At 64.5% G+C, this 55337-nt stretch carries 56 protein-coding genes and 1 tRNA gene (1 of these 57 running past the window's edge); 34 read left to right on the top strand and 23 right to left on the bottom strand.

What is annotated here, in order from left to right:
- On the bottom strand, window positions 1-230 hold a 230-nt coding region (locus AC3WJU_RS02110; RefSeq protein WP_492259082.1), incomplete at its 3' end, for an RHS repeat-associated core domain-containing protein.
- Here AC3WJU_RS02110 and AC3WJU_RS02115 point away from each other — a divergent pair.
- From AC3WJU_RS02115 to AC3WJU_RS02130, 4 genes are all read left to right on the top strand, one after another.
- Window positions 147-980 carry a hypothetical protein gene (locus AC3WJU_RS02115; RefSeq protein ID WP_492259014.1) on the top strand — a complete coding sequence of 278 codons (834 nt, stop codon included), beginning with the start codon at window positions 147-149 and terminating at the stop codon, window positions 978-980. The two genes, AC3WJU_RS02110 and AC3WJU_RS02115, sit on opposite strands and share 84 nt — an antisense overlap.
- Window positions 977-1450, top strand: a complete 474-nt coding sequence (locus AC3WJU_RS02120) for a DUF4304 domain-containing protein (RefSeq protein WP_492259015.1) — start codon at window positions 977-979, stop codon at window positions 1448-1450. The genes AC3WJU_RS02115 and AC3WJU_RS02120 overlap by 4 nt, the downstream gene beginning before the upstream one ends.
- Before the next feature lie 128 nt (window positions 1451-1578).
- A complete protein-coding gene (locus tag AC3WJU_RS02125) occupies window positions 1579-2049 on the top strand; it encodes an Imm26 family immunity protein (RefSeq protein ID WP_492259083.1) in 471 nt (156 codons plus the stop codon).
- A 202-nt stretch (window positions 2050-2251) separates the two neighbouring features.
- Window positions 2252-2623 carry a recombinase family protein gene (locus tag AC3WJU_RS02130; protein WP_307052934.1) on the top strand — a complete coding sequence of 124 codons (372 nt, stop codon included), beginning with the start codon at window positions 2252-2254 and terminating at the stop codon, window positions 2621-2623.
- 62 nt (window positions 2624-2685) lie between these two features.
- On the opposite strand, the gene AC3WJU_RS02135 is transcribed toward AC3WJU_RS02130, so the two are convergent.
- The 4 genes from AC3WJU_RS02135 to AC3WJU_RS02150 form a co-directional block, all read right to left on the bottom strand.
- Window positions 2686-3927, bottom strand: a complete 1242-nt coding sequence (locus tag AC3WJU_RS02135) for a UPF0158 family protein (protein ID WP_307052933.1) — start codon at window positions 3925-3927, stop codon at window positions 2686-2688.
- Window positions 3928-4182: 255 nt separating this feature from the next.
- On the bottom strand, window positions 4183-5478 hold the full coding sequence (locus tag AC3WJU_RS02140; RefSeq protein ID WP_307052932.1) for a macrolide family glycosyltransferase: 1296 nt from the start codon (window positions 5476-5478) through the stop codon (window positions 4183-4185).
- A 28-nt stretch (window positions 5479-5506) separates the two neighbouring features.
- Window positions 5507-6220, bottom strand: a complete 714-nt coding sequence (locus AC3WJU_RS02145) for a DNA alkylation repair protein (RefSeq protein WP_148667512.1) — start codon at window positions 6218-6220, stop codon at window positions 5507-5509.
- Between the two features lie 33 nt (window positions 6221-6253).
- A complete protein-coding gene (locus tag AC3WJU_RS02150) occupies window positions 6254-6400 on the bottom strand; it encodes a hypothetical protein (RefSeq protein WP_306960266.1) in 147 nt (48 codons plus the stop codon).
- A 132-nt stretch (window positions 6401-6532) separates the two neighbouring features.
- On the opposite strand from AC3WJU_RS02150, the gene AC3WJU_RS02155 reads away from it, so the two are divergent.
- Genes AC3WJU_RS02155 through AC3WJU_RS02170 form a run of 4 tightly spaced genes read left to right on the top strand, consistent with a single transcriptional unit; the run spans window position 6533 to window position 9593 of the window.
- Window positions 6533-7336 carry a hypothetical protein gene (locus AC3WJU_RS02155; RefSeq protein WP_492259016.1) on the top strand — a complete coding sequence of 268 codons (804 nt, stop codon included), beginning with the start codon at window positions 6533-6535 and terminating at the stop codon, window positions 7334-7336.
- A complete protein-coding gene (locus AC3WJU_RS02160; protein ID WP_284991100.1) occupies window positions 7320-8069 on the top strand; it encodes a LamB/YcsF family protein in 750 nt (249 codons plus the stop codon). Before AC3WJU_RS02155 ends, AC3WJU_RS02160 begins: the two co-directional genes overlap by 17 nt.
- Entirely contained in the window at window positions 8053-8700 is a 648-nt protein-coding gene (gene pxpB, locus AC3WJU_RS02165; RefSeq protein ID WP_284991099.1) for a 5-oxoprolinase subunit PxpB, read from the top strand. The genes AC3WJU_RS02160 and pxpB overlap by 17 nt, the downstream gene beginning before the upstream one ends.
- Window positions 8700-9593, top strand: a complete 894-nt coding sequence (locus tag AC3WJU_RS02170; RefSeq protein WP_441433365.1) for a 5-oxoprolinase subunit C family protein — start codon at window positions 8700-8702, stop codon at window positions 9591-9593. The genes pxpB and AC3WJU_RS02170 overlap by 1 nt, the downstream gene beginning before the upstream one ends.
- 22 nt (window positions 9594-9615) lie before the next feature.
- Here the strand turns inward: AC3WJU_RS02170 and AC3WJU_RS02175 are convergent, their stop codons facing one another.
- Window positions 9616-10821 carry a DUF445 domain-containing protein gene (locus AC3WJU_RS02175; protein WP_441433402.1) on the bottom strand — a complete coding sequence of 402 codons (1206 nt, stop codon included), beginning with the start codon at window positions 10819-10821 and terminating at the stop codon, window positions 9616-9618.
- A gap of 206 nt (window positions 10822-11027) precedes the next feature.
- Between AC3WJU_RS02175 and AC3WJU_RS02180 the strand changes: the two genes are divergently transcribed.
- Complete coding sequence (locus tag AC3WJU_RS02180) at window positions 11028-11927, top strand: glycerophosphodiester phosphodiesterase (RefSeq protein WP_284991095.1); 900 nt, start codon at window positions 11028-11030, stop codon at window positions 11925-11927.
- A gap of 77 nt (window positions 11928-12004) precedes the next feature.
- Here AC3WJU_RS02180 and AC3WJU_RS02185 read toward each other — a convergent pair whose 3' ends face one another.
- Window positions 12005-12742 (bottom strand): fumarylacetoacetate hydrolase family protein, encoded by a 738-nt coding sequence (locus AC3WJU_RS02185; protein ID WP_492259017.1) that lies wholly within the window; start codon window positions 12740-12742, stop codon window positions 12005-12007.
- 184 nt (window positions 12743-12926) lie between these two features.
- On the opposite strand from AC3WJU_RS02185, the gene AC3WJU_RS02190 reads away from it, so the two are divergent.
- The 3 genes from AC3WJU_RS02190 to AC3WJU_RS02200 are packed head-to-tail and all read left to right on the top strand — an operon-like array spanning window position 12927 to window position 14472.
- The gene (locus tag AC3WJU_RS02190; protein WP_059388435.1) at window positions 12927-13415 is read left to right on the top strand and encodes a DoxX family protein; all 489 of its coding nucleotides are present in this window, start codon (window positions 12927-12929) and stop codon (window positions 13413-13415) included.
- Complete coding sequence (locus AC3WJU_RS02195) at window positions 13412-14164, top strand: AzlC family ABC transporter permease (protein WP_059388436.1); 753 nt, start codon at window positions 13412-13414, stop codon at window positions 14162-14164. Before AC3WJU_RS02190 ends, AC3WJU_RS02195 begins: the two co-directional genes overlap by 4 nt.
- Entirely contained in the window at window positions 14161-14472 is a 312-nt protein-coding gene (locus AC3WJU_RS02200) for an AzlD domain-containing protein (protein ID WP_492259018.1), read from the top strand. The genes AC3WJU_RS02195 and AC3WJU_RS02200 overlap by 4 nt, the downstream gene beginning before the upstream one ends.
- 54 nt (window positions 14473-14526) lie before the next feature.
- On the opposite strand, the gene AC3WJU_RS02205 is transcribed toward AC3WJU_RS02200, so the two are convergent.
- Entirely contained in the window at window positions 14527-15147 is a 621-nt protein-coding gene (locus AC3WJU_RS02205) for a TetR/AcrR family transcriptional regulator (RefSeq protein ID WP_284991092.1), read from the bottom strand.
- 70 nt (window positions 15148-15217) lie between these two features.
- Here AC3WJU_RS02205 and AC3WJU_RS02210 point away from each other — a divergent pair, with 70 nt between their 5' ends.
- From AC3WJU_RS02210 to AC3WJU_RS02230, 5 genes are all read left to right on the top strand, one after another.
- A complete protein-coding gene (locus AC3WJU_RS02210; RefSeq protein WP_284991091.1) occupies window positions 15218-15541 on the top strand; it encodes a thiamine-binding protein in 324 nt (107 codons plus the stop codon).
- Between the two features lie 191 nt (window positions 15542-15732).
- Window positions 15733-16908: an ATP-binding protein gene (locus AC3WJU_RS02215; protein ID WP_492259019.1), complete on the top strand. Its 1176-nt coding sequence runs from the start codon at window positions 15733-15735 to the stop codon at window positions 16906-16908.
- Between the two features lie 57 nt (window positions 16909-16965).
- A complete protein-coding gene (locus AC3WJU_RS02220; RefSeq protein ID WP_307052925.1) occupies window positions 16966-17649 on the top strand; it encodes an O-methyltransferase in 684 nt (227 codons plus the stop codon).
- Window positions 17650-17664: 15 nt separating this feature from the next.
- Window positions 17665-18168: a GNAT family N-acetyltransferase gene (locus AC3WJU_RS02225; RefSeq protein WP_306960729.1), complete on the top strand. Its 504-nt coding sequence runs from the start codon at window positions 17665-17667 to the stop codon at window positions 18166-18168.
- 90 nt (window positions 18169-18258) lie between these two features.
- Window positions 18259-19149 (top strand): spermidine synthase, encoded by an 891-nt coding sequence (locus tag AC3WJU_RS02230; protein WP_492259020.1) that lies wholly within the window; start codon window positions 18259-18261, stop codon window positions 19147-19149.
- A 118-nt stretch (window positions 19150-19267) separates the two neighbouring features.
- On the opposite strand, the gene AC3WJU_RS02235 is transcribed toward AC3WJU_RS02230, so the two are convergent.
- Window positions 19268-20164: a LysR family transcriptional regulator gene (locus tag AC3WJU_RS02235; protein WP_284991086.1), complete on the bottom strand. Its 897-nt coding sequence runs from the start codon at window positions 20162-20164 to the stop codon at window positions 19268-19270.
- A 129-nt stretch (window positions 20165-20293) separates the two neighbouring features.
- Between AC3WJU_RS02235 and AC3WJU_RS02240 the strand changes: the two genes are divergently transcribed.
- The 8 genes from AC3WJU_RS02240 (at window position 20294) to AC3WJU_RS02275 (ending at window position 29566) form a co-directional block, all read left to right on the top strand.
- Complete coding sequence (locus AC3WJU_RS02240; protein WP_059388444.1) at window positions 20294-21670, top strand: MFS transporter; 1377 nt, start codon at window positions 20294-20296, stop codon at window positions 21668-21670.
- Window positions 21667-22410, top strand: coding sequence for a 3-hydroxybutyrate dehydrogenase (locus AC3WJU_RS02245; protein WP_306960732.1), 744 nt, complete (start codon window positions 21667-21669; stop codon window positions 22408-22410). Before AC3WJU_RS02240 ends, AC3WJU_RS02245 begins: the two co-directional genes overlap by 4 nt.
- A gap of 45 nt (window positions 22411-22455) precedes the next feature.
- Complete coding sequence (locus AC3WJU_RS02250) at window positions 22456-23598, top strand: GGDEF domain-containing protein (RefSeq protein ID WP_307052924.1); 1143 nt, start codon at window positions 22456-22458, stop codon at window positions 23596-23598.
- 166 nt (window positions 23599-23764) lie between these two features.
- Window positions 23765-25201, top strand: coding sequence for a glycoside hydrolase family protein (locus AC3WJU_RS02255; protein ID WP_307052923.1), 1437 nt, complete (start codon window positions 23765-23767; stop codon window positions 25199-25201).
- Window positions 25202-25247: 46 nt separating this feature from the next.
- Window positions 25248-26582 carry an ABC transporter substrate-binding protein gene (locus AC3WJU_RS02260; protein WP_307052922.1) on the top strand — a complete coding sequence of 445 codons (1335 nt, stop codon included), beginning with the start codon at window positions 25248-25250 and terminating at the stop codon, window positions 26580-26582.
- A 53-nt stretch (window positions 26583-26635) separates the two neighbouring features.
- Entirely contained in the window at window positions 26636-27517 is an 882-nt protein-coding gene (locus AC3WJU_RS02265; RefSeq protein WP_059388447.1) for a carbohydrate ABC transporter permease, read from the top strand.
- Window positions 27514-28437, top strand: coding sequence for a carbohydrate ABC transporter permease (locus AC3WJU_RS02270; RefSeq protein WP_307052921.1), 924 nt, complete (start codon window positions 27514-27516; stop codon window positions 28435-28437). The genes AC3WJU_RS02265 and AC3WJU_RS02270 overlap by 4 nt, the downstream gene beginning before the upstream one ends.
- A gap of 37 nt (window positions 28438-28474) precedes the next feature.
- Window positions 28475-29566 (top strand): LacI family DNA-binding transcriptional regulator, encoded by a 1092-nt coding sequence (locus AC3WJU_RS02275; RefSeq protein ID WP_306960741.1) that lies wholly within the window; start codon window positions 28475-28477, stop codon window positions 29564-29566.
- On the opposite strand, the gene AC3WJU_RS02280 is transcribed toward AC3WJU_RS02275, so the two are convergent.
- Window positions 29544-29765 (bottom strand): helix-turn-helix domain-containing protein, encoded by a 222-nt coding sequence (locus AC3WJU_RS02280; RefSeq protein ID WP_059388450.1) that lies wholly within the window; start codon window positions 29763-29765, stop codon window positions 29544-29546. The two genes, AC3WJU_RS02275 and AC3WJU_RS02280, sit on opposite strands and share 23 nt — an antisense overlap.
- 2 nt (window positions 29766-29767) lie before the next feature.
- Window positions 29768-30052 (bottom strand): hypothetical protein, encoded by a 285-nt coding sequence (locus AC3WJU_RS02285; RefSeq protein ID WP_492259021.1) that lies wholly within the window; start codon window positions 30050-30052, stop codon window positions 29768-29770.
- 256 nt (window positions 30053-30308) lie between these two features.
- Between AC3WJU_RS02285 and AC3WJU_RS02290 the strand changes: the two genes are divergently transcribed.
- On the top strand, window positions 30309-30959 hold the full coding sequence (locus AC3WJU_RS02290; protein ID WP_492259022.1) for a hypothetical protein: 651 nt from the start codon (window positions 30309-30311) through the stop codon (window positions 30957-30959).
- A 28-nt stretch (window positions 30960-30987) separates the two neighbouring features.
- On the opposite strand, the gene AC3WJU_RS02295 is transcribed toward AC3WJU_RS02290, so the two are convergent.
- Complete coding sequence (locus AC3WJU_RS02295) at window positions 30988-31623, bottom strand: LysE family translocator (protein WP_492259023.1); 636 nt, start codon at window positions 31621-31623, stop codon at window positions 30988-30990.
- 81 nt (window positions 31624-31704) lie between these two features.
- The gene (locus AC3WJU_RS02300; protein WP_284991076.1) at window positions 31705-33186 is read right to left on the bottom strand and encodes an amino acid permease; all 1482 of its coding nucleotides are present in this window, start codon (window positions 33184-33186) and stop codon (window positions 31705-31707) included.
- 288 nt (window positions 33187-33474) lie between these two features.
- Between AC3WJU_RS02300 and AC3WJU_RS02305 the strand changes: the two genes are divergently transcribed.
- The 4 genes from AC3WJU_RS02305 to AC3WJU_RS02320 all read left to right on the top strand — a co-directional run bounded on the left by AC3WJU_RS02305 (window position 33475) and on the right by AC3WJU_RS02320 (window position 38376).
- Entirely contained in the window at window positions 33475-34278 is an 804-nt protein-coding gene (locus AC3WJU_RS02305) for an IclR family transcriptional regulator (RefSeq protein WP_059388453.1), read from the top strand.
- A 225-nt stretch (window positions 34279-34503) separates the two neighbouring features.
- Entirely contained in the window at window positions 34504-36246 is a 1743-nt protein-coding gene (hutU, locus tag AC3WJU_RS02310) for a urocanate hydratase (protein ID WP_492259024.1), read from the top strand.
- A 94-nt stretch (window positions 36247-36340) separates the two neighbouring features.
- Entirely contained in the window at window positions 36341-37933 is a 1593-nt protein-coding gene (hutH, locus tag AC3WJU_RS02315; RefSeq protein ID WP_492259025.1) for a histidine ammonia-lyase, read from the top strand.
- 194 nt (window positions 37934-38127) lie between these two features.
- Window positions 38128-38376, top strand: coding sequence for a hypothetical protein (locus AC3WJU_RS02320; RefSeq protein ID WP_059388455.1), 249 nt, complete (start codon window positions 38128-38130; stop codon window positions 38374-38376).
- Window positions 38377-38495: 119 nt separating this feature from the next.
- Here the strand turns inward: AC3WJU_RS02320 and AC3WJU_RS02325 are convergent, their stop codons facing one another.
- From AC3WJU_RS02325 to AC3WJU_RS02360, 8 genes are all read right to left on the bottom strand, one after another.
- On the bottom strand, window positions 38496-38717 hold the full coding sequence (locus AC3WJU_RS02325) for a hypothetical protein (protein WP_059388456.1): 222 nt from the start codon (window positions 38715-38717) through the stop codon (window positions 38496-38498).
- 98 nt (window positions 38718-38815) lie between these two features.
- A complete protein-coding gene (locus tag AC3WJU_RS02330) occupies window positions 38816-43738 on the bottom strand; it encodes an NAD-glutamate dehydrogenase (protein WP_492259026.1) in 4923 nt (1640 codons plus the stop codon).
- A 177-nt stretch (window positions 43739-43915) separates the two neighbouring features.
- Window positions 43916-44776 carry a phosphogluconate dehydrogenase C-terminal domain-containing protein gene (locus AC3WJU_RS02335; protein ID WP_441437757.1) on the bottom strand — a complete coding sequence of 287 codons (861 nt, stop codon included), beginning with the start codon at window positions 44774-44776 and terminating at the stop codon, window positions 43916-43918.
- Window position 44777: 1 nt separating this feature from the next.
- Window positions 44778-45578 carry a sugar phosphate isomerase/epimerase family protein gene (locus AC3WJU_RS02340; protein ID WP_492259027.1) on the bottom strand — a complete coding sequence of 267 codons (801 nt, stop codon included), beginning with the start codon at window positions 45576-45578 and terminating at the stop codon, window positions 44778-44780.
- A complete protein-coding gene (locus AC3WJU_RS02345) occupies window positions 45575-46396 on the bottom strand; it encodes a triose-phosphate isomerase family protein (RefSeq protein WP_492259028.1) in 822 nt (273 codons plus the stop codon). The genes AC3WJU_RS02340 and AC3WJU_RS02345 overlap by 4 nt, the downstream gene beginning before the upstream one ends.
- The gene (locus AC3WJU_RS02350) at window positions 46380-46850 is read right to left on the bottom strand and encodes a ribose-5-phosphate isomerase (protein WP_306960750.1); all 471 of its coding nucleotides are present in this window, start codon (window positions 46848-46850) and stop codon (window positions 46380-46382) included. The genes AC3WJU_RS02345 and AC3WJU_RS02350 overlap by 17 nt, the downstream gene beginning before the upstream one ends.
- Window positions 46847-48601 (bottom strand): dihydroxyacetone kinase family protein, encoded by a 1755-nt coding sequence (locus AC3WJU_RS02355; protein WP_492259029.1) that lies wholly within the window; start codon window positions 48599-48601, stop codon window positions 46847-46849. Before AC3WJU_RS02355 ends, AC3WJU_RS02350 begins: the two co-directional genes overlap by 4 nt.
- Before the next feature lie 74 nt (window positions 48602-48675).
- On the bottom strand, window positions 48676-50043 hold the full coding sequence (locus AC3WJU_RS02360) for an MFS transporter (RefSeq protein ID WP_492259030.1): 1368 nt from the start codon (window positions 50041-50043) through the stop codon (window positions 48676-48678).
- Between the two features lie 250 nt (window positions 50044-50293).
- Between AC3WJU_RS02360 and AC3WJU_RS02365 the strand changes: the two genes are divergently transcribed.
- A complete protein-coding gene (locus tag AC3WJU_RS02365) occupies window positions 50294-51037 on the top strand; it encodes a FadR/GntR family transcriptional regulator (RefSeq protein WP_332602535.1) in 744 nt (247 codons plus the stop codon).
- 39 nt (window positions 51038-51076) lie between these two features.
- Here the strand turns inward: AC3WJU_RS02365 and AC3WJU_RS02370 are convergent.
- Window positions 51077-51147, bottom strand: a tRNA-Cys gene (locus AC3WJU_RS02370).
- A gap of 212 nt (window positions 51148-51359) precedes the next feature.
- Between AC3WJU_RS02370 and AC3WJU_RS02375 the strand changes: the two genes are divergently transcribed.
- Window positions 51360-53093 (top strand): D-apionate lactonase family protein, encoded by a 1734-nt coding sequence (locus AC3WJU_RS02375; RefSeq protein ID WP_492259031.1) that lies wholly within the window; start codon window positions 51360-51362, stop codon window positions 53091-53093.
- An 18-nt stretch (window positions 53094-53111) separates the two neighbouring features.
- Window positions 53112-53867: an SDR family NAD(P)-dependent oxidoreductase gene (locus AC3WJU_RS02380; protein WP_492259032.1), complete on the top strand. Its 756-nt coding sequence runs from the start codon at window positions 53112-53114 to the stop codon at window positions 53865-53867.
- An 85-nt stretch (window positions 53868-53952) separates the two neighbouring features.
- Here the strand turns inward: AC3WJU_RS02380 and AC3WJU_RS02385 are convergent, their stop codons facing one another.
- Window positions 53953-54588, bottom strand: a complete 636-nt coding sequence (locus AC3WJU_RS02385) for a TetR/AcrR family transcriptional regulator (protein WP_306960756.1) — start codon at window positions 54586-54588, stop codon at window positions 53953-53955.
- 185 nt (window positions 54589-54773) lie between these two features.
- Between AC3WJU_RS02385 and AC3WJU_RS02390 the strand changes: the two genes are divergently transcribed.
- Window positions 54774-55337: the 5' portion of an ABC transporter substrate-binding protein gene (locus AC3WJU_RS02390; RefSeq protein ID WP_492259033.1), read on the top strand. Its footprint extends 960 nt past the window's final position; 564 of the gene's 1524 nt are visible here — the first part of the coding sequence; the start codon lies at window positions 54774-54776; its stop codon lies off the right edge, out of view.

A 55337-nucleotide genomic window follows, 5' to 3' on the forward strand; every position in this document is an offset into this window, starting at 1 on the left:
ATCATCAGTCCTGATGGGTCGCTGCCGTTGACGGGGTCCGCGTTCGCGTACCCGTACGGGGAGTAGTTGTTCGGGTTTGCGATGTCGAGGACCGGGTCCGGGCTGGTGAAGGTGCCGGTGACGGGGTCGAGGTCGCGGGCGCCGAGGTGGACCCTGTCCTGGGCGCCTTCACGAGCCCGGACGCGGTCCTCAAACGCGACGACGCGAACAACTTCTCTCCGTACGTCTATGGGGAAGCGGACGCCATCAACAACGCAGACCCCTCCGGACTCATGGTGATGGGGCCGGCCCTCACAGACGGTGACGGGGGGTGGTACTCACACGGGTCCGTCGACGCCCGTTGGGAGGACTCTCACCCATTCAGCGACTATTTCCTTCCTTGGAAGCCGGTCGCGGACCAACGATCCTACGTCCCCGTAGTACCCGCGTACCAACCGATCGGGACGCCATACAACCCGATTACCGGAGATCCGGTCCGCGGCCATCGCGGATTGAACGAGCGAACACCCTACCCAGACGGGTGGGAAGAGACCCAGATCAACACGATGTTTATCTCAGTGGACATTCTCACTCTGGGTAGCGCTACACCGGAGCTGGGAGCCGCCGCCGCCGCAAGGGCCGCTGCAAAGGCTGCGGCAGGGGACGCTGCCGCCGCTACCGAAAGGCGTGCTGCGGAAAAGGCCGTGGAGGACATCGCGGAGAAAGCCGCGGTCAACGGTGAGACGACTGCAACTAAGCTTGGACGGCAAATGCACGCGTCTTGGGACTATGGTCCGGGATTCCAGAAGGAGTTCACACTTCGAGCTGGGGGACGCGTCGACGCAATCAACTTCGACACGCGTGAGGTCCTCGAACTCAAGCCCAACAACCCACGTCAGATTACTCTGGGCAATAAGCAACTCGCCGGCTACATTGCGAAGCTCAACGAGCAGTTCCCTGGCAAGCCATGGACAGGAAGGGTAGTGACCTACGACAAATGAGCACACGCAACATCATCCAGACGACATTCGACGAATTCGGCAAGTCTCTCGGTGGATCAAAGAAATCCGGTTCCTGGTATATCACCGGACCTGAAGCCATCGCCGTCCTGAACCTACAGAAGTCGCAATACGGTCCGCGTTACTACCTCAACGTCGGCCTTTGGTTCTTGGGTGTCGGCCCCGCAACAAACCCCAAACCGAGCCACTGCCACGTTCAGAGCCGCCTTGAGTCATTGGTCCCAGCCGCTGACCGGCAGCATTTGGAGGATTTGCTCGACCTCGATTTCGCAGTTGATGAACAAGAGCGAAGGGCCGAGCTGCTGGCGGTGCTTACGAGCCAACTGGAACCTTTGCTTGAGGCAGGGATGTCCGATAGCGGTCTCTTAACCGAGACAGGTCAACACCTCCTAATGAAGTCATTGATCGACGGCGACGGACAACGATATCTCGAGGCACAGGCTGCCAGCTGACCTGATCTGTTCTTTTCACAAGCCGCCCCAGGCTATGCGACGCCGGCGTCGACCCACACCTCGTCTGGTAGGACGCCGATGCGATTCCGGAGGGGAGAAGGATTTTAGTGGGTTCTGTTCAGACCAACATGCGCATACTGAAGCCCGCGAGGAAGAAGCCTCGGCCGGGTGATGTTTTTGTGCTGCAGATGCCTGACGATAGGTATTCCTTCGGTCGGGTGGTCAGTACTTCGGCGATGGTCGGGGGCCGGATTCAGTCACAGCTGATTTACGTCTTCAAAGTCCGGTCTGCTTCGAAGGATCTTCCGGAGCGTTCGGAACTTCGGAGCGACTGCTTGTTGGTCCCCCCGATGATGACCAATCTCTTGCCGTGGTCGCGAGGTTACCTGGAAACGATCGCGCATCTGCCTTTTGAACCCGGTGACATCCTTCCCCAGCATTGCTTCTACGATTCCTTTTTCCGGAAGTACGTTGACGAGCTGGGCAATGATCTTCCGGGCCCCGTGGAGCCGGTCGGAGAATCCGGCCTTCAGAGTTTCAGGACGATCGACGATGCCGTCAGCACAGGGTTGGGTATTCCGCTTGTTCCCGAGGGCTGACCATGAATGTGGTTTGGGTTTCCACGTGAAATCCTTGACCCGTCAGTCTGGGGTATACCCCAAAATGACGTCAGAACAGAGTGTCCTGCGTGTCAGATTAGGGTCTGTTTTCTTTTTATTGACGCCCGTCCTCCGACGTCTTGGATTTCAATCTGACGAATCTTTGTGAGGACCGGAAACATGACAGGGCAGCGCATCGAGTATGCGCGTTTCAACGGAGGCTCAGTCTACCGACAGGCATCAGGAGGACCTGTTGGACGCGGGCGTCCGACGCGACGACCTCGACACGGACCACGGCGTATCCCGGGCCTGGGTATCACGACCCCAGTTCGACCGCGGACTCGATGCACTGATCGAAGGAGATACTCCCATCGTCACCAACTTAGACCGGCTTGGGCGTTTCGCCCAGCGCATGCTCACCTTTGTCGGCGGACGGCCCCGCCGGATCACCGCCAGCCAGATTCGAAACGCTATCCGCCTGGTCGGAGGCGGCGAGCCTGCCGCGCAGGTCGCCGGTGATCTCGGCATGTCCCGGGCTACGTTCCACACGCGATCGGGGGCTCTTCCCAGCTGACTGGGCGGCCTGTCCTTCGGAATGGCGACACACTCGCGCCGGCACTGACCGTGCCCGGATTGTCAGCCCACGCAGATGTCATTGTCAGCGAGGAACTCGCGGGAGCGGCCCATCTGGCGGTCGGTGGAGAAGGCATACCATTCTTCGCTGAGGTACTCGCCGTGGACGATGTCGCGGAACCGGGCGAAGGCACCTTTGCCTTCGATCGCGTGCTCAAGACGCTCCCGGAGGCCTTTATCGTGCTGCCGTTCCGCGAAGGCCGCCATGTCCCGCCAGCCGTCCCGGGAATCGCTGCGGTCGATTCGAAGCCAACGCTCCGGTTCTTCCTCTACATCGACGGCGGCGTCCTCCCCGACGATCATCGGGTCGGTGGCGGCGTCGTCGTACACCTGCCCGGTGTACAGGTCGAGGTAGCCGCCGGTTGACAGTCCGGGATCCCCTTCCATTACGGTACTGAGCATGTCGAGGTCGACAGGCACGGCTCTGCCTGTCGGCGGCACGCCGCGCAGACACGCCAGAAGGTCCTCGGCCAGTGGCTGGTCACCGGCGCCGCCGCGCCACGTCAGCCGGTTGATGACGGACAGTGCCACCGGTTCGGCCTCCCGACGGCGCTGCTCCAGGGCCATTGGTATCCCGGCCCCAACCTGCTGCAGAACATCATCGATATCGTGTCCCATCACCGCTGCGAGGAAACGAGCAGCATTTGCCGCCGCGATTGCGCCCCGCAGTTCGGGCAGGTCAAGCCTGGGCACCTGCACCTGCAAGGGCCAGGCATGCATCAGCATAGGGTGCGGCTGGCTCGGCTTCCGCGGCGCCCGGCCTTCCCCGTCGTCATCTGCCCACCGGCGCCCGTACTGGTCCGGGATACTGCCCCAACCCCAGTACGGCAAGGGGACCTCAGGGCGAATACCCAACACATCCAACGGGTCCACTTTCACCTCCCCGACAACGCACCGGTGGATCCAAGCGTCGCCGAGGTCAAACGTAAACTGAAACTCGGCCCCCGGCTCCAGCGTCCGGACGACCTTGACAGCAGCAATGTCCATCGGCGCGATGATCGGGCCGCCGGTCGATCCGGCCATCTCAGCTCCCGTCTCTTCATCAGTAATAACCCGGCCATCGGCCAGGGTAAACAGTGACAGGTGCGAGCGGTCCCACCGGGCGAAGGCATCATTGATGGCATTGGCGAGATCCATGAAGGTATGCGACGGTCCGACCGCCAAGACGCGCCCGGGCCACGGCCACAGCTCCTCCCCGCGACCGCCGAGCAGTTCCACCGTCACCGATAACCAGGTTCGTGCCATGCCCCAAGGATGGCACGAACCGCTACGTAGCCATAACCGCCTAACCGCCGGATTCCGCCCATTCCGACTCGTGAAAACGTCTCCTCCCGAACCACCGCATAACCGATGCTCCCGCATCGACATCCATACCCTCGTCACAGGCAATTTTCGCTTTTGTGGGCGTGCTTAAGGTGATCGTCGGTTCACGCGGACAAGCCGGCAGCGTGAACCCCTGTACGCGTACTCCGCCGCGACGCGGCCAATTTCTTCGACCCCTCAGGCTTGGACTGGCAGACCAGAAGCGGATGGCGCCAGGAACCCCTCAATCGCGTCCGCCGCAGCCGGTGCCCCGCCGGACCCGCGGACGCGGGCACTCATCGCCTCGAGCTTGCCGCGCACTACAGGGTCGCCGCTGACGTCAAGGACAGTTTCCCGGATCAGTTCGGGGGAAAGCCCCTCCAGGGGGAGCCGTCGCCCGAGTCCCAGATCCTCCACCCGGCGTGCATTCGCGCCCTGTTCGGGCTGCAGCGGGAAGGCAACCAAAGGTACCCCGAAATAGAGCGCCTCCATGGTCGAGTTCATCCCGGTGTGGGAAAGGAACGCATCGGCGCGGGCTAGGACTTCGAGCTGCGGAAAGAACGGCCGTACCTCAATGTTGTCCGGGATATCCCCCAGCTCGGACTCCTCGACGCGCTCTCCGATTGCCATGGCGACTTCCCAGACTGTGCCCGCAAGTCCTTCCAGGCACATCCTGAAGAAATCCGGCCGGTCATTCAACGGGGTGGTCCCCAGCGAGATGAACAACAGCGGCCTGTCCTTGGCCCGGGGCCGCCAGGCTTCCTCGTTGCCACGCAGGCCAAGGCATGGGCCCACGAAGTGGAACCTGCCGTCGAAAGTCTCTCCCGAGGGCTGGAATTCCCTCGGGATGAAGGAGATGTTCAACGACGCAGGAGGTCCGCCAATGAACTGCAAATGGCCCACGCCCTGCTCCGCGGCGAAATCATGGATCCGTTGGCCAACCTGTTTCCAGGCCTCGACCATGCCCGGCGGCGGCGGGCCCGGCATGAGGTCCCGCATCGAGAAATGTTCGTTGGTGGCGTAGCTCGGTAGCAACGCAATATCGGGCAACGCCAGCTTCGCGGCAGCCATCTTCCCAGAGAGCGTCATGGCGTCGTAGGCCACCCCGTCCGGCGGGTCCTCTGCGAGCCGGGCCAGCAGCGCCGGGAATTCCTCCCTTGCGCCCTTGAGAATCCGATCGAGCAGTCCAGACATCATTCCGGACGGCATTCCCGCGAACATCCCCGGCATCGGTGACGGACCTCCACTAGCGGGCGCTGCGCCGCCGTCTGCCGGCGTCGGGCTGCCACTCGCGGAACGATCGCGTGGCGGGAGGAAGGCCGCCAGATCCTCTCCGCTGGGAAAGAACACGGCACCAGCAGATTCGACCGCTTTCGCATACTTCGCCGACGTCGCATAGGTGACCCGGTGGCCCCGGCGAACCAGCTCGGCGACCACCGGCAACGTCGGGTTCACATGGCCCGCCGCGGGCAGACAGATGAAGGCTACGTGCATGCCTTCGCTCCCAAGATCGGTGGACGCTTCATTGGGAAAGATCGGTGCTGTGAACGCTGCGCCGCCGCGATTTCAGCCCGGTCTCCAACTTGGTCCGCACCTCGCGCTTCACCCGGGCGGCAAGCTCAGTCTCATGCATTTCCAGGAAGGTTCGGACTGCGCGCGGATCCCACGGCACCAAGGACCGCAACGCCCAGCTGACTGCCTTGACCACGGTGTCGTCGCGATCGTTGATCAAGATGCCGACGACGCCGAGCGTCCGCTGCGTATCTCCCGTTCCCCAGCGTGACCTCGTGTTGAGCACCGTTGTGGAGACAAGCGCTATGCGCCGCCACCAATGATCCGGGCTCCGCGCCCAGCCGTCGACGTCGGCGTCCGAGATGAGCCCTTCGCGCCACGCGGGTCCCACCAAAACGGTCGCAAAAGCATCAGCCTGCCCCCACGTAGTGATGCCTTCTCCCAAGTGTTCAAGCCGGGCCCGCGTCAGCTCAGCGAAAGCCGCCTGGTGGGCATTGATGAACTCCCAGCCCTCCCAGTCAAAGCCCGCTTGGACGAGCCCTTCGGCGAGATTGAAGACGACCGCCGCGTCCATCGTGGCGATTTCCGCGGAAACCCTGCGGCGGACGGCGCGGAAGCTCGCGGCGTCGTGCTTCTCCAAAGCGCGCAGCTCCTCAAGGACGCGCGCCAACAATTGCCCCGGTTGAGTATCCCCCGGAGAGACGAGCACCCCGTGCGAAGCCACTTTCGGCCCCCCGATTTCGCAGCCTCAACGCTACTATGCGGGGGCGTCGTCAGTATCCGGCCCTTCGGCAGGTTCCTGGCTGTGAAGGCCGGTATCGTGCGACACCCAACCCTCCGTTTCCCCTTCGGCAGGGGCGTCGCTGTGATGGCGGACTTCGTTCGGATCTGGTGCCTTGTTCATTCCGGATGCTTCCTGTCCTTCGTTGGACTGTTCCCGCGAACGCCTTAAAGTCTACGCCGGGGAGGGGGCGTGTGGCCTAGGCTAGGCAAGGAACTACCGAACGAATTCAACGGCTGAATGCAGAGGTGAAGAATGGCAAAGCGACCCAACCAGGCAGTAAAGATTGCGCAGGACACGGCCCACAACGCCATGTTCGACGCCAGCGGCAATGCCAAACCCGGTGTCCACAACGTGCTGCTCCGGGCCGTCGAGGTCCAACGTCCCCTTGTCCTGGCCAACCTGCGCCGCCTGCAACGCAAACACCCGCAGGCCACAGCGGCGCAGCTGGCCGCCAAACTGGAGCGCGACTACCTCGCCGCAGTCACCGGCGGGGGAGCCGCCGTCGGGGCAACCGCCGTCGTGCCCGGCATCGGCACCGCGGCCTCGCTGGGCCTTTCCGCGCTTGCCACCATCGGGTTCCTGGAAGGAACCGCTCTGTACGCCGCTTCCTTGGCCGAACTCCACGGAATCCGCCTCACCGATCCGGACCGTGCGCGAACCATGGTCATGGCCATCATGCTCGGCGAGGAAGGCACGGCCCTGCTGGGTGCCCTGAGCGGACAATCGCTCGGCAGAGGCAAAGGAATCACCCAGGCCTGGGGCATGACCCTCACCAAGAAGCTGCCCGGCGGAGGATTCGGGGTCATTCGCGATGCCATCCAGCGCGCCTTCCTCAAGCGGCTCGTTAAGCGCCAAGGCGCGGCCTTCCTCGGCCGGGCCCTGCCTTTCGGCGTGGGGGCCGTGGTGGGCGGAGTCGGAAACCGCGTCATGGGGCGTGCCGTAGCGGCCTCGGCGAGGGAAGCATTCGGTCCCATGCCGGACTTCATTCCGGGCGAGCTGCTCCCAGCCGCCCGCCAGAACGCGCTGGAAGGCGGGAATAGTGGATCTCAACGCTGATTCGGGGGAGTCGTTCGGCTCCTGGACCATGGGGAACGACGCATCAATGTTCCGGATCGTCAGCAGCGCCAACGTCGCCTGCGGCTTCCACGCCGGGGACCCGGTGACCATGCTGGACAGCTGCCGTGCCGCCTTCGAGCTCGACGTCCGGGTGGGCGCCCACGTGGGCTACCGGGACCTGCACGGCTTCGGGCGCCGATCGATGGACATGTCCTTCGATGAGCTCTTCGGCGACGTCCTCTACCAGCTCGGTGCCCTCGACGGCATGGCCCACGCGGTGGGCGCCTCCGTGGACTACGTCAAACCCCACGGTGCCCTGTACAACAGGATCGTCAACGACGTCGAGCAGGCCGAAGCAGTAGTGGCTGCGATTCACGCCTACGATCCCGGGCTACCCGTCCTTGGCCTGCCGGGCTCGGCGCTGCTGCGCCTCGCCGAGGAATCCGGCCACCCGGTGTTCCGCGAGGCGTTCGTGGACCGCGGCTACATGCCGGACGGAACGTTGGTGCCGCGCTCGCAGGAAGGCGCGGTGGTGCACGACGCCGGCGCGGTAGTCGAGCGGGCTGTGCGCTTTGCCGTGCGGGGCGAGGTGCTGGCCGTGGACGGCACAGTGGTGCGGGTTCAGCCCGATTCGTTGTGCATCCATGGCGATACCCCGGGTGCTGTCGAACTGGCGGCGGCGGTGCGCGCCGGCCTCGAGGAAGCTGGAGTGGAGATTGAATCCTTCGCTTGAGCGGGAGCTTTTGCCCTGCGGCGACAGCGCTTTCTTGGTGGAACTGCCCGAGCTGACCGCCGTCGTCGCGTACTACCGCGGGCTGACCGGGGCCGGCGCTTCGGTTGGCAGTTCAATGCCGGAGGGGATCATCGACGTCGTGCCCGCCGCCCGCACTGTCCTGGTCACCTTCGATCCCGAAACGATCCGTCCTTCCGACGTCCGCGACTGGCTGGAGTCCGCAGAACCGGCATACGACGTCGCCAGTTCGGGCCGCGAAGTGACCATCGAGGTCTCCTACCGTGGCCCGGACCTTGCCGAAACGGCACAATTCCTCGGCATGAGCGAAGCCGAAGTGGTCAAGCTTCACACGAGCTCGGAGTGGACTGCCGCATTTTCCGGCTTTGCGCCCGGCTTCGTGTACCTGGTCACCACGCATGAGCGGCTCCGCGTTCCGCGCCGGAACACCCCACGCACCGCCGTGCCGGCTGGCTCTGTTGGCCTCGCGGGCGAGTTCAGCGGCGTCTACCCGCGATCCTCTCCGGGCGGGTGGCAGCTGATTGGAACCACGACGGCGGCACTGTGGGACGCGTCCAAGGCCGAGCCCGCGCTGATCCGGCCGGGTGACCTGGTTCGATTCGTGGAGGCCTGATGGGGATAGTGGTGGTGAACCCCGGCCCCCTCACCTTGGTGGAAGACCTTGGCAGGCAGGGCTGGGCTTCCTTGGGGTTGAGCCCTTCCGGCGCGCTGGACCGGCAATCGCTTCGCCTTGCCAACCTGCTGGTGGGGAATCCCGCGGAGGCGGCCGGGCTGGAGATATTGCTGGGTGGGCTTCGCCTGCGGTTCGTCACGGCGTCGACGATCGCGGTGGCGGGTGCCGAGGGAATCGTGAGACTCAACGGGGCCGAGATTCCGCTGAACCAAGCCGTCCGGGTGGCCCCAGGCGCCGTGCTGGACTTCGGTTCCCCTCTGTTCGGACTGCGATATTACCTGGCGGTACAGGGCGGCATCGACGCGCCAAAGCTCCTCGGTTCAAGCAGCACGGACATGCTCTCCGGTGAAGGCCCAGCGCCGTTGACATCGGGTGAGCAGCTAGGAATCGGGCATGTTTCGGCGGGCAATGGCCTGGTTTCGGGTACGGGTTCGGGGACCGTTAACAATGCGCATGTCCTCCCTGCCATCCGCCGCGCTCCTGATCCGGGGCGCGCCATCACAGCCCGCGTGGATCGCGGCCCCCGGGCGGACTGGTTCGACCCCGACTCCTGGCGCCGCTTGGTCAGCCAGGAATGGACCCTGTCGCCCGATTCCAACAGGATCGGTGCCCGGCTGGTGGGCCGCCCGCTCACCCAGGCCCGGCTTGAGGAACTGCCCAGCGAAGGCATGGTGCTCGGCGCACTGCAAGTGCCGCCGTCGGGCCTTCCCACGGTATTCCTGGCAGATCATCCCGTGACGGGTGGCTACCCTGTGATTGCCGTGGTGCGTCGCACGGACCTGGACTTATTGGGCCAAGCCCGCCCCGGCCAGCGGATCCGTTTCCTCGGCTGAAGGTCCCCTCCACCGGACTGCGTCAGCCGAACACCAAGTGCGCTACCGTGAAGATCGCGAGCCCGGCCAGCGACCCCACTACGGTGCCGTTGATGCGGATGTATTGCAGGTCCTTACCTACCTGGAGCTCGATTTTTTGCGAGGTTTCCTCGGCATCCCAGCGCGCCACGGTGTCCGTGATGACCCCAGCGATATCGGAACGGTACGTTTTGACGAGGTACCCGGCAGCATCACCGATCCAGGCATTGACCTTGCCTGCCAGCTCGTCGTCGTTGACAAGCCGCGAACCGAAGTCCCGGACGGCGCTCTTGAAGCGCTGTGTCAGTTCGCTGTCGGGATCGTCGACGGCGGTGAGCAGCGCGTCCTTGATAGTGCCCCACGTGCGGGAGGCAAGTTCGCGGACCTCGGGATCGCCGAGGACCTGGGTCTTGATTGCCTCCGCGCGGGCGATCATTGCGGGATCGTGCTGGAGATCCTGGGCAAGATCACCGAGGTATGTATCGATCGATTGGCGCACTTGATGGTCGGGATCCTGCTGCACCGCCCGGACGAACTTGGAGATTTCGTTGTAGACCCTGTCTCCCACGATGTCGTCCACGAAGGAAGGAACCCAGAGGGGCGAACGGTCGGACACGAGCCGGTTCACCGTGGAGTGGTTCGCTTCCACCCAATCAGCCGCCCGGTCAACCAGCAGATCGACGAGTTTGTGGTGGTGGCCGTCGGCAAAGATCCGTTCGGCCATCCGGCCTACGGGCGGTCCCCATGGCGGGGTGAGCAGGTGCTTGCGGACCATGCCCTCGATCACTGCTTGGACGTCGTCGTCGTTCAGCACGGTGAACGCCCCGCGGATCAGTGCCGAACCTTCCTTGGCGATGCGCTCCGGGCCACCCGGGGATGCGAGCCACGTGCCGGCTTTCCGGGCGATGTCGATGCTCGCGAGCTTCTCCTGGACCACCTGCTCGGACAGGAAGTTGGTCTCCACGAATTCCCCGAGCGAAGCGCCGATCTGGTCCTTGCGCCGCGGAATGATGGCGGTGTGCGGGATTTTCAGGCCCATGGGGTATTTGAACAGCGCAGTGACGGCGAACCAGTCGGCCAGCGCTCCCACCATGCCGCCCTCGGCAGCGGCCCGCACGTATTCCAGCCACGGATACTGCCTCTGCAGGGCGAAAGCGGCCGTGAAAACCACCGCCATCACAATCAGGAGCGCCAGCGCCACCGACTTCATCCGACGCAGGGCAGCCGCCTTTTCGGCGTCGCCATTCCGTTGCCCGACGCCGGACCCAACCGTGGAGCTGTTCCCGGCACCTGCGTTCCGGGTGGCCTCCGCCGTCAGGTCGCTATCGCTGTCCGTCACCGGGATTTGTTCAGAGTTCACCTGCATGTGCCCAGCGTAGCCCCGTCGCTGTCATGGACGTGGGCTACCGTGTCCCCATGACGAATGACGAGCCCGGTCGCCCAGACCAAAGCACGGAGCAAAATACGCGGCCCATGGTCTACGCCCACCGCGGAGCCAGTGCAGCATTTGCCGAGCACACGCGTGCCGCCTACCTGAAGGCAATCGCCGACGGCGCCGACGGCGTCGAGTGCGACGTCCACCTGACCCGGGACCAGCACGTTGTCCTGCTCCACGACGCAAACCTGGACCGCACCTCGGACGGCACCGGTCCCGTGGCCGAGAAGACGCTCGAAGAACTGCGGCAGCTGGATTTCTCTTCCTGGAAGGGCGCCCGGATCCCGGACCAGTACGGCGCAAAATCGGACCAGCTCCTGACGCTCCCGGAGTTGCTGGAGATCCTGCGTGGTGCCGGCAGGACCATCGGCCTGGCCATTGAACTCAAGCACCCCAGCCCGTACCAGCTCAAGCTTGAAGACCGCGTGCTGGAGCTTCTCGGCCGGGAAGGGTGGAACGCGGAGACCTCCATGCTGGACAACATCCAGGTTTCCTTCATGAGTTTCAGCCCGGATTCGGTCAAGCACCTGCTCCAGTTCGTTCCCGCGGAGCACATCTGCCAGCTCGTGGACGACGTCACGGTGGAAGAAGTCCGCGATGAACTGGGCCTGGGAGTCATCACTGGGGGAGCCGTGGCCAACGTGATGAAGGCAGCCCAGCAGGAGGGCGAACGGATCCTCGACGACTGCGAGGTTGGACTCGCCGGCCCGGGCATCGACTACGTCCGCAAGCATGCCCGCACCGTCCAGCGCTGGCTGGAATCAGGCCGCCGCTTCCGGGTGTGGACCGTTGACTCGGAGAACGATGTTGCCCTCTGCCAAGGCCTGGGCATCCACGAGATCACCACGAACAAGCCGGCGCAGGTCCTGGCCCAGCTTTAGGCACCAACCAGCTTTAGCATCCCAACTAGCTCGCAGTTGTTGTCGTTTAGGGGCTCCAAAACGACAACAACTGCGAGTCAGATGACCGTGTTGCTGAGGGTTCCGATGCCGCCTAGTGTGATGTCCACCCGGTCGCCGGGCTGGACTGCCACGAAGGTGTTCGGAGCTCCGGTCATGATGATGTCTCCCGGCTCCAGGGTCAGCCATTCGGTGACATAGACGAGGCAATCCGTGATGGAGGACGGCAGGTTGAAGGAACCGGACCGGGCCTTGACCTCGCCGTTGACTACTACCTCGGTGCTGACGTTGTCCGGGTTCTCGATCCCGGTTTCGATCCACGGTCCGAGCGGCGTGTAGTTGGTGCCGGACTTGCCCTGGAAGAGCTTTTCGTCGACGTGGTTTTGATCCACGTTGGTGACGTCGTTGACCACGGTGTAGCCCAGGACGTGGCTCAAGGCGTTCTCGGCAGTGAGCTTTTCCGCCCGCTTTCCGATGACGGCGGCCAACTCGCCTTCCACGTTCACCGTGCCCGCGTTGCGCACGGCCACGATGCCGTCACCGGGTCCGGCGATGCTGTGGACGGACTTGTGCCAGGCCTGGATGGGCAGTACGTGGTTGTTGTTGCCCAGGTTGTGCCCGATTCCGAGCACCACGGAAGGCCGGACCGGGGCGAGGAGCTCGGCGTCGTCCGCGGAACTGGATTCTCCGGTGAAGGATAGGACCTCGGCAAAGGGATCCTCGATGTGGTCCCAGCGTCCATCGCGCAGGACAGCGTGCTGGGGGCCGGAAGGGGTCTTCAGTCGGGCGATGCGCATGGAACTCCTCGTTGAATTTCTTGTGGCGGTGGACTGTGGCGGTGGACTGTGGCGGTGGACTGTGTCAGGCACCGCCTAGAAAGAAACATACATCATACTGAACTGAGTCCAATACTCTGAACGCATAACTCAGTCCAAAACCTTCCGGTTACCGCGCTGGGCAGGGCTGTGGTTGCATGAATACATGCCTTTTTCATGGTCCGCCCGGACAACACAGACAATCTCCGCGGCGGCCATGAGTGCACTGTTACTCGTCAGTGCCAGGAAGCACTTCCGGCAGCCGAAATTCTTCGCTCCCGTGGTCCCGGACTATCTCTGCCGCGAGGACTACGCAGTCGGGCACGCTGAAGCCGGCCAGGACAAGACCAAACCAACCGCACCGCACAACGGCGCCTTGGCGGTCATGTCCAGGGAGGAATGGATCGCGGTGAGTGGACTGCTTGAGGCGGTTGCCGCCGTCGGACTCCTCATTCCTGCCACGCGTAGGGCTGCAGCCCGCGGCACTACGCTGATGTTCACGGCGTTCCTGGCCGGCCACGTGGACGCGCTCCGCCGCGCCTACTCGCCTACAGGTTCGGTGTCCGCTCGGCGGATCCACACACTGCGGCTGCCCTTGCAGATCCCTCTGATCCTGTGGGCATGGAGCTTGGCCGGAGCGAAACGGGGCGCATGAAACTCCTCGAATCCCCGGCAGTGAAGGTGGGCCTCTCCATCAGCATTGCAACGGGTCTCTACGGCATCTCGTTCGGGGCATTGGCCTCGGCCTCGGGGTTCAGTTTCTGGCAGACCATGGCGTTCAGCCTGCTCATGTTCAGCGGCGGCTCGCAGTTCGCCTTCATCGGCGTCGTGGCTGGAGGCGGTTCCGGCATTGCGGCCATGACAGCGGCCGCGCTGCTGGGGTTGCGCAACGGCATCTACGGGATGCAGATGAACGCGCTGCTGCGTCCCAGCGGTTGGCTCAAGTACCCGCAAGCCCACATCACCATCGACGAGTCCACGGCCACTGCCTCGGGACAAAGCGATTCCGACGAACAACGCCGCGGCTTCTGGACAGCCGGACTCGGCATTTTCGTGCTGTGGAACATCTTCACGGCTGTGGGCGCACTGGCCGGCGATGCCTTGGGCGACCCCAAGCAGTGGGGTCTCGACGGCGCCGCCGTGGCAGCGTTCCTCGGCCTTCTTTGGCCGCGGCTCAAGGGCCGTGAGCCGTGGGCGATCGCCGCTGCTGCTGCCCTGGCGACCATCATTGCGGTCCCGTTCGTTCCGGCTGGGGTGCCCATCCTCGTGGCCGCCGTGGTGGCCGGAGCCATCGGCTGGTTCAGCCACGGACGCAGCGACGAAGGGATGGAGCCCGACGTCGATCCCTACCCGCGCGGCCATTCCAGTGCTGACGCTTCCAGCCGCGAAAGGAACGCCGAATGAACCTCTGGGTTTGGATCCTCATTGCCTGCGGACTGGCGTACCTGACGAAACTTTCGGGCTATTTCGTGCCGGCGAAACTGCTGCAGAGTCCCCGGATGATGCGTGTGGCCGGCACCATGACCATCGGACTGCTGGCATCCCTGACCGTGGTCAACGCGGTGGCGTCCGGGCAGTCCCTGGCCTTCGACGCCCGGCTCGGCGCGCTGGCTTCGGGTGCCGTCGCACTGTGGCTCCGTGCCCCGTTCCTGGTAGTGGTCATCGTCGGGTCGGCAGCGGCCGCTGGGCTCCGGCTGCTCGGCTGGCGCTGAACCGCGACGCGCGGTTCCAACCATGCCGCGGCGCGCAACGCCGTCGTGCGCTGGTTACTGGAAATTCATCCCGGGGATGGGGGTCTGCTGCGGCAGCGGGCGCGACGGGCGCTCGGTGCGGATGGCGTCCTCAAGGAGGGCAACAGGCCGTTCCCAAGCACGGGACCCCGGCTCCATGGTGTCCACGGCGCCGATCAGCATAGCAACAAGGCGCACCATGTCCTCGATGGAAATGTCCCGGCGCAAGGAACCCTGGCCCTGGCCGCGGCTAAGAAGTTCAGCCATGGAATCGATCAAGCCGCCCGTGATGCCCACCAGGAGTCCGCGGCGGCCGGCGACGGCGCCCAGCAGGTTGGCGTCTTCGCTGGCAACCTGCACTACGGCGTCGATCACGTTGATGAGCCCGACGGCGGCATCCATGCCCGCGAGGGACTCTTCCACGACCGGGTCGACATGAAGCCTGAGTTGCCGCGACAGGGCGGCCAGGACGAGTTGTTCCTTGTCAGCGAAGTTGCGGAACAGTGTAGCCGGGCCAACACCTGCGGTGGTGGCGATCGTCTGGAGTGGAACCTCCGGGCCCAGCTCGCGGAAGCACTGGCGCGCCGCCGTGATGATCTTGTCTACATTGCGCGCAGCATCAGCTCTAAGTGGCTTGCGTTCCAAGGGCCGGTCCATGCTGCTCACAGTAGCAACGGAGGGGCTCCAATCACTTTTGTGACATTCTTGCCCGTGAAAGACTGGATTCATGTTGCTTGCCTTTTCAGTCGCCCCGTCCGGCCAGCCCGCTGCTGGCGCCGCATCCGTTGATGGCTCGGTGCACGATGCCGTTGCCGAGGCCGTGAAGATCGTCCGCGAATCCGGGCTCCCCAACCAGACGGACTCGATGTTCACCACCATCGAGGGTGAGTGGGATGAAGTGTTCGACGTCGTCAAGCGCGCCACCGAGGCGGTGAGCAAGTACGGGAGCCGGGTGTCCCTGGTGATCAAGGCGGATATCCGGCCGGGATATGCGGGGGAGATTACGGGCAAGGTCGAGCGGCTCGAGAAGGCGATCGCCGGCGGGGAATAGGCCCTTCGACTGCGCGCAGGTTCCACACTCGGACTTTGATCAGCCGGGGGTCTCTGATGCCTGCTTGTTGTTGATGGCAATCGCCTCCGATGACTATTGAAACGCCCTTGAGTCGGGAGCTTAAGCTAACAAAATGCGATGCGCGATAACAAGTATTGTTATAAGTTCGCATAAGTTCGTGTACTCACTCCATGGATCCTTCATTGAACCCATTCGCGCCAGGCTCTGGCGTGCGACCCCCGGAACTCGTTGGACGCGACAGTGAGATTAGGGCATTCGATCTGCTGATCGCTCGGACGCGGTCCAACACAACTGGGGATCGCGGAATGGTCCTCTCGGGCCTGCGAGGGGTGGGTAAGACGGTCCTGTTGAATGTCTTCGCTGAGCACGCCCGGCAGAACGACTGGCTCGTAATCCAGCTCGAAGCCCAGCCAGGGGAAGCCGGTAAGGGTGCGACGCGCGCGAAGCTAGCACGCGAACTTGAAGTTGGTGCTCGGCGGCTTCGGGGCAAGCCCGCTTGGGCCTATCTAAAAGAGTCGATGGCTAGTATTGGCAACATCTCCGCCAGCCTCGGCGCTACAGGCGTTTCGGCCTCCGTGACCACGAATCAGGGCAGCGCCGATTCGGGGAATCTCGACATCGATATAGAAGAGCTGGTCGAAGATGTATCCCTGGCCATGCGCAAGGCCCGGGCTGGATTCGGCCTATTCATTGATGAAATGCAGGATCTGGACGAGGAACTACTGACAGTCCTTCTGTCGGTTCAGCATCTCGCCGGGCAGAGGGGATGGCCCTTCTACATCGTCGGTGCAGGTCTCCCCAACCTTCCAGGCAAGATATCAGAAGCCAGGACTTACGGAGAGAGATTGTTTCTCTACAAGACCATCGGCCAGCTCACCGAAGAAGCGGCCGCAGAAGCCCTCACCCTGCCGATCAGCAGGCTAGGCGCATCGACGGCACCCGAAGCATTGTCGATATTGTTGTCCGCGGCCAACGGATACCCCTACTTCCTCCAAATTTATGGGCGTTCCGCGTGGGACGAGGCGCCGGACAAGGTCATTACCGCCGAGGACGCCCAGGTGGCGGTCCGGTACGGAACAAGCGATCTTGACCATGGTTTTTTTGAGGCTCGATGGCGGCGTACCACTCCTGCTGAACGGGTATACCTGAGGGCGATGGCTCTTGACGGTGAACAGCCTTCGTCCACGGGCGAAATTGCCGCGAGGCTGGGGAAATCTACGAACAAGCTCGCGGTCATTCGGCAGCGACTCATTACAAAGGGCGTGGTCTATGCGCCCGAATACGGATCGATTCAGTTCACGGTCCCGGGAATGGCTGGCTTCATTGAACGCCAGACGGAAGGCTGAGAGGGTCTCCGCTGCCGGTCCTTCCCTCCGGCCCGCACCCGGTGCCAGACTGGGGCCATGTTTGAACACAAGGCCCAGCCCGGCTGGGTGGCCGTGGAGGAATACTTGTCCAACGCCGTCGTCCGCCCGAACGCCGCGCTCAAGCATGCGGTGCAGTCAGCCCTCGACGCCGGGATGCCGCCTATCGAGGTGGCGCCCAACGCCGGCAAGCTGCTCAAGATGCTGGTGCAGTTGTCCGGGGCGCGGCGCGTGCTGGAAATCGGCACCTTGGCTGGCTTCAGCGCGATCTGGATGGCCCAGGGGCTGCCCGACGACGGCCGCCTGGTCACGTGCGAATACCTCCCGAAACACGCCGAAATCGCCCGGGCGAACGTTGACATGGCAGGGATCGGCCACAAAGTAGACATCCGGATCGGCCCGGCTCTGGAGACCCTTGCGGCGCTGGCCGAAGATCCCACGCGGGACGGTCCATTCGACTTTGTCTTCATCGATGCCGACAAGGAGAACGATTCCAACTACCTGGACTGGGCCATCCGGCTCGGGCGGCCGGGGACGGTGATCGTGATGGACAACGTCATCTGGGAGGGTGCCATCCTGGATCCTTCCATGGACGAGGTGAACGCTCCTGGCATCGTGGGGGCGCTTGAGATGATGGGCAAGGATCCGCGCCTCGACGCAACGGCCATCCAAACGGTTGGATCCAAGGGATGGGACGGCTTCGCGATAGCCCGCGTGGTGTGACGCTAGGCTGAGCGAATGGAATTTACCCTCCGCCCGGCAACCGTGGACGACGCCGAGCCCCTGACCCGCATGCATGTGGCTGCCTGGCGGGAAAGCTACGGGCACCTCTTGCCCGAGGAGTTCTTCGCCTTCCGTGAGGCCACCATCAACACACGGATCGAGAGGCAGCGGGAAGCCTTGGAGGGCTCATACAAACCGATGCTCGCCCACGACGCCGGCGGTGCCTTGGTGGGCATCGCCTTCGCCCGCGAGGCCCCGGAGGAGGACCGGCCGTGCGAGCTGCAACTGCAGGTGATCTACACCCTGCGTCGCGTGCACGGTTTGGGCGTGGGGCAAGCATTGGTCGACGCCGTGATCGGCAATTCTGCCGCCTTTCTTTGGGTGCTCGAAGACAACCCGCGGGCCCAGGCTTTCTACCGCAAGAACGGCTTCCGGCCTGACGGAACACGCCAGCTCTTGCCGCCCGAATGGCACGAACTGCCGGAGATCCGGATGGTGCGTGCCGCCGTCGGGGGCTGACCGGCGGATGGTGCGCGCCGCCGTCGGGGGCTGACCGCAAGGCTGCGGCGTCAACTAGGGTTGAAGCATGACCGGAAGAGGGCGGCAGTAGTGGCGAAGCGTGGCAAGGGCAGGGGAGCCGGGCAAGCTGCCGGGGTCATCGAGGTGCCCGCGGGCACCAAACCGAACGGTCCCATGGAGGGCGTCTACTACATCGACACCGGCGACTGCGAGTTGGTTGCCGACCCCGACAATTCCAACGGCTGGCTCCTGAAGATCAACGGTGTCATGAGCTCGCATATCGATGTTGCAGAGCCGCTGTTCCTGGACTTCGAGTACATGCGCTGGATAGCCGCGCTGGTTGAATCCAAATGGCCGCCCGAATCCAAGCCGAAGTTGCGGGCCCTGCATCTCGGCGGCGGAGCATGTTCCCTCGCCCGGTACTTCCACGCCGCCTACCCGGACGCGCGCCAAGTGGTGGTGGAACTCGACGGCAAGCTGGCCGACTACGTGCGCGGTTGGTTCGACCTCCCGAAGGCCCCGCTGCTTCGAATCCGGGTGGGCGAAGCCAGGGAAGTCACGGAAAGCCTCACGCCGGACACCCGCGACCTCATCATCCGGGACGTCTTTGCCGGTGCCCTCACCCCGAGGGCGCTCACCACCCGCGAATTCAACGACCACGCGTCGAGGGTGCTGGCGCCGGGCGGGCTCTACATGGTGAATTCCGGAGATGCGCCCGACCTCAAAAACGCCCGCGAGGACGCCGCCACCATCGCAGACACCTTCGCGCACACCATGATCATCGCCGATCCCGCGATGCTCAAGGGCCGGCGGTACGGGAACATGATCATGGCCGGCAGCCACGAGCCTTTCGGCGACGATCCGCAACTGGCCCGGAAGCTCCTCGGCGGGGCGGTTCCCGCACATATCTGGAACGACGCGAAAGTCCGGGCATTCGCCGTCGGCGCGCAGATCCGGCACGACCCGCGGCCAGCCGCCTGACCGTCACTCACCGAAGGGCTCAGATGTGAGCGAGCGTCCGCCGGGGAAGGCTTATATGTGAGCGAGCGTCCGCCGGTTTGGGCTCATATGTGAGCGAGCGTCGGCCGCGCGCCGCACCTTAGCGGCGGGCCAGAAGCAGCTCGCGGTGGGCGGCCGTCTCCTCTTGGAGGGCGTGCACGACGGCGGCGACGGCGGGGCGGCGCATCGAGTCGGGCCGCAGGACCATCCAGTAGGGGAGCAGCTCGGCGAAATGCGCGGGCAGCAGCCGCACCAGGTCCGGGTGCCGGTCCGCCATGAAGCACGGCAGGAAGCCGATGCCGGCCCCGGCGCGCGTGGCCTCCACGTGGACGAAGACGTTGGTGGAGCTCAAGCCGTCGCGCATGGACGGGACCAGCCGGCGAGGGGCATCGAGATCGTCCACTTGCAGCATGGAGTCCACGAAATAGACCAGCTGATGCCGCGTCAGCTCCTCCACGGTTCCGGGTACGCCGTGAAAAGCCAAGTACTCGCGCGAGGCATACATTCCCAGCATGTACTCACCCAGCAGTAAGGCCTCGGCCCGGTGCACCTGCGGTTCGCCCACCACAACTTCCACGTCCAGGCCGGAACGCTGCTGGAGCGCCCGGCGGGTCACGGTGATGATCTCCACGGTGAGGCCGGGATGCGATCGGCGCAATCGCGCCACAGCGGGTGCCGCGATGTAGGCGCTGAAACCGTCAGTTGCGGTCATGCGCACGACGCCGGCAATGGGGTCCGGCGCGCGGTCCTCCGGTCCCAGCGTGCCCACCGCCGCTTCGATCCGCTCTGCAACGCCCACGGCCTCGGCTCCGAGCTCTGTGACTTCCCAGCCGCCGGCCGCCCGCGCAAGGACCCGGCCGCCGAGCGCCTTTTCGAGCGCGGCGATCCTGCGGGAAACGGTGGTGTGGTTCAGTCCCAAGGCTTGGGCCGCCGTCGTGAACTTACCTGAGCGCGATACTGCGAGCAGGACGAGGAGGTCATCGGGATTCGGATTCATATCTGCAATTCTGCACACACTTGGTGCCATTTTGGCCATTGAAGCAGCACTGATGTGCGGCAATACTCATTGGAGCATTTCGTGTTGTGGATCACAACGCGTGTCAGTGTGGACACTAAGGAGATGGACATGAGCGTAGGACAACGCTCCGCAGCAGGGGCCGCCACCGGCAAAGGCGCAGGCCTCAAGAAGATCGTCGCCGCCTCGATGGTGGGCACCGTGGTGGAATGGTACGAATTCTTCCTCTACGCCACGGCCGCAACGCTGGTTTTCGGCAAGTACTTCTTCCCGCCCACGGGCAACGACCTCGACGGCATCATCCAGGCGTTCCTGACCTACGCGGTGGGCTTCGTGGCCCGGCCCCTGGGCGGCATCGTCTTCGGCCAGATCGGCGACAAGCTCGGCCGCAAACCCACGCTGCAGCTCACCATCGTGATTGTCGGCGTGTCCACCTTCCTCATGGGCTGCCTCCCCGGCTTCGCCGACCTCGGTTACTGGGCGCCGGCCATGCTCGTGGCACTCCGCTTCATCCAAGGCTTCGCGCTGGGCGGCGAATGGGGCGGCGCGGTGCTGCTGGTGGCAGAACACAGCCCCAAGGAGTCCCGCGGATTCTGGTCAAGCTGGCCGCAGGCCGCGGTTCCCGTCGGGAACCTCCTCGCCACGCTGGTCCTGTTCATCATGTCCACCACCCTGAGCAGCGCAGCCTTCCTCGGCTGGGGATGGCGCGTGGCCTTCTGGCTCTCCGCAGTGATCGTCTTCGTGGGCTACTACATCCGCACCCACGTGACCGAGGCCCCGATCTTCCTCGAAGCGAAGGCCCAGGTGGAGAAGGAACAAGCCATCAGCTACGGCGTCGGCGAAGTCATCCGTAAGTACCCCAAGGGCATCCTGCAGGCCATGGGACTGAGGCTCGCCGAGAACATCATGTATTACCTCGTGGTGAGCTTCTCCATCGTGTACCTCAAGAGCGTGGACAAGTACGACACCTCGTCCTTGCTGCTCGCCCTCCTGATCGCGCACGTTGTCCACTTCGTGGTCATCCCGCAGATCGGCCGGTTGGCAGACGCCTGGGGCCGCAAGCCGGTTTACCTGATCGGTGCCATCAGCGGTGCCACCTGGCCGTTCTTCGCCTTCCCCATGTTCGACACCAAGAATCCCGCGGTGATCGTTGCCGCCGTGACCATCGGCCTCTGCCTGCACGCCTTCATGTACGCAGGGCAGCCGGCCATCATGACCGAGCTCTTCCCCACCCGCATGCGCTACTCAGGAGTCTCCCTTGGCTCGCAGGTCACCTCGATCTTCGCCGGTTCGCTGGCCCCGCTGCTGGCGACCCAGTGGCTCAAGGACACCGGATCCTGGATGCCCACGGCAATCTACCTGGTGATCTCCTGCGCGATTACCGCCGTCGTCGTCTTGACGCTCAAAGAGACCCGCGGTGTGGCGCTGGAAGACGTTGACAATGCCGATGCCGTTCGTCACGGCCTCCCCATGGGTGCCCGCGCATGAGCCTCGAGGGCCGCAAGGCCCTGGTGACCGGCGGGGCGGGGGGCATCGGAGCGGCATGTGCCACGGCCCTCGCCGCGCGCGGCGCGAAGGTTGTAGTGGCCGACGTCGATGCCGCCGGAGCCGCGGCCCTCGCCGACAAGCTGGGCGGCACTGCCTGGGGCGTCGACTTGCTCGACACGGAGGCGCTCGCCGGACTCAGCCTGGATTGCGACATCCTCGTGAACAATGCCGGGATCCAGAAGGTCGCTCCCATCGAGGAGTTCGAACCGGCGGACTTCCGCCGCATCCTGACCCTCATGCTCGAGGCCCCTTTCCTGCTTATCCGGGCCGCACTCCCGCACATGTACGCCAACGGATTCGGCCGGATCATCAACATCTCCTCGGTCCACGGGCTGCGGGCCTCGGCGTTCAAGAGCGCCTATGTCTCGGCCAAGCACGGGCTCGAGGGGCTGAGCAAAGTGACGGCCCTCGAGGGCGGCCAGCACGGCGTCACCTCCAACTGCATCAATCCGGGATACGTGCGTACGCCCCTCGTCGAAAGGCAGATCGCGGACCAGGCACTGCTGCACGGCATCCCCGAATCGGAAGTCCTGGCGAAGGTCATGCTGACGGAGTCCGCCGTGAAGCGCCTCGTAGAGCCCGAGGAAGTCGCGTCGCTGGCAGCGTGGATAGCGTCCGACGACGCCGGCATGGTCACCGGGGCAAGCTACACGATGGACGGGGGTTGGTCCGCCCGCTAACCCGCCCCTCGATGTCGTAGGCTGGTGCGCACGAGGGGAGCAAATATGGGTCTCGATCCGGCCAGCCTGAAGATAGCTCTGGGCATTGTCGCGTCTACGCTCTGCCTGCTGTTTTTCGGATCGTTCCGCCGGACCCGCTCCGCGTACAGCGGCTGGTGGTGCCTTGCCCTCGTTTTCCTGCTCTCGGGGAATATGGCGTACCTGCTCGCCGGGACTCCCCAGCAAATCTGGGCGGGGCCACTCGGCAACGCTTTGCTGGTGGCCGGGGCGTTCAGCGTGTGGGCCGGCTCGCGTTCCCTTCGCTTGCTTCCAACGCCGCGATGGCAGCTTCTCGCCGGACCCGTTGCCACGGCGGTGGCCGCCTCGCTGGAGAACCCGGCCACCAACGCATGGTCCGGCGGACTGGTGTATTTGGCCATGATGTCCTTGGGCATGGGTCTGGCAACGGTTGAACTCTGGCGGTTGAAGCCCAGCGTTTCACAGGCCCACCGCTCCTTGGCGCTCGCCGCAGGAGTATTGGCGTCGTTCTTCCTCTGCCGTGGAATCGCCTATGTCCTGGAAGGTCCCGACGGCCCGGACTTCGGCACCTATCTCAGCTCGGCAACCACCAGTGTGGTCACTATCGTGCTTCTGGTCACCGTGTCCTTCAGCATGACTGCGCTGAGCAACGAGCAGCTCATCAACGGGCTCAACGAACGCGCCACCCGGGACGGCCTGACGGGGCTCCTCAACCGCACCGCCTTCATGGAGCTGGCCACCCAGGAAATCAACAGGCTGCACTCTGCGGGGTCGATCTCCACCCTGATCCTCGCCGACCTCGATCATTTCAAGGCCCTCAATGACAGCCATGGCCACGCCGCGGGCGACACTGCCATCCAGGCCTTCGCCGCCGCGTGCCAGGCTTCGGTCCGCCACACAGACCTCGTCGGAAGGTATGGCGGAGAGGAATTCACCATTCTGCTTCCAGGGGCCGACCTGGAGAGCGCGGAAATCATTGCCAACGAAATCAGCCGCCGTCTGGCCGCGGCAGAACCACCGGACGGCGTCACCTTCCCGACGGTTAGCTATGGCATTGCTCCCAGCACCCTCGCCAACGCCGAGGTGGACCATATGATCGTGGCCGCCGACAACGCGCTCTACCAGGCCAAGTCCCTCGGACGGAACCGCGCGGTCTGGGCAACTTCCTGACTGCGCACCGCACCGCCGTCGTGCGCTGACTAACGTCGCGCTGAGCTGATCCTGCACCGCTAGGATCGGTCCGCTAAAGCAATCTGCTTAAACGCTTGATCAAAAGTGTGACCTCGGTTACGCTTGCAGTGATCAAACGCTTTAGCAGAAATGGACATCAACGCCGATGACTTACTCAGTCTTCTTCCAACCCACCGATGGATGGGTCGGAGACGTGATCCCGTTCCAGAAAGACGGGGAGTTTTGGCTTTTCTATCTGCACGAGGTGCGGAACGACCCGAAGCCGGGAACGTCCTGGAATCTCGTGACCACCAAGGACCTCACGCGATTCGAGGACCATGGAGTGTCGCTGCACCATGGCGGAGAGGGCGAAGCGGACTTCAACGCCTACACGGGCAGTGTTGTGTGCGACGAGTCCGGGACGCACCACCTGTTCTATACCGGACAGAATCCCCGGCACCTCGGCTCCGACGGTGCCCCCCTGCAACTCGTCATGCACGCCACGAGCACGGACGGAATGCTGACCTGGATCAAGCATCCGGAACTGACGTTCGGCGCCCCGGCCGGCTATGAATCCGGCGACTGGCGCGATCCTTTCGTTTTTAAGGACGAGGCCAGCGGCCTGTGGCGGATGCTGCTGGCCGCGCGGCACGCGGACGGCCCGGACCGCCGTCGTGGGCTGATCGCCCAATGCGTTTCCCCGGACCTGATGGATTGGGAGCACACCGAGCCGTTCTGGGATCCCCGCCGGTACATCACGCACGAATGCCCGGACGTTTTCGCCTGGGGCGACTGGTGGTACCTGGTCTATTCGGAATTCTCCGAGTCCTTCACCACCCGCTACCGCATGGCGAAAAGTCCCGATGGGCCTTGGATCGTGCCGCCGCGGGACAGCGTTGACGGCCGCGCCTTCTATGCCTCGAAGACGGCCGAGCGGGACGGTCGCCGGTTCTTCTTCGGCTGGGTCGCCAGCAAGGAGGGCAACCACGACGACGGCGCCTGGCAGTGGGCGGGCACGATGTCCGTCCTCGAGGCCCGCCAGAACGACGACGGCACCCTCGCTTTTTCCCTCGCCGACGAACTCGTCGAGAGCTTCTGGGACGACATCCCGGTATCCCTCGGGGATGACTTTCCGCTGGTACTGCATGCTCCAGACGGGTACACCGCCATGGTGTCCGATGAGGTCCTCCCTCGCCAGTTCTACGCCCGGGCGGTTTTGCAGATCGAAGCCGATACCAGCGAATGCGGCCTGCTGTTCCGCTCCAGCGCGGACGGAGACGAGTCCTACATCATCCGCCTGGAACCGAAGCGCGGCCGCATGGTGTTCGACCGATGGCCCCGCGAAATCAGCGGCGACGCGCAATGGCACGTCTCGGGGGATGTCCCCTTCGAGATCGAGCTGGAACGCCCCTGCGAGCTGGCCTCCGGAGAGCACACCCTCGAACTTGTCGTCGACGGGGACCTCTGCGTCGCCGTCGTCGACCGGCAGGTCGCCCTCAGTACCCGGATCTACGGGCTACCGGACGGCCGCATCGGCGTATTCGCCGGTGAAGGCACCGCAACTCTCACCGATCTTGAGATACGTAAGCGCACAGACAACTAAATACCCAGCGCCAGACCTCCGTTCAAATCAAAGGAGATTTTCCCCCATGAAGAAACTCATAAGAACGGCCGCCGTAGCAGCGGCCGCAGCCCTCGCCCTCTCCGCTTGCGGCGGTGGAGGGGCAGGCAGCGCCTCCAACGTCAACCCCACCGGGGACATCAAACCGCGGCAAATCTCGTGGCTTCTGTCCCGGCCGGCAGACGGTGCAGTCATCAACGTCATGAAAAAGGTGGCCGACGAGTACGCCCAGACCCATCCCGGCTTTTCCCTCAACCTGATCACCACCCCTGACCGGCCCTCCTACATCCAGAAGTACGAAACCCTCGCTGCCGCGAACAAGCTCCCGGAGCTGTTCGACACGGACGCCACGCCCTTCGCCCAGCAACTCGCCAAGCAGGGCAAGATGGTGGATGCCGAGAAGCTGCTCAAGGACCTCGGTGTCTACGACAGCTACCGGACGAACGCACTGAATTACCAACGCTTCGACGACGGATCCCTCTACATGGTCCCGTTCCAGTTCGAGCTCGAGTACTTTTGGTACAACAAGGCTCTCTTCCAGCAGGCTGGAGTATCAGTGCCGAAGTCACTCGACGACATCCCCGCGATGTGCACGGCTTTGCGCAAGGCCGGGATCACGCCCGTCGCCCTTGACGGCCAGGACCAGTGGCCCCTTGAGCGCTACGTCTCCTACCAGCCCTTCCGCGACGCCGGACCCGACTTCGTGCAGAAGCTCAAGAAGGGTGACGCGAAGTTCAGCGACGCCACCGGCCAGAAGACAGTCAACTGGATAAGCCAGCTCGGAGGGGCAGGTTGCTTTCAGGACGGCTTCTCCTCGCAGGGTTACTCCGACGCCCAGAATCTCTTCACCTCCGGCAAGGCCGCCATGTACAACATCGGTACCTGGGAACTGCCCAGCCTCGCGACCGACAAGCTGAACCCGGCGGTGCGTAACGACGTCGACTACTTCACGCTTCCGGCCACGCCGAGTTCCGCGACGGCCGCCAACGAGTACGTGGCAACCTCAGGTATCGGCATGGCGGTCAACTCGAAGACCTTCGACCCGCTCGTGAGCGACTTCCTGAAGTTCGCCCTCGCCAAGTACCCCTCGGAATACGCGGCCACGGGCGCCCTCTCGCCGACGACGAATGTCCAAACGACGATTCCAGCCAACGCCACGCCGCTGTACAAGAAGGCGATCGACCAGGCGAAGGATCTCGGATCGAAGCTCGCGATGCCTTGGGACACGCAGCTTGATCCGACCACCAACAGCAGGCTGCAGCAAGAGCTCGTGCTCTTGGCCCAGGGCAACGTCAAGCCTGCCGAGTTCACCAGCACGATGGATAGCACCATCGCACAGAACGCTCCCAAGTTCTTCAAATAAGACGCAGCGGTGGGGGGCCCAGGCCCCCCCCCCCCCACCCGAAAGGCCCTCCCATGCTTCCCAATCGATCACGACTCTCGGTCTTGGTCTTCCTGCTCCCGCCGCTGCTTCTCTACGGCGTTGCAGTGCTGTTCCCGATCCTGCAATCGCTATTCCTCAGCTTCTTCTCCTGGAACGGCATCAGTGACATGGAGTTCGTGGGCTTCGCGAACTACGTGCACATGCTCACCGGTGACGGCGTGTTTTGGCGTTCCTTCTTCAACGCCCTCGGCTACCTCGCCATCTGCCTCGTCCTCCAATTGGGCGGCGCGTTGTTCGTCGCCAGCCTCCTGACCTCGCTGCGAAGAGGCCGCGAGCTCGTCAAAACCCTGTATCTCCTGCCTGCGGTGATCTCGACGGTGGCCATCGCCTTCCTCTTCGTACGGATCTACTCGATCGATCCGGTGGGTCTCCTCAACCAAGTCCTCGGCTGGATCGGCCTCGGCAGCCTCGAGCGCCCTTGGCTTTCCGACGTCAATACTGTCCTCGCGGCAGTTTCGGCACCCGAAGGCTGGCGGTTCACGGGACTCTACATGCTCATCATCTACGCGGCGCTGCTCGCCGTCCCGCAGGAACTTGAAGAAGCGGCACGCCTGGACGGCGCCAACAGATGGCAGCTGTTCACCAAGATCAGGTTCCCCCACATCAGGCCGGTGTGGATCACCACCACCATCATGGCAACAACCTACGGCCTGCGCGGATTCGATATCCCGTACCTCATGACCAACGGCGGTCCCGGCCAGTCCTCGGAGCTCCTGACGACGTACATGTACAAAACCGCATTCACCAGCACCGACTTCGGCTACGCCAGCACCATCTCGGTCTTCATCGTGGTGGAGTGCCTCGTCGCGGTCGGATTCATCTTGCTCATGCTCAAACGAAAGGCTGACGCATGACCGCGCAAACAGCCCCGGTTAACCGGCCGATCCCTGCTCCACCAAACAACCCGGCCCCGCCAAGCCCGCCGGCGCCCCGACGTCGGCGGCGTAAACCAAACGCCTTCCGAAGCTTGTCGAGGGTGCTGATCGTCCTCATCGTCGTGGTGCAGGTCTACCCCCTCGCCTGGCTGTTCCTCACGAGCCTGCGCAATGAGCACGACTTCGCGACCGGTGATCCTTTTGCGCTGCCGAGCTCGATCAGCTTCGACAACTACGTCCGTGCGTTCCAGACCGGCAACCTCGGCCAGAACATCCTGAACAGTTTCATCGTCACGATGGGCGCTAACCTCCTGATCGTCCTTCTCGGGATGATGGCAGCCTATGCCTTGCAGGTCCTCGGATTCCGGTTCAGCAAATTCGTCCGGGGCCTCTTCCTGATCGGCATCATCGTGCCGGTGCAGATCGCGCTTGTGCCGCTGTTCATCGACTACTCGTCCGTGAACCTGCTGGACACCTACCAATCGATGATCATCCCCCTGGCGGGGTTCGCCCTTCCCATGTCGATCTACCTCTTTTCGTCGTTCTTTGAGTACATTCCCCGCGAGACCTACGAGGCAGCGTCGTTGGACGGCGCCGGCCCGTACCGGATCTTCGGGCTGATCACCCTTCCGCTCTCGACCAACACGGTGGTGACAGTGGTCCTGGTGAACAGCATCTTCATCTGGAACGACTTCATCTTCGCGAACACCTTCGTTCTGTCCGAAGGGCTCAAGACCATCCCACTGGGGCTGCAGAACTACATCGGAGCAATGGGCAAGGTCGACTGGACAGCGACATTCGCCGCTGTCTGCATCACCATCACTCCTTTGCTGCTCGTGTTCCTCGTCCTCAACAAGGCGATGATCCAGGGCCTCGAGAGCGGGGCGACGAAGGGGTGAGAAAGCCGCCTCTGGATAGACTGTGGGAGGAGGGCCAATGACGTCTGAAAAAAGCTTGAAAGAACCCGAGGTGAACCCCTCGCATCCATCGACTCCGAGGGCGAGTCATCCGGTGACGATGCGGGAGGTAGCGGAAGGGGCTGGAGTCTCCGTTGCCACGGTTTCCCTCGTTATCAACAACAAGAAAGACGCCAGGATCGGCGCCGCGACCCGCAAACGCGTCCTGGACACCATCCGCGAACTGGGGTACCGCCCGAACGCCCTCGCGAAGAACCTCGTGAGCGGCAGTTCACGGTTCATCGGACTCGTCGCTGACGCAATCGCCACCACTCCCTTCGCTGGGCAAATCATCCACGGCGCCCAGGACGAAGCGTGGAAACACGGATTCGTGCTGTTGGTCGCCAACACGGAGGGCGACGAGCCCGTGGAAAAAGACGCCATCTCGATGATGCTCGAGCACAAGGTTCGCGGCATCCTGTACTCCACCTGGTTCCACCGCCCAACCAAGATCCCCGCTGCGTTGCAAGAGACTGACTTCGTGCTGGTGAACTGCTTCTCCCCGGACTCCGACGCCCTGGCGGTGGTCCCGGACGAAGTCCACGGCGGACGGGAAGCCACTGAAATCCTTGTGCGCAAGGGGCACCGACGGATCGCCTTCATCAACGCCACGATTCCTGCTCCGGCGAAGGACGGACGCCTCCAGGGCTACCGGGAAGCGCTCGAATCTGCTGGAATCGCCTTCGATCCGCACCTCGTGTTCGACGCGTATCCTGACCAGGAGGGCGGCTACGGAGCAGTCGAGGAGCTCCTCAAACGCGATGTCACGGCAGTCTTCTGCTACAACGACCGTATGGCCATGGGCCTCTACGACGGGCTGAAGCAACGGGGGCTGTCCATTCCCGAGGACATGGCCGTGGTGGGGTTCGACAACCAGGAAGTCATCGCGGCGCACATGCGGCCGCCGCTGTCCACCGTCGCGCTGCCGCACTACGAGCTTGGCGCCGCGGGCGTGCGCTTGCTGCTCGGCGTTGACGAACCGGCGGGCAGCCCTGTGGTAAAGCTTGAATGCCCGCCAGTGGAACGCGACTCGGTTGGACCGAATACCCTTACGGCTCCCCGGCTGCCTTAGGCTCAGCCTCGTCCACCGCCGAGTGCTCAATGTAGGATTCCACCGCCGACTCCGGAACGCGGTATGACCGCCCGAACCGCACGGCGTGGATGGCGTGCGAGTTCACGAGGCGGTAGACGGTCATTCTGGATACCCGCAGGGCCTCGGCAACCTCGGCGATCGTCATGAACCGGTTGGCTGGAACGCCGGCGGCGGACATATTCACCAGGGCCTCCTCAATTGGCGGTAGTCGTAGTAGACCAGGGTGCCGCCCCTCGGCACGACGGTTCTCAAGCCAATCGATGGGCCTTTGATGACGGCCACCACCCCTTCCTGGGACCCGTTGAAGGGGTCGTCGCCAGCTACGTAGTCGCCCACCTTGAAAGGGGAAGCACTGCTTTTGGCTTGCGTGGCTGCCCTGGTAAATATCTGGCAAAGTCGCGAAGCCAGCGCATGGCGGCGCTGCTTGCGCATCCGAGCAGCGTGCCTTGAGTAAGGATCGAACATCGGAATCACTCCTTTGCAAGTCGCGATCTTCCAACGGTAGGCGTGGACCACACGCAACACATGAGTGACTTGCACCCGTTATGGCCCACGGGCCACTCACGTCACTTGGACCACTACTCGGACAAGGACCCCAGGGCGAGCAAGTGGTGATCCGAGTAGTCCGGTCAAAAGACGGGTAGGGGTTACGCATGCCAGGCCGGGTGAACAGTCCATACGCTCAAGGCAAATGTTCCGTCAGGTCTGGGAGGGGGGAACAATGCGACGAGCGGCAAAAGCAGGAATTGTCGTTGCAGGTGTGGTGGCGGTCGGGCTGGCAGGGGCGATCACCCTCAACGCGACGCAGACATCATCTACCTCGATTGCCGGCGCCCCGCCGTCAGCCACCGTCAGTGCGGCAGCTTCTCCGCCCGGTCCCACCAAGACGCCAGCCACGACGCCGAGTGCCACCGCTTCAGCGTCAGCCGCCGTCGCCTCTGCCAGCGCTTCCGCTAGTGCTGCGCCTTCAAGTCAAGCCCCGGTCCCTGCTTCGCCGACGAGTGCCAAGCCCGATGCCCCCGAGCCGGCGCCAGCTGCGCCGGCTCCGGCTCCCGCGGTTCCCGCTCCTGTGCAGCAGGGCCTCGACGCAGCGGGGATCCAACGCATCAAGGACAGCTGCAGCGCCCGGCTGCAAAGCGATGCCGCCCACTCCTCAATTGTGACCGGAACGGTGGTGCCCCGGCCATTTTCAGTGGTGTCCATCGCGTTCTCCGGGAACCCGGTGCAGTCAACGGCGGCCTCCGGCCTGTCGTCGTACGACATCCTCATGAAGGTCACCCTCAAACTGGTTGATGGTCCTGCCCAGGACAGCGTGCGGGTTTGCCGGGTCTACGACTCGGACTCGCACGTGGATTGGCTTCCCGCCGGCTGAGTCCGCGGTTGCTCCCCGTCCTGCGGCCCTAAGACTTGGCGCCTGTGAGCGCCAGCGTCCCGCCGAGCCCGATCATCATGACGCCGCCCATGGCACCCAGGGTGGAGATCCGCCGCGGCGAGCGGGCAAACCAGTGGCGTGCCGTGCCCGCTGCGAGGGCCCAGATGCTGTCGGAGATGAGGGCGATCACCAGGAAAACAGCTCCGAGTTCGGCGAGTTGAAGCGGAATGCTGCCGCTCGAATAGTCCACGAACTGCGGCAGCACAGCCACGAAGAACACGATCGATTTCGGGTTGCTCGCACCAACGATGAAACCCTCGCGGATGAGCCGCCACATGGACCGCGCCGGCGCTGGACCAGTCGCCGTCGAACGCCCGCCGCGGTGGCGGATCGCCTGCACCCCGAGGTAGACCAAATACGCTGCGCCCCCGAACTTGATGATGGTGAACAGCACGATCGACTGCGCAAGGATCGCGCCGAGCCCCAGCGCCACGGCAATGATCTGCGGAACCATGCCGAGGGCGTTTCCGAGCACGCTCAGGAGCCCGCCTTTGCGGCCAAGGGCGAGGGAACGCCCAATCACGAACAGGACGCTGGGACCGGGGAGTGCGATGAGGACCAGTGCGGCCAGCGCAAACGCCAGGAGGTTGGTGAACGGAACCATCCCTGATGATAGCGCTGGCCTGCGGTGACGGTCGATGGCTCGTGGCGCGCCGCCGCCGTCGTCGTCCTCCTCCTCAAGACGCTATGGGCGCTCGGCGACCATGGGAATCGAGGCTGTTTCGTCGACGAGGTCGGCGCGCAGGCGCCCGCCGCCGCGGACCCAGAGCTTGTAGGCCAGCACCAGCAGTCCGAGCCACACGGCGCCTACGTACAGAGCCACGCGAGTGTCCTCGAAGACGCCAAGGATCACGATCACCAGGGCCATGAAGGCGATGGTCACCACGGACGCGGCGGGCCACCACGGCGACGCGAATTCCGACGCCGGAAGTCCCTTGCGCTTGATTTCGCGCTTCATGGCGACGTGCGAGGCGAGGATCATGACCCATACCCACACTGTCGCGAAGGTGGCGATGGATGCGATCACGAGGAACACGTCCTCGGGGATGACCGCGTTGAGCACCACGCCCACCAGCAGGATGCCGCCCATGAGGACCACGGTCATCCAAGGAACACCATGCCTTGAGATCCTGCCGAAGCTCTTCGGAGCGTGTCCCTGCTGGGAAAGCCCGAAGAGGATGCGTCCGGCGCCGAAGATGTCGCTATTGATGGCTGACAGTGCCGAGGTGATGACAACGGCATTGAGGATGTGGGGCGCCGCTGGGATGCCGAGGCCACTGAAGATCTGCACAAACGGGCTGCCGTTGTTCCCGATTTCATTCCAGGGGAACAAGCTCATGAGCACCCCGAGCGTCAGGACGTAGAACAGCAGCACACGCACGGGGACGGTGTTGACGGCCTGCGGGATGACCTTCTTGGGGTCTGCGGCTTCGCCTGCGGTGATGCCGATCGTTTCGATCCCGCCAAACGCAAACATGACGACGGCGAACGAGGCCAGGAGCCCTTCGAAACCGTTGGGGAACAGGCCGCCATGGTCAACGAGGTTCCCCAGCCCCGGTGCCACGCCGCTGTTGCCGGACTGGAAGCCGAACACGATGATCGCAGCACCGCCCGCAATCATCGCGATGATCGCTACGACCTTGATGAGCGAGAACCAAAACTCGAGCTCGCCGAAGACCTTGACGCTCAGGAGGTTCATGGCTCCGAGGAGGAGGATGATCGCGAGGACCCAGATCCATCGGTCCACCTGCGGGAACCAGAAGCCCATATAGATACTGAATGCCGTCACGTCCGCGATCGCCACGATGGCCATTTCGAAGACGTAGGTCCAGCCGGTGATGAACCCGGCCAGCGGTCCGAGGTAGCGGCTAGCGTACTGGCCGAACGAGCCTGAGACGGGGTGGCGCACGGCCATTTCGCCGAGGGCACGCATCACCATGAAGACGGCGGCGCCCCCGATCATGTATGCGAAGAGAACCGATGGGCCGGCCTTTTGGATCGCGGACGCCGAACCGTAGAAGAGGCCTGTCCCGATGGCCGAACCGAGCGCCATGAAGCGGATGTGGCGGACATTGAGGCCGCGGCTGAGAACGGTTGTTACCGCGCCTTCGACACCTTCGACGACTTTGGCGGCCGGCGTCCTGACGGCTGTTGGGGCTTGCTGCATACGAATACCTTCTCGTCATTGGGAGGGGTGGACTGTTAACCAGCAGACCATTCCGCAGCATGCTGTGATGGGCCTCACGGGACATCGTTGTCTCGGTTCTCAGACGCTGCGCCGTGGACTGGTTGTTTCATGCACAATTGTCTGGTATTCCAGACACCTTAATGTTCTGATTGGCTTTCCTATCCGCTCGGTGGGGCGCACGCTTAAGTACGGGATCCCGGACACCCGCCTTGCCGGCTTTGTGGCAGAAGGGCGGGCCGGGCATTACCGTGCACTCGAAGAGGAGCCATGACCACACAGCCGTCCACCCAAGGCCGGGCCGCTTCCAAAGTCCCGGCCGCCGAGAACACCCTGCGCATCCTGAAGTTGCTCGCGTCCCGGCGTGGCCCGATGGCAGCGTCCAATATCGCCACGGCGCTGGGCTTGCCCCGTTCCAGCGTCTATCACTTGCTTGGCGTCATGGAGGCCAACGGCTTTGTCCTGCACCTTCATGAGGAGCAGCGCTACGGGCTGGGGATCAGCGCCTTTGAACTCAGTTCGGCATACTCGCGGCAAGAGCCTTTGTCGCGGCTCGGCCGCCCCATGCTCGCCGCCCTCGTGGATGCGATCGGCGAAAGCGCACACTTGGCCGTCCTGCACGGCCGCGATGTGCTCTACATCGTGGAGGAGCGGGCCAAGAACCGCCCGTCCCTCGTGACCGACGTCGGGGTCCGGCTTCCCAGCCACCTCACGGCCAGTGGCCGCGCGATCCTGGCCGCCCTGCCAAAATCGCAGGTCAGGGCCCTGTACCCGAATGCTGCAGCCTTTACGGCCCGGCATGAAATGGAATCGCCCATCATGAAGTACTCGGCCCTGTCCTCGCATTTGGACCAGGTCCGGCAGCGCGGCTACGCCACCGAACACGGCGAAGTCACGCCCGGCTTCGGTTCTGTGGCCGCCGCCGTCACCGACCATCTGGGATGGCCGACGGCGGCAGTCGCCGTGACATTCCTCGAGGACCGGGTGCCGGTGGAGGAGTGGCCCGCACTGGCCGCCCGCATCCAGAAGACAGCGGACGAACTCTCGATCCGCATCCACGGCCGCCCGTCCTAGCCCGCCGCACCCAACCCCGCCCTGCTCACCAACCCGACCCCCAATCCCAACTGACTCGCAGTTGTTGTCGTTTTGGGCGCTCATAACGACAACAACTGCGAGTCAGTTAAGTCTGGTATTCCGGACAGCACCCTCCATAAAGCCATTCCAAGTCCCTTGCGGAGGGGCTCTACTGGATACAGAAGGAACTTCCACCTAGCAACCTCCAGAGACGAAGGAGTCATCATGGCACCCGCTGATTTCACTACCGGAGCCCGTCCGGTCAAGGCCGCGCGCGGCACGGAGCTGACCGCGAAGAGCTGGCAGACCGAAGCGCCGTTGCGCATGTTGATGAACAACCTGGACCCGGAGGTTGCCGAGCGTCCGGATGACCTGGTCGTGTATGGCGGCACGGGCCGGGCTGCCCGGTCCTGGGCCGCGTTCGACGCGATCACCCGGACCCTGGAGACCATGGAGAAGGACGAGACGCTGCTGGTGCAGTCCGGCAAGCCCGTGGGCGTGTTCCGCACCCATGAGTGGGCGCCGCGGGTGCTTTTGGCCAACTCGAACCTGGTGGGGGACTGGGCGACCTGGCCCGAGTTCCGCCGCCTGGAGGCAGAGGGCCTGATGATGTACGGGCAGATGACCGCCGGGTCCTGGATCTACATCGGCACCCAGGGCATCCTGCAGGGCACCTACGAAACCTTCGCCGCCGTCGGGAACAAACTCAGGGCCGCAAGGCATGACACTGCCCGCCACCCGGCTCCGGCCCCGGAGGGTTCCACCGAGGGCCCGTTGGCGGGGACGCTGACGCTGACCGGCGGGTGCGGTGGCATGGGCGGGGCCCAGCCTTTGGCGGTGACCCTGAACGACGGGGCCTGCCTGATCGTGGACGTCGACGAGTCCCGGCTGCGCCGCCGGGTCGGCAAGCGCTACCTGGACGAGGTCGAAACCGACTTGGACACCGCGATCGCCAAAGTCCAGGCCGCCAAGGCCGAGCGCCGCGGCTGGTCCGTCGGCTACGTGGGCAACGCCGCCGAAGTCTTCCCCGAACTCCTGGCCCGCCACCGGGCCGGGGAGATCAGCATCGACGTCGTGACGGACCAGACCTCCGCGCACGACCCGCTCTCCTACCTGCCCGAAGGCATCACCGTGGACGAGTGGCACACCGAGGCCGAAGCGGACCCGGAAGGGTTCACCAAGAAAGCCCAGGCTTCCATGGCCCGGCACGTCCAGGCCATGGTCGAGTTCCAGGACGCCGGGGCCGAGGTCTTCGATTACGGCAACTCGATCCGCGACGAGGCCCGCAAGGGCGGCTACGGCCGGGCGTTCGAGTTCCCCGGCTTCGTCCCGGCCTACATCCGGCCCCTGTTCTGCGAAGGACTGGGCCCGTTCCGCTGGGTCGCGCTCTCCGGGGACCCCGAAGACATCGCCGTCACCGATGCCGCGATCAAGGAACTGTTCCCGGAGAACACCCACCTGCACAAATGGCTCGACGCCGCCGCCGAACGCGTCGAGTTCGAAGGCCTCCCGGCCCGGATCTGCTGGCTGGGCTACGGGGAACGCGCCAAGGCCGGGCTGCTGTTCAACCAGCTCGTCGCCGAGGGCAAGGTCAAGGCCCCGATCGTGATCGGCCGGGACCACCTGGACTCCGGCTCCGTCGCGTCCCCGTACCGGGAAACGGAGTCCATGAAGGACGGCTCCGACGCGATCGCCGACTGGCCCCTGCTCAACGCCCTGACCGCCGCGTCCTCCGGGGCGACCTGGGTCTCCATCCACCACGGCGGTGGCGTGGGCATCGGCCGCTCCATCCACACCGGCCAGGTCTCCGTCGCCGACGGCACCGAGCTCGCCGCGCAGAAACTCGAACGCCTCCTCACCAACGACCCCGGCATGGGCGTCATCCGCCACGCCGACGCCGGCTACGAACGCGCCATCGAAGTCGCCCACGAACGCGGCGTCCGCATCCCCATGGAAGAAACCCGCTAACCAGACCCCACACCCCCAACTAACTCGCATTAGATGTCGTTATGGGACCCCAAAACGACAACAACTGCGAGCTAGTTGGGAAGAACGAGGAAAAATGACTTTAACAACCCACGAACCGCTGACCGTTACCCTCGGCTCCAGCGGAGTCACGCCGGAGGACGTCGTCGCCGTCGCGCGCTACGACGCCAAGGTGACCATCTCCCAGGAAGCCCTGGACACTGTTGCCAAGGTCCGCGCCCACATCGACGGCCTCGCGCACAGCGAAGTTCCGGCGTACGGCGTTTCGACGGGCTTCGGCGCCCTGGCCAACCGCCACATCCCCAATGAACTCCGCACCCAGTTGCAGAAGTCGCTCATCCGCAGCCACGCCGCAGGCATGGGCCCGGCAGTGGAGCGCGAAGTGGTCCGCGGCATCATGTTCCTGCGTGCTAAGACCCTGGCCTCGGGCCGCACGGGCGTTCGTCCCGTGGTCCTGCAGACCATGGTGGACGTCCTCAACGCCGGCATCACCCCGGTAGTCCGTGAATTCGGCTCCCTGGGTTGCTCGGGCGACCTCGCTCCGTTGTCCCACTGCGCTTTGGTCCTGATGGGCGAAGGCGAAGCCACCGGCCCCGACGGCGAGCTCTACGGCGCCGCCGGAAAGAAGCCGGTTGCCGAACTCCTCGCCGCGCACGGCATCGAGCCGGTGGTCCTCGCGGAAAAGGAAGGCCTCGCGCTCGTCAACGGCACCGAGGGCATGCTCGGCATGCTCCTGATGGCCATCGCCGACCTGCACCTGCTGCTTACGACGGCGGACATCACCGCGGCGCTCAGCGTCGAGGCGCTGCTCGGCACCGACCAGGTGTTCCTGCCTGAGTTGCACGCGGCCCTGCGGCCCCACCCGGGCCAGGCCGCAAGCGCGGACAACATGCTTCGGGTGCTTTCCAACTCGCCGATCGTTGCTTCGCACCGCGTCAACGACACCAAAGTCCAGGACGCGTACTCGCTCCGCTGCGCACCCCAGGTGGCCGGCGCGGTCCGCGACACCGTGACGCATGCCGAACTCGTGGCCTCCCGCGAGTTGGCTGCAGCCATCGACAACCCCGTGGTGCTCCCGGACGGCCGCGTGTCCTCCAACGGAAACTTCCACGGCGCCCCGGTGGCGTACGTCCTGGACTTCCTGGCGATCGCCGTGGCGGACCTGTCCTCCATCGCCGAGCGCCGCACGGACCGCATGCTGGACCCGGCCCGCTCGCACGGACTCCCGGCCTTCCTCGCAGACGATCCCGGAGTGGACTCTGGCCTCATGATTGCCCAGTACACCCAGGCCGGCCTCGTCTCGGACAACAAGCGGCTGGCCGTCCCGGCGTCGGTGGACTCCATCCCGAGCTCCGCCATGCAGGAAGACCACGTCTCCATGGGTTGGCACGCTGCCCGCAAGCTCCGGAAGGCCATCGAGAACCTGCGCCGCGTCCTGGCCGTGGAACTCGTGACGAGCGCCCGCGCCCTCGACATCCGCACCAAACTGTCCGGTGGAGAACTCACTCCGGGGCCTGCCGGCACCGCCGTGATCGAGGTGCTGCGCGGCGTCGTCGACGGTCCCGGAACTGACCGTTTCCTCTCACCTGAACTGGAAGCGGCAGACCGTCTTGTAGGCGCTGGCGAGGTGCGAACGGCCGCCGAATCCGCCGCCGGAATTCTCGCCTGACGCCGAACAAAATACTGTTCGAGTGAACAATAGGAAGCGCCCCGGAAATGTTTGGCAATACGTGCCCCGGGGCGCTTTCTGTGTAGTAGAACTTATGGGGTACGGCATGTCCACGCCGACGATGTCGTGGGCCTGCCGGGGAATATCCGTTTACAACTGAAAACAACGAACATCCACAAAGGGGTAGAAGTTCAATGAAGGCACGCGGGACAGTTCTGTCCAGGCGAATCGCACAGTCCGCCGTCGTTTCCAACTGGGGAACGTTGAAGGTGGGGGAGCGGATCGAAGTCGTAAGGCACGCACATGTGGTCGCTGCGGGGGAGGTGCAGGAAGTCTCGGGCAGCGGCAACGTTGTGTGGCTTGAACCCGCAGGACCTGGCGCCGATGAAGCCGCCAAACAGCTTTTCATGAAGTCCGACGGCGTGGAGTTGCGCCGGGTGTAGGGACTCCGCAAAAACCGGGTTAAAGGACCGGGGCTTGTTTCCCATTCCGCGCCGTCTTGGCGTGGTCTGGAAAACAAGCTCCGGTTTTTCTTGTCTGTACCTATTTCTATGGCCTGTCCTTAGGCGGCGAGGACCTCACGGGTCTGGCCGAACGGGACGGACTCGTCCAAGGCGACCGTGTAGCTTCCGGGCTCCCGGCGGGTCACCAGGATCCCGCAGCGGCCGTCTTCGGCAGCGGCTTCGATGAGCGTGCTGACGGCTTCGTCGAGTCCGGCATGGACTTCGTCGACGGACGCAAAGGACAAATGGATCTCGTTGTTTTCTATCGTGGCAGTGCTCATTGGGGGCCTCCTTCTGCAGGATGCCGCGTTGGGGAGCGGCAATTCCTGCATAAAAGATAGCAAAGAGTCGTCGGATGTCTGTCATTCTGGGATCTGGATCACCGGCGTACCATCGCTCGCAAGAGCTTCACGGCCACGGAGAGTGCGGCTATATCCACCGGGCCGGGCTTGATCGCTTCCTTGATGGTGTCCTGGATGCGGGCGAGTTGTTCGATGTTTCCGCGTTCCCAATCCTGGATCCTTCCTATGGGGTCGGCGCTTGCCTCGGGGGAGCGGGGAGTGTGCCGGACCACGGCCTTGGTCATGTCGGCAAGGACCAGGTACATGTCGTCGCGGAGGGCTGCGCGCGCCAAGGCTTCCCAGTGGGTGTCCCGCGGCAACAGCGTGATGTGTTCCAACAGGGGAATGGCCGAAATCCGTTCGAACACGGCGAAGTACACCTCGGCGACGTCCTCAACGGGCTCTTGCAATTCCTCGGCGATCGCGGAAATGTCCAAAAGGCCGTAGCTGACCAGGAGTTCCGAGGCTCGAAGGCCCAGCTCGTGTGGCAAGCCCACTGAATCCGAATGGGCAAGGCGCGTCAACGAGTGTTGCAGGTTGATCCCGTGCAGGAAGCGCGTGAAGTTCGCCCGCATCAGCGCCATGGGCCGCTCGAGCCGGGCGAAGGCGTCCGCTATGGGCTTGTCGCGGAAATCGTGGGTGACGTACCAGCGGGTCGACCGGTCGAGGAGCCGGCGCATGTCCAGGGCCACGGCGCATCCATGTTCGCTCGGGACGCTTGCCGGTACCCGCGCGATGGCTTCAGTGACCGAATCGAAGTCCCAGATTCGGCGCATGACCACGAATCCGCGCGCCACCGCGGCCGCCGAAACCGTGGTCTCCTCCATGGCGCGGAACGCGAAGGCTATGCCGCCGAGGTTGATCATGTCGTTGGCCACCACAGTGGCAACGATTTGGCGGCGCAGGGGATGCGTGGAGAGGTCCTCGCCGAACCGTTCCGAGAGCTGACGGGGAAAATAGTCGCGCAGCGTTTTCGAAAACCATGGATCGTCCGCGAGCCCGCCCTCCGTCAGTTCCCGCGCGAGCTCGATCTTCGCATAGGCCGCCAGCACTGCGAGTTCAGGTGAGGTCAGTCCAACTCCGGTCCTTACTCGCGCCTGGATTTCCTTGGTTGTCGGCAGGCATTCGAGCTCCCGGTCCAGGTCCGTGGCTGACTCGAGCCAGTCCATGGTCCGTTCGAAGCTCGGGCTCCACTCGAGGACCAGTTGCCTGTCATTGAGGAGGAGGACGTTTTGGTCAACGTTGGTTTTCAGCACGAGCCTCCCCACTTCGTCCTGGAGTGAGTGCAGGAATTTCGTCCTTTCGTTGGGGGACATCTTGCCTGCGGCGATCATCCGGTCCAGGAAGATCTTGATGTTTACCTCGTGGTCCGAGCAGTCCACGCCGGCGGAGTTGTCGATGGCATCGGTGTTTACGCGGATTCCGGCCAGCGCAGCCTCGATCCTGCCGCGTTGGGTGATGCCGAGATTGCCGCCCTCGGCGATGATCCGGGTACGCAGTTGGGCGGCGTCCACCCGGATGGCATCGTTTGACTTGTCTCCGACGTCGGCATGCGTCTCGGCGGAACCCTTGACGTAGGTGCCGATCCCACCGTTGTAGAGCAGGTCGACGGGGGCCGTGAGGACTGCCCTGAGCAGCTCAGGCGGGCTCATCGCCGTCGTGCCCTCCTCCAATCCCAAGGCGAGGCGGACAGGCTCGGTGATGCGGATTGATTTGTCGGCCCGGGAGAACACTCCTCCACCGGGACTGAGCTTCGCGGGGTTGTAGTCGGCCCAGGATGAGCGGGGGAGCTTGAAGAGCCGTTTCCGCTCGGCGAAGGAAATGGCCGGGTCCGGGGTGGGATCCAGGAAGATATGCCGGTGATCGAAGGCCGCCACCAGCTTGATGTGGTTCGAGAGCAGCATGCCGTTGCCGAACACATCGCCGCTCATGTCGCCGATGCCCACCACGGTGAAATCCTCGGCCCGGGAGTCGATGAGCAACTCACTGAAATGGTGCCGCACGGACTCCCAGGCGCCGCGGGCCGTGATGCCCATCTGCTTGTGGTCATAACCCACGGAACCGCCGGACGCGAACGCATCGCCCAGCCAGAATCCGTACTCTGAGGCGAGGTCGTTGGCGATGTCGGAGAACGTGGCTGTGCCCTTGTCCGCGGCGACCACAAGGTAGTAGTCGTCGCCGTCGTGCCTCACCACGCGCGCCGGCGGGACGACGCGCTCGGCAACCAGGTTGTCCGTGATGTCCAGTAGTCCACGGACGAAGATCCGGTAGCTTTCCTGGCCCTCGGCCAGCCAGTCCGCCCGGTCTTCGGCGGGGTCCGGGAGTTGTTTGGGGTAGAAACCACCCTTGGCTCCGGTGGGAACAATGACGGCGTTCTTCACGGTCTGGGCTTTCACGAGCCCCAGGACCTCCGTGCGGAAGTCCTCACGGCGGTCGGACCAACGCAAGCCGCCGCGGGCAATGGCGCCGAACCGCAAGTGGACGCCTTCCACGCGTGGCGAGTAGACCCAGATTTCGAATTGTGGCCGGGGTGCAGGTGCAGCCGGGATGGAGGAGGGGTTCAGCTTGAAACTCAAATACGGTTTGTTGAGGTAAAAGTTAGTGCGCAGGGTGGCCTCCACCAGGCTCGCCAGGGAACGCAACAGGCGGTCGGCGTCGAGGACCGGTACGGCGTCGATCGCTTCGGCCAGTTCCTTGCGCGCGGCGTTGGTGGCTTGCGTCCGCGAGCTGTACTTACCGCGGTCCGTTTCGAACAGGTCGCTTCCAGCCGCCATCTGCTCAGCAGGCGTCTTGTCAGCGGGCGCCGGCGCCCGCAGCTCAGGATCGAACAGATCGGGGTCGAACCGGTCCGGATCGAACTTCGCCTCGAAGAGCGAAAGCAGAGCGCGGGTTGCCCGCACATTCTCACGAAGGGTATCCGCGATGAACCCGTACGAATTGGTGCTCCCCAGCTGCCGGAGGTACTTCGCATACGCGCGCAGGATGGCTGTCCGCCGCCAGTCGATCCCCTCCCGGATGACCAGGGCATCGAAGGCGTCGGACTCCGCATCTCCCCGCATCGCGGCACAGAACGAAGCGGCCAGGAGCTCGCCCGTTCGCACGGGATCAACTCCACGCGGATACACGAGGCCAAGGTCGTAAAGGAAGAAGGACCGCCCGTCCGCACGCTGCACGTCGAACGGCCGCTGGTCCAGGACGCGCAAGCCTAGGTTGTGGAAGAGGGGCAGAATCTGGCTCAGGCTCTGCGGGCGGGTCAAATAGAGCCGAATCCGCGCATCCTCGGCGAGGACAGCGGTTCCCTGGCGCCTGTAGACGGTGAGCAGCGGGTCCGCGGTGTCGCCGTCGGCCGGGTCCCCGTCCATGGGCGCGAAACTCTCGAACCGGACGATGTCCTGAACGGCGTCTTCCACCTCGTAATCGGCCTTGTAGCTGGCCGGAAAGGCGGCAGCCCATTGCCGGGACAGCCGGGCGGCCTCGTCTGCGGGGAACCTTGCCCGCAAGACTTCGTCCAGGCCTTCCGCCCAGGACCGCGTCGCGGCGATAATCCGCTGCTCCAGTACCGCAGGGTCGACGACGGCGGGCGCCCCCTCGCGTGGCAACAGGACCCGGAAGAACACCCGGGCCATCGCGGATTCGCCCAGGCGGAGCTCGAACTCGATGGCCCCGGAACCGAAGGCCTCGCGAAGTTCGCGTTCAATGTTGAGCCGGACGGCCGTGCTGTAGCGCTGCCGCGGCAGGAAGACCAATGCCGTCATGAAGCGGTTATGCGAGTCCGGACGCAGGAACAACCGGGTGCTGTGCCGTTCTTGGAGGCGCAAGATGTCCCGCGCGTGCTCCGCCAACTGCCCGGCATCGATGTGGAAGAGCTCGTCGCGTGGATAAGCCTCCACCACGGCCAGGAGTTCCTTGCTGCGGTGTGATGCCGGCGGGTAGCCGAACGTCCGCAGTACCTCGTCCACAGTGTCCCGGATGACGGGAATCTGGAGTGCCGAACGGGACGCCGAGCTGGGAGCGAAAAGGCCGACCCAGGTGCGCTCGCCGATCTTGTCAGCCCCGGCCAGGGTGATTTCGTCGAGGTAGGCACGCCGGAGCACCGTCGAGCGGAGCGTCGACTTGGTGAGCGTCAGGAGGGGCTTTGCGCTCGGCCCACCTTCGGACGGCCCACCTTCGGACGGCCCACCTTCGGACGGCCCACCTTCGGGCGGCCCGGCCTCGGACGCGTCGCCCGCCACCTTCCGGAGCAGTCCGAGACTCCTCCGGCCGCGGTAGCCGAGGAACACGAAATTCCCGTCGTCCAGCCAGCGCAGCAACTCCCGGACCTCCCCGCCGCCGGACAAACCCGCCAAACCCCCGATCTCGTCGGCAAGTTCCTGGTGAATGGCAGCCGCGTCTTCCGCCGCGGCCCGGACATCGCCAAGGACGCTCTGCAGCCGTTCAACGAGGTGTTCGGCACTCGTTTCGTCCGGAAGGCGGGAAATCTCGACGGCGATCCAAGCCTCCGCGAGCGGCCGGCCGTCGTCGTGCTCCAGAGGGGTGACCGGGACGGAAGGCTCGAGGCCGGACGGCAGTCCGGTCCGCAGGGGGCCGCGGCGGACGTCGGTCAGGCGGTGGGTGGCTGGATCCCGGGTGACGGTAAAAGTGGGGTGGACCAGGAGCCCGATGGAGGCGTTGTCCCTGGCGATTTCCGCAGTGACCGACGGTACGAGGTAAGGCATGTCCTCGGTGACAATCGCTACGAGGCTCGCGTCGGCCTCGTTCAGGACGCCGATCACAGCTTGCCCGGGAGCCCGCCGTTCAGCCAATGAGCGGTGGTACCGGGCACGCTCGAGGAGCGTGTCCGTGGTGTAGTTGCGGACATCATCATCGGCCACGTGTTCGTAGTAGTCGGTCAGGAATCGGTCCGGGGCGCCGGGGGCAGTGCCTCCCAGGGCGTGGTCCGCGGGCTCGATCCTGGGTGACATGTCGCTGCGCCTCCGCTGCGCAAGGAGCGGCCGTGCTGTAGCGGTCGGCGAAGTCCTGCGCCTGATTTCATGATGGCTGGCGCGGGGCGGGCAGTAAACCCCTGGAATGCGCCGCGAGATGGCACTTCGCGTCAGTAATTGCCGTGAACTGCCATCTCGCGGGTGGTGATGAATCGCCTAGCGCTTGACGGCGTCCAGCTTGAGCATCTTGGCGATGACGCCGTCGAGCTCGGAGTCGTCGAAGATCTTCTTCCAGTCGTCCTTGATGATGGTGTCCTTGCCGTACTGGATGGCGATTTCGCAGGCCTCGGAGAACGGGTTGGAGCCGCGCAGGGCGTTGGTCAGGGCAATCTGGACGTGACCGAACAGCATGGCCTTGGCTGCTTCTTCGGGGACGCCCGCGGTGTGCACGGTTTCGTGGAGGGCTTCGTTGAGCAGGGTGCCGATCATGCAGGCGACGGTCTCCACGAGGGTGGGTTCCAGGATGGCGAGCTGCTTCACGGTGACCCAGTGGACGTCGATGACGGGGGCGTAGATGGTGCGGATGGTCGCCTCGGCTGCGTCGCGGGTTGCCGCGGGTGCGTCCTCGTCGATCGCTGCCACGACGTTCTGCGGGGCGCCCTGGCCGCCGAAGGTGTCGGCCCATTCTTCCTTGGTGGTGCGCTCAAGGAACACGGACGGGTGGCACGGGTGCGCGACAGCCTGCACGACGTCGTCGCGCTTGGCCAACAGTCCGGCGTAGGCGGCGGCCGGGTCCAAGGTAAGGAGGATCGAGCCGGGCTTCATCTGCGGGACGACGCCTTCGGACACGATGCCCAGGACGGTGTCCGGCACGGCGAGGATCACGACGTCGGCGCCCTTGACGGCGTCGTCCGTTGCGGTGATCTCGCGGCCCTCGGCGCGGACGCGGTCCTGGCCGGCGGGAGAGTTCTCGCTGTAGGTGACCGTGTGGCTGCTCTTCTGGAGGTTGGCGGAAACGCGCATCCCCATCTTGCCACCGGCTCCGACAACGGCGACGGTCAATTGTTCTGCTGACATTTCACTTGCTCCTTAGGAATTCGAGGCTTTGTTGGGTCCACTGGTTTTCGAGGCGGATGGTTTCCGCCTCGGAGTCCTGCCAGGGCAGCCAGTGTTCGACGATCTGGTTGATGTTTCTTTGCGAGGGCTGGATCTTGCCGGCCATGTAGTCGTAATCCAGGAGGCCTTCGCCGAGCGGCGCGCCGGAGTACGTGAACCCGACCCACCCCTCCTTGCGGCTGAACGCAAAGTCTTTGATGTGCATGTTCAGGACATAGGGCGCGACGGCGTCAATCACCTCGCGGGGCATCTCCAGCGCCGCGACGGTGTTGGCGGGGTCGCTGCAGATCCCGAGGTACGGGCTGTCCACCCGGCGGATCACGTCCAGGATCCGTGAGGTAGGCACCTGTTCGTAGGTTTCGACGGCGATCCGCACGCCTGCCGTTTCGAAGGCCGGCAGGACCTCGGTGAAGATCGCGGTGGCTTCGTCGGCGTCGGGCGCGTGGCCCGGGACGTTGAACATTGTCCTCAGTAGCTCCGAGCCAAGGATCCGGGCGATGTGCAGGGACTTGCGCAGGTGCTCCGGACGGATGCCCTTCGTGCCGAGTTCCAGCGTGATGCCGAGGGAGTCCGCGGTTGAGCGGACGGCGGCGAGTTCGTCGTCGGACATGTGCTCGAGGGGAGCATAGTCGCAGATCTGGAACAGCTCGACGCCCAGGTCCGCGGTGCGTGCCAGCGCGTCGTGGATGCTCAGCGGTGCCGAGACGGCGTCCGAGAGTTGCCAGAAGAACGCGTAGCTGCTCAGGCCGATGGTCGAGCTCATACTGTCACCCCTTTCCCAACGAGGCGTGCGGCAGCCTCGTCCAGGATGGTCTTGAGGGCTTCCGGATCGTGCGCGAAGCGACCGAGGAACAGGCCGGCAACGGACATGTCCAACTGGCTGATCAGCCCGGGGCCCGCGCTGCCGCCGTAAATGACACGGCTCCCGGCCTGTCCCGGCAACGAGCGGAGGTGCTCGTCGAGGCCGCGGACCACGGCGCTGATGTATTCGGGCGTCGCGGGTTCCGGCGCGCCGATGGCCCACTGCGGTTCGTAGGCCACGATGGTCCGGCCTGCGGGACCGAGCGATTGCGCCCGCTTGAGGGCGGCGTCGATCTCGGCGGAGCAATGGGCGATGGCCTCTTCGGCTGAACCGGAGTTCAGTTCGCCGACGCACAGAACCGGGGTGAGGCCGTTGCGGTAGGCTGCCGCGGTCTTGAGCCCGATGACCCGGTGGTCCTCGCCGAAGAGCCTGCGGCGTTCGGCGTGCCCGATTTCGACGTAGCTGCCGCCGATCTCGGCCACCATCTTCCCACTGACCTCGCCGGTGTATGCGCCTTCGTCTTCCCAGAAGATGTCCTGCGCGCCCGTGGCTGCGCCGGACGTTTCGAGGAGTCGGCCGGCGTCCGCTAGAACGGGGAAGGCCGGCAGGACGAACAACTCGACCTCGCCGCTCCGGACCGCGGGATGCGCGGCCGCGATGGACGCCACTTCCCGGCAGTATTCGAGCGTGCGCTCGTAGCCGAAATACATCTTCAGGCTGACGCCGATGATCGCCTTCTCATTCGTCCCGCCGACGGCGGGTTTAGCAGGAAGTGACACCCTCGTAGTCCTTAATAAGCGTGACTTTCTCGGCGGAGGCTGAGGACTCGTCGAACGTGTAGGTGAGCCACTCCTTGGCGAGGCGGCGGGCCAATTCCAGGCCGACGACGCGCTGTCCGAAGGTGAGGACCTGCGCGTTGTTGCTCAGGACGGCCCGTTCCACGGAAAAGCTGTCGTGGGCGGTGACGGCGCGGATGCCGGGGACCTTGTTGGCTGCGATGGCTACCCCCAGCCCGGTGCCGCATACCAGCAGGGCACGGTCGGCCTTGCCTGCGGCGATGAGTTCGGCGGCGGCGATGGCCACGGACGGGTACGGGGTGTGGCTGACGGCATCCACCCCGACGTCGGTCACGGATTCGACCAGTTCACTGGCCTCGAGGTCGGCCTTCAGGGCTTCCTTGTACTCGAATCCGGCGTCGTCCGATCCGATGACCAGGCGCAGTTTGGTGCTCATGCTGTCTCCTTCATGCTGTTTTCGATCGTGTTCTCCTGGAGGAGGGATTCGTGGATCGCCTTGACGATCAGGGCCATTGAGACGGCTCCGGCGTCCGGGGTGCCCAAGCTCTTCTCGGCGTGCGGGCGGGCGCGGCCCATGAGCGGCAGCAGGTTCGCGGTTGCCTCGGCGGCCTGTTGGGCAGCCACGACGGCGGTGCCCCACGCGTCCGTCAGGGACCGGCCGTCCTGCACGCCGGCTTTGAGGGCGTCGCGGAACGGGACCAGGACGTCCACCAGGGTTTTGTCGCCCACTTTGGCTTTGCCGAAGTTCATGATGGCCGCGGCGGCGTCTGCCACGCCGGTGGCGACAGCACCGCCGTCGGGCGCGTTGACGTTCCCCAAGGCGTCACCGACGGCCCGCAGTGCCATGCCCCAGAGCGCGCCGGAGGTTCCGCCGGCCTTGTCTGCCCAGGCGTCTCCGGCGAAGTGCAGGGTGGTGGCCGCACCGGCGCCGCGTACGACGGCGTCTGCCGCGGCTTCGACCGCGGCGCGGACTCCGCGTTCCATGCCGATGCCGTGGTCGCCGTCTCCGGCGATCGCGTCGATCCTGCCAAGTTCCTCGGCGTTCGCGTCGACGACGTCCTTGGCGGCGCCAAGTGCGGCGAGGACGCGGACGGCGGCCGCGCGGGACTCAGCCGTGGCGGCAGGGATGGAAAGTTCGACGTCGGCCAGCTCGCCGTCGTCGGATGCCAGCGCCTGGGCCGTGACCGCGCCGCGGCGGAAGGCTGGGGCGTCGGCCGGTGCGAGCCAGAGTTGTTCGAGTTCCTCGTCCAGCCAGAAGAGGGTCAAGGATGTGCCTGCCATGTCGAAGCTGGTCACGAGCTCGCCCACCTGCGGATCCACGACGTCGAGTCCTGCCTTAGTGAGGAGCTGCGCGACGCGGCGGTACACGACGAACAGTTCTTCGTATTTCACGCTGCCCAGGCCATTGAGGATCGGGACGACGCGGGCACCACTGATCTGGACACCCTCGGGGATTTCGGCAAGGAGCTTGGCGACCATCAGCTCGGCGAGCTCATCCGCCGTCGGGATGTCCGTTTCGCCGATGCCTGGTTCGCCGTGGATTCCCATGCCCACCGCCATCCGGCCCTCGGGGACGGTGAAGAGCGGCCGCTCCGCGCCGGGCAGCGTGCACCCGGTGAACGCGACGCCGAAGGAACGGGTGCGGTGGTTGGCGCGTTCGGCGATCTGCACGACGTCGTCCATGGTGTAGCCGGCCTCGGAGGCTGCGGCGGCGACCTTGAAGACGGTCAGGTCCCCGGCAATACCCCGGCGCTTGTGCATCTCGCTTGCGGGGGCGGAGGAGATGTCGTCCGTCACGGCGATGCTGCGGCAGTCGATTCCCTCCTTGCGGAGCTTCTCCTGCGCCTGGGTGAAATGCAGGACATCCCCGGCGTAGTTGCCGTAGCCCAGGAGCACGCCGCCGCCATTGTCCGACGCCTTGGCCACGTTGTAGACCTGCTGCGCGGACGGCGAGGCGAAGAGGTTGCCCATCGCTGCGCCGTGCGCCAGGCCCTGGCCGACGAGCCCCCCGAAAGCCGGGTAGTGGCCCGAACCGCCGCCGATCACCAGCGCTACCGTGCCGGGAGTGCTCCGGGTGCTGCGGGCCACGCCGCCGGAGACGCGCCGTACCCAGCGGCCGTGCGATGCGACGAAACCTTCGATCATCTCGTCGGCGAAGGCTGCGGGTTCATTGAACAAGCGGGTCATGCGGAACTCCTGGACCTGTCGGTGGAAATCATGGTGAGAACTGGCGCCTGCCTGGGGGCAGGTCGGGCGGGGGGTTAGGGCTCTGCGTGGTGGCCGGCGCCTGCGGGATCCAGAGCCTCGGCGGGGACGCCTTCGCTGGCCTTTCCCCTGCGGCTGAGGACGACCATGAGGATCGAGGAAAGGAGCATGAAGCCACCCACCACGAACATGGGCACCACGTAGCTTCCCGTCCAATCCTTGAGCCAACCCGTGATGTAGCCGGCGCTGAAGCCTGCGAGGTTGCCGACGGTGTTGATCAGCGCGATTCCGGCTGCGGCCGCCGCCCCGGTGAGGAACTGCGTGGGCACCGTCCAGAAGTTCGGCAGGGCCGCGAAGATGGACACGGCGGTGATGGTGATGACGGCGATCGTCGCGGCCGGGGACCCTGCGAACAGCGCCAACGGAATGCTGACGGCGCCGGTCAGTGCGGGAAGCGCGATGTGCCACGTCTTGACGCCGCGCTTGGTGGCGTCCCTGGACCAGAAGTACAGGGCGACGGCGGCAGGCAAGTACGGGATGGCTGTGATGAGGCCTTGCTGGAAGACGTCGAATTTCGTGCCGAACTGGGACTCGAAACCCTTGATGATGGTCGGCAGGAAGAAGCCGAGGGCGTAGAGGCCGTAAATGAAGCCGAAGTAGATCAGGGAAAGCATCCAAACGCGGCCGTTGCCGAACACGGTGCGAACGCTGACGTGCTTGTTGCTGGCAGAAGTCGCCGCCTTTTCCTTTTCGAGCGCACCGGTCAGCCAGGTCTTTTCCTCCGACGTCAGCCACTTGGCCTTGGCGGGGGAGTCTGCCAGGTAGAACCAGGAGATGACGCCGATGGCGATCGCCGGGATGGCGACACCGAAGAACATGAACCGCCAGCCCTCAAGGCCGAAGAACACGCCGTGCTGCTGGATCAACGCTCCGGCCAGTGGAGCGCCGATCACCGTGGTCAACGGCTGTGCCAAGTAGAAGAGGGCGAGGATCTTGCTTCGGTGTTTTGCGGGGACCCAGAGGCTCAGGAAGAGGATGGCGCCGGGGAAGAATCCGGCTTCCGCCACACCCAGAATGAAGCGCAGGACGTAGAGCTGGTCCACGTTGCCCACCAAGGTGAACACGAGGGACACAATGCCCCAGCTGACCATGATTCGGGCCAGCCAGCGGCGCGCGCCGAACTTGTGCAAAGCAAGGTTGCTGGGAACCTCCAGCAGGATGTAGCCGATGAAGAAAACTCCGGACGCGAAACCGAACTGCGCTGCGGAGAGCGCCAGGTCCTTGTTCATGCCGTTCGGGCCGGCGAACGAGATGGCCGTCCGGTCCAGGTAATTGATGAAGAACATCAAGGCGACGAACGGCACCAGCCGGATCGCGACTTTCTTGATGGCCGATCTTTCGACCACCGATTGTGTGGTGTCCACATTGACTCCTAGAGGTTGCCGGAGCGCGTTGTCCTTCTGTGGACCAGGCGGCTCGGGTTTTCTTAGTGCCGATCCGTGGACTTCGATGCCTCAGGACCGAGCTAAGCGTGTGATAAAAACCATAAACCCTAGAGAGTAAATTGGTCAACCGGTTGACTGATCTTAATTTTCGCGCGCCGGATTCACGTGACCCCCGCACCTACGAATTCGGTGCGGGAGAAATTGGTCATCCGGTTGCTACGCTGTGAAGATGTCAGCGAATTCCGCCGCCGCAGCGGCCCATATGACGGCAGCCCTTGCTCCGATGGAGCACGGCTCCGTCGTCTCCGAGGTCGCCGAGAGGTTGCTCGCGTACTTCACCAGCGGCGACATAGCGGCCGGAACCCGGCTCCCGGCCGAGCGCCAATTGGCGGCTTCGCTCGGCGTCGGGCGTTCGGCGGTTCGCGAGGCGTTGGCCGCGTTGGAAATCCTCGGCATCGTCATCGTCCGGCCGGGGTCCGGAACCTACTTGCGCGACGGCGTCTCCGAACTGTTGCCCCGCACCCTCAGTTGGGGACTCATGCTCGGCGAGCCGCGCACACGCGAACTCGTGGAGCTGCGCAGTGGATTGGAGGTCCAGGCGGTTCAGTTGGCCGCGGCCCGTATTACCCACGAGGCCCTGGAGCGCATGCGAGCCAACCTTGATTCGATGGAGGCCGGGCTGGATAACCTCGCGGTTTTCGTCGAGGCCGACGCCGCGTTCCATAAGGAAATCGCGTCCGCTTCCGGGAACCAGGTCCTCCAGGAACTCCTGCAGAGCATTAGGTCGCTCTTGCGAATCTGGGTGGACCGGGCACTGACCGATGAAGGCCATGCCGCCGCCGCGCTCGCCGAGCATCGCGCGATCTTCAAGGCGCTCGAGTCCCGGGACGCCGCCTTGGTGACAGAGGCCATGGTCTCGCACATGGGCACAGCGTCCCGCCGCCTGCTGGCGGGCTACGACGCCGCCCAATAGCTCGGCCCCTGGGCGTTTCGCCCCAGGACAACACACGAGACGTGGTGGCGGGATTCGAACCCGCGTGCGCTGCTTTGCAGGCAGCTCCCTGGCCTCTCGGGTACACCACGTGCATCGAGGTTAGGCAGGCCGCGGCGCGCGAACCAATAATGGTTTCGAAGCCTTTCGCCGGGTTGCGCGGCGTTGCTCCAGGTGACCTCCCGCGACGCTAATTGCAGCGCGCGAGTTCTAAAATATTGGTCAACCGGTTGACTCATCGCATGGCCCGCATCACAATTGATTCCGACCCCGCTTACTTCTGTCCCCGCTGCAAAGGCCCGCTGTGCTCAACGACGAAAACCACGCCAGGCTATTCGCCCCATCGGAAACGGTGGAAGCAGCAGCTTGGGGGGCCGAGCTTCGCAACGATGAACTCTCGGACATCACGTTCAACGGCATGCCAGTACTGCGGGCCATTCGCGCAGTGGTCCGCGATCACGACTGGCGCACCCTCGTGCCCACGGTCAGCAGGGTCGCGCAACACTCCCGCGACGGCGGTGTCACCCTCCTGCTCGACATCGACTTCGCCGGTTTCGGCTCCAGCTACACCGGCGAGCTCGCCATCCACTTCACGAAGAACAGCGTCAAAGTGACGTTCGACGGCGTCGCTCCCGCTGCCTTCCGCAGCAACCGGATCGGACTCGTGGTGCTGCACCGCCCCGACGACGCCGGCCGCGCGGTGACCATCGGCAGTCCCGGTGGCGCCAGCACGCCGTCGTTCTTCCCCGTGGACATCAGTCCGCACCAGCCCTTCATGGACCTTTCTTCCATGGAGTGGGAGCGCGACGGAACCCGGTTCAGGCTCGACTTCCACGGCGACGTCTTCGAGACCGAAGACCAACGGAACTGGACAGACGCTTCCTTCAAGACGTACAGCACGCCGCTGTCCAAGCCGTTTCCGGTGGAAGTTTCCGCCGGCGATCGCGTCCACCAGTCGGTGCTCCTGACGGTGACTTCCGGGTCCGCCGCGCCGTCGTCAGTTCGGCAGCCAGAAAGTGTCCTCACCGTGCTCGACGGCGGCACGGCCCGGGTGCCGGCGCTTTCGCTTTCGGCTACTTCGGCCACAGCACCCAGAACCCGCTCCGAGCCCATCCCCGGCCTGGACGCCCTGCTTCTGGAGCTGGCACCCGGACCGGACAATGAGCGCACGGTCCGTGGGGCCGCGGATGAGGCAACGGACCTGAACGTTCCGCTGGATGTGCGGCTCTCCGTCGATTCGCCGCAGCGCATCGGGGAACTCCTCGAGCTCCTGCCCTTGGACAAGGTGCTGCGGCTCGCGGTGTTCGACGCTTCCAGCCACGTCACGGAGCCGGAGCTCTGGGCTGAACTCAGGGATGAGGCCCGGCGGCGCGGATTTACGGGCGCACTCCTTGCTGGAGCGCGGTCGCACTTCACCGAGCTGAACCGCAATGCGGACCGCTTCCCCTTGGACGCCGACGCCGTGTCCTTCAGCATCACGCCGCAAATGCACGCCACCGAGGTGCCACACGTCGTCGAAACCCTGCCGATGCAGCGTCTTGTCGCCCTCAATGCCCTCCGGATCGGCCCGGGGCGGCCGCTGCACCTCGGCCCGGTGACCCTGAAGGCGCGGTTCAACGCCGTCGCCACAGAGGGTGACGATGCGGCACGCGAAGCCATGGCCACGGACCCGCTGCAGCCCGAGGGTTTCACGGCCGCTTGGCTGCTGGGCAGCATCGCAGCGCTCAGCGTTCCCGGCGTCGAATCCGTCAGCTATTTCGAGGCAACGGGACCGCGCGGGATTCGCGGACCCGGCGGCCTCACGCCCGCGGGCGAGCTGCTGGCCGCCCTCGCCGCCGTGCGCGGGTGCGAGGTCCTTGAGGTAGCTGGCGAGGTGCCCGGCGTCGTGCTGTATCCCGTGCGCGACGGCGGCCGGACGGTTTTGTTTGCCGCCAACCTCACTGCCCAAGCGCTGAGCGTCGTCGTCCGGCTCCCGGGTAGCCACACCACCAATCTTGAACTTGAGCCGTGGACTGCTGTTGTCCGCCGCGTCGACTGAACCGAAAGAGGAACCACCATGAGTAAACGGCTAGACGGCAAGACCGCCCTTGTCACGGGAGCAGGCTCGGGCATCGGGCTGGCCGTGGCCCAGCGCTTCGTTGCCGAGGGCGCCCGCGTGCACTTCGCCGACATCAATCTGGAAGCCGCCGAGAAGGCGGCTGCTGTCACAGGATCGGCCCTGGCGCAGGCTTTGCGCATGGATATCTCGGACGAAGCCAGCGTCATTGCGGCCTACGCTGCCGTGGAGGAAGACGGACCGCTCGACGTCGTCGTGGCCAATGCCGGGGTGCAGTTGTTCGGGCAGGACGCCCGTGTCGGGGACCTGGACTTGGCGGTTTGGGAAAAAACCGTCGCCATCAACCAGCGCGGGGCCTTCCTCACACTCAAGCACGCAGTCCGGGCCATGGAAGGCCGTGGCGGATCGATCATTTGTACCGGCAGTCCCACCGCGGTGGTGGCCTGCGGGCAGACCTTCACAGCGTACACGAGTTCCAAGGCCGGGGTGCATGGCTTGGCGCGGGTCGTGGCGGCGGACTATGCCGCAGCCGGAATCCGGGTCAACACCGTAGTGCCCGGTTACACCGAGACCCCGCTCGTGCAGACCATCGCGGACGATCCCGTGAGCCGTGCCGGCCTGGTCAACTCCACGATGCTCGGCCGCCCCGGAACCGCGGCCGACGTCGAGGGCATCATGGTGTTCCTCGCCAGCGACGATTCCGCGTACGCCACTGGCGGGCTGTTTACCGTGGACGGTGGCCTGACGGCGCTGTGACGCCTGAGCCCCCGGCCCACCCAACTGACTAGCAGTAGATGTCGTTTTGAGGGCTCATAACGACACTTACTGCGAGTTAGTTGGGCTAGAAGCTCTCGGTCGTGACGGCATTCAAGTAGGCCGCGACTTCGGAGGGCATGTCCACGGAATCGTTGTCGAGAAGCCACTGGACCTGCAAGCCGTCCATGAGCGCGGTCAGCTGGCGTGCCGCTGCGGCAGGCGCGACGCCGGGCCGTAACGTGCCTTCGTCCGCCATGTGCGAGAAAGCATCGCTCAGCAAGCCGCGTACCCGCTCGTACCGTTCAAGAAAGTACTCGTGGGCCGGGTGCTCGGGGTCAGTGGCTTCCGCGGACAGTACGCAGTACAGCGCCACGAGGCCTGGGATGGTGGTGTTGTGCCGGGTCAGATCCACCATGGCGTGCAGCAAGTCCGCACCCTTGGCATCCAAGGCCCCGGTGTAGATCGCGGACTCGTCGTCGCGGAAGGTCAAGACTGCCTCAAGCAAGGCTTCCTTGCTGGGAAAGTGGTGCAGGAGCCCTGCTTGGGTCAGGCCCACTTTGTCCGCCACGTCCTTCAGCGAGCCCGAGCGGTATCCCGAGGATGAAAAGACGTCGAAGGCGGCCTTCAGGATTTCCTGCCTCCGGGCCTCCGTCTTGGCATAAGTCCCGCGGCGCCCTCGGCGCACCGTTTCGGGCTGGATGCCGCCCGCCGTCTCTTTCATGGATCAACCCTAACAACGTCGATTTTCAATAAGTCCATCAATTGGTCAACCACTGTGCGCATCGTCACATTTCATAACGATTCAAGAAGTTCGGCAAAAACCTAGTGGTCACTAGGTTTTTGATGTTACGGTCTTTCCCAATGGCCGTCCATGGTGGACGCCACTGATCGTGAAAGGGACCAAAGATGTTCCGATCCAAGCGAATGGCCGCAGTCATTGCGGCTGTTGCCCTGGGGCTCACTGCTTGTGGTGGTGGCGGAGCCGCCGCCCCCCAGGACCAGTCCTCCCAAACCCTGACCCTGGGCGCGCTGTTGGCGCCCAAGACCTTCGCTGCAAACCAGTCCGAGTTCGCCAACCTGTCGCCGTTCTACCAGGCCGTGTACGACACTTTGATCCGGATGAAGCCGGATGGTTCGCTCGTGCCGATGCTGGCCAAAGACTGGAAGTACAACGCGGACAAGACCGTCCTGACGCTCACCCTGCGTGACGACGTCAAGTTCACCGATGGCACCCCCTTCAATGCCGACGCCGCGAAGCAGAACCTTGAGCGCTTCAAGGCAGGAACGTCTCCGGATGCACAGTTCATGGCAGCCCTGAAGACCGCCAAGGCCGTGGACGCAACCACGCTGGAACTGACCCTGTCCGCCCCGGACCCGGCGTTCCTGAACTACCTGTCCAAGGATGCGTCCTTCATGCAGAGCCCGGCGTCCTTCGGCAACGCGGACATCGCCACCAAGCCCGTCGGCTCC

The organism is Arthrobacter sp. FW306-1B-F12A (assembly GCF_058781865.1).

Excerpts from the sequence above, each read along its gene's own strand:
- AC3WJU_RS02120 (WP_492259015.1), top strand. The coding sequence starts at position 977 with ATGAGCACACGCAACATCATCCAGACGACATTCGACGAATTCGGCAAG.
- AC3WJU_RS02125 (WP_492259083.1), top strand. The coding sequence starts at position 1,579 with ATGCGCATACTGAAGCCCGCGAGGAAGAAGCCTCGGCCGGGTGATGTT.
- AC3WJU_RS02130 (WP_307052934.1), top strand. The coding sequence starts at position 2,252 with ATGCGCGTTTCAACGGAGGCTCAGTCTACCGACAGGCATCAGGAGGAC.
- AC3WJU_RS02135 (WP_307052933.1), bottom strand. The coding sequence starts at position 3,927 with ATGGCACGAACCTGGTTATCGGTGACGGTGGAACTGCTCGGCGGTCGC.
- AC3WJU_RS02140 (WP_307052932.1), bottom strand. The coding sequence starts at position 5,478 with ATGCACGTAGCCTTCATCTGTCTGCCCGCGGCGGGCCATGTGAACCCG.
- AC3WJU_RS02150 (WP_306960266.1), bottom strand. The coding sequence starts at position 6,400 with ATGAACAAGGCACCAGATCCGAACGAAGTCCGCCATCACAGCGACGCC.
- AC3WJU_RS02155 (WP_492259016.1), top strand. The coding sequence starts at position 6,533 with ATGGCAAAGCGACCCAACCAGGCAGTAAAGATTGCGCAGGACACGGCC.
- AC3WJU_RS02170 (WP_441433365.1), top strand. The coding sequence starts at position 8,700 with ATGGGGATAGTGGTGGTGAACCCCGGCCCCCTCACCTTGGTGGAAGAC.
- AC3WJU_RS02175 (WP_441433402.1), bottom strand. The coding sequence starts at position 10,821 with ATGAAGTCGGTGGCGCTGGCGCTCCTGATTGTGATGGCGGTGGTTTTC.
- AC3WJU_RS02180 (WP_284991095.1), top strand. The coding sequence starts at position 11,028 with ATGACGAATGACGAGCCCGGTCGCCCAGACCAAAGCACGGAGCAAAAT.
- AC3WJU_RS02185 (WP_492259017.1), bottom strand. The coding sequence starts at position 12,742 with ATGCGCATCGCCCGACTGAAGACCCCTTCCGGCCCCCAGCACGCTGTC.
- AC3WJU_RS02190 (WP_059388435.1), top strand. The coding sequence starts at position 12,927 with ATGCCTTTTTCATGGTCCGCCCGGACAACACAGACAATCTCCGCGGCG.
- AC3WJU_RS02195 (WP_059388436.1), top strand. The coding sequence starts at position 13,412 with ATGAAACTCCTCGAATCCCCGGCAGTGAAGGTGGGCCTCTCCATCAGC.
- AC3WJU_RS02200 (WP_492259018.1), top strand. The coding sequence starts at position 14,161 with ATGAACCTCTGGGTTTGGATCCTCATTGCCTGCGGACTGGCGTACCTG.
- AC3WJU_RS02205 (WP_284991092.1), bottom strand. The coding sequence starts at position 15,147 with ATGGACCGGCCCTTGGAACGCAAGCCACTTAGAGCTGATGCTGCGCGC.
- AC3WJU_RS02210 (WP_284991091.1), top strand. The coding sequence starts at position 15,218 with ATGTTGCTTGCCTTTTCAGTCGCCCCGTCCGGCCAGCCCGCTGCTGGC.
- AC3WJU_RS02215 (WP_492259019.1), top strand. The coding sequence starts at position 15,733 with ATGGATCCTTCATTGAACCCATTCGCGCCAGGCTCTGGCGTGCGACCC.
- AC3WJU_RS02220 (WP_307052925.1), top strand. The coding sequence starts at position 16,966 with ATGTTTGAACACAAGGCCCAGCCCGGCTGGGTGGCCGTGGAGGAATAC.
- AC3WJU_RS02225 (WP_306960729.1), top strand. The coding sequence starts at position 17,665 with ATGGAATTTACCCTCCGCCCGGCAACCGTGGACGACGCCGAGCCCCTG.
- AC3WJU_RS02235 (WP_284991086.1), bottom strand. The coding sequence starts at position 20,164 with ATGAATCCGAATCCCGATGACCTCCTCGTCCTGCTCGCAGTATCGCGC.
- AC3WJU_RS02240 (WP_059388444.1), top strand. The coding sequence starts at position 20,294 with ATGAGCGTAGGACAACGCTCCGCAGCAGGGGCCGCCACCGGCAAAGGC.
- AC3WJU_RS02245 (WP_306960732.1), top strand. The coding sequence starts at position 21,667 with ATGAGCCTCGAGGGCCGCAAGGCCCTGGTGACCGGCGGGGCGGGGGGC.
- AC3WJU_RS02250 (WP_307052924.1), top strand. The coding sequence starts at position 22,456 with ATGGGTCTCGATCCGGCCAGCCTGAAGATAGCTCTGGGCATTGTCGCG.
- AC3WJU_RS02255 (WP_307052923.1), top strand. The coding sequence starts at position 23,765 with ATGACTTACTCAGTCTTCTTCCAACCCACCGATGGATGGGTCGGAGAC.
- AC3WJU_RS02260 (WP_307052922.1), top strand. The coding sequence starts at position 25,248 with ATGAAGAAACTCATAAGAACGGCCGCCGTAGCAGCGGCCGCAGCCCTC.
- AC3WJU_RS02265 (WP_059388447.1), top strand. The coding sequence starts at position 26,636 with ATGCTTCCCAATCGATCACGACTCTCGGTCTTGGTCTTCCTGCTCCCG.
- AC3WJU_RS02270 (WP_307052921.1), top strand. The coding sequence starts at position 27,514 with ATGACCGCGCAAACAGCCCCGGTTAACCGGCCGATCCCTGCTCCACCA.
- AC3WJU_RS02275 (WP_306960741.1), top strand. The coding sequence starts at position 28,475 with ATGACGTCTGAAAAAAGCTTGAAAGAACCCGAGGTGAACCCCTCGCAT.
- AC3WJU_RS02280 (WP_059388450.1), bottom strand. The coding sequence starts at position 29,765 with ATGTCCGCCGCCGGCGTTCCAGCCAACCGGTTCATGACGATCGCCGAG.
- AC3WJU_RS02285 (WP_492259021.1), bottom strand. The coding sequence starts at position 30,052 with ATGTTCGATCCTTACTCAAGGCACGCTGCTCGGATGCGCAAGCAGCGC.
- AC3WJU_RS02290 (WP_492259022.1), top strand. The coding sequence starts at position 30,309 with ATGCGACGAGCGGCAAAAGCAGGAATTGTCGTTGCAGGTGTGGTGGCG.
- AC3WJU_RS02295 (WP_492259023.1), bottom strand. The coding sequence starts at position 31,623 with ATGGTTCCGTTCACCAACCTCCTGGCGTTTGCGCTGGCCGCACTGGTC.
- AC3WJU_RS02300 (WP_284991076.1), bottom strand. The coding sequence starts at position 33,186 with ATGCAGCAAGCCCCAACAGCCGTCAGGACGCCGGCCGCCAAAGTCGTC.
- AC3WJU_RS02305 (WP_059388453.1), top strand. The coding sequence starts at position 33,475 with ATGACCACACAGCCGTCCACCCAAGGCCGGGCCGCTTCCAAAGTCCCG.
- hutU (WP_492259024.1), top strand. The coding sequence starts at position 34,504 with ATGGCACCCGCTGATTTCACTACCGGAGCCCGTCCGGTCAAGGCCGCG.
- hutH (WP_492259025.1), top strand. The coding sequence starts at position 36,341 with ATGACTTTAACAACCCACGAACCGCTGACCGTTACCCTCGGCTCCAGC.
- AC3WJU_RS02320 (WP_059388455.1), top strand. The coding sequence starts at position 38,128 with ATGAAGGCACGCGGGACAGTTCTGTCCAGGCGAATCGCACAGTCCGCC.
- AC3WJU_RS02325 (WP_059388456.1), bottom strand. The coding sequence starts at position 38,717 with ATGAGCACTGCCACGATAGAAAACAACGAGATCCATTTGTCCTTTGCG.
- AC3WJU_RS02330 (WP_492259026.1), bottom strand. The coding sequence starts at position 43,738 with ATGTCACCCAGGATCGAGCCCGCGGACCACGCCCTGGGAGGCACTGCC.
- AC3WJU_RS02335 (WP_441437757.1), bottom strand. The coding sequence starts at position 44,776 with ATGTCAGCAGAACAATTGACCGTCGCCGTTGTCGGAGCCGGTGGCAAG.
- AC3WJU_RS02340 (WP_492259027.1), bottom strand. The coding sequence starts at position 45,578 with ATGAGCTCGACCATCGGCCTGAGCAGCTACGCGTTCTTCTGGCAACTC.
- AC3WJU_RS02350 (WP_306960750.1), bottom strand. The coding sequence starts at position 46,850 with ATGAGCACCAAACTGCGCCTGGTCATCGGATCGGACGACGCCGGATTC.
- AC3WJU_RS02355 (WP_492259029.1), bottom strand. The coding sequence starts at position 48,601 with ATGACCCGCTTGTTCAATGAACCCGCAGCCTTCGCCGACGAGATGATC.
- AC3WJU_RS02365 (WP_332602535.1), top strand. The coding sequence starts at position 50,294 with ATGTCAGCGAATTCCGCCGCCGCAGCGGCCCATATGACGGCAGCCCTT.
- AC3WJU_RS02380 (WP_492259032.1), top strand. The coding sequence starts at position 53,112 with ATGAGTAAACGGCTAGACGGCAAGACCGCCCTTGTCACGGGAGCAGGC.
- AC3WJU_RS02385 (WP_306960756.1), bottom strand. The coding sequence starts at position 54,588 with ATGAAAGAGACGGCGGGCGGCATCCAGCCCGAAACGGTGCGCCGAGGG.